The organism is Burkholderia sp. GbtcB21 (genome assembly GCF_019091065.1).
In the GTDB taxonomy this organism is placed as follows: Bacteria; Pseudomonadota; Gammaproteobacteria; order Burkholderiales; family Burkholderiaceae; genus Burkholderia; species Burkholderia pyrrocinia_C.
The window spans coordinates 1-55931 of the sequence record NZ_JAGXKA010000026.1; the positions used below are offsets into that span (position 1 = coordinate 1).

General features: G+C 66.1%; 53 protein-coding genes and 1 pseudogene (1 of these 54 running past the window's edge). 20 read left to right on the top strand and 34 right to left on the bottom strand.

Annotated features, from left to right (window positions below):
- Positions 1–70 precede the first annotated feature (70 nt).
- Positions 71–1234 (top strand): arabinogalactan endo-1,4-beta-galactosidase, encoded by a 1164-nt coding sequence (locus tag KVT39_RS33925; protein ID WP_217591120.1) that lies wholly within the window; start codon positions 71–73, stop codon positions 1232–1234.
- A gap of 27 nt (positions 1235–1261) precedes the next feature.
- On the opposite strand, the gene KVT39_RS33930 is transcribed toward KVT39_RS33925, so the two are convergent.
- The 6 genes from KVT39_RS33930 to KVT39_RS33955 form a co-directional block, all read right to left on the bottom strand.
- Positions 1262–2575 (bottom strand): MFS transporter, encoded by a 1314-nt coding sequence (locus KVT39_RS33930; RefSeq protein WP_217591121.1) that lies wholly within the window; start codon positions 2573–2575, stop codon positions 1262–1264.
- A 4-nt stretch (positions 2576–2579) separates the two neighbouring features.
- Positions 2580–4550 (bottom strand): beta-galactosidase, encoded by a 1971-nt coding sequence (locus tag KVT39_RS33935; protein ID WP_217591122.1) that lies wholly within the window; start codon positions 4548–4550, stop codon positions 2580–2582.
- A 36-nt stretch (positions 4551–4586) separates the two neighbouring features.
- The gene (locus KVT39_RS33940) at positions 4587–5438 is read right to left on the bottom strand and encodes a carbohydrate ABC transporter permease (protein WP_131945663.1); all 852 of its coding nucleotides are present in this window, start codon (positions 5436–5438) and stop codon (positions 4587–4589) included.
- 297 nt (positions 5439–5735) lie between these two features.
- Complete coding sequence (locus KVT39_RS33945) at positions 5736–6653, bottom strand: carbohydrate ABC transporter permease (RefSeq protein ID WP_217591123.1); 918 nt, start codon at positions 6651–6653, stop codon at positions 5736–5738.
- 76 nt (positions 6654–6729) lie between these two features.
- Positions 6730–7968 carry an ABC transporter substrate-binding protein gene (locus tag KVT39_RS33950; RefSeq protein WP_034182309.1) on the bottom strand — a complete coding sequence of 413 codons (1239 nt, stop codon included), beginning with the start codon at positions 7966–7968 and terminating at the stop codon, positions 6730–6732.
- Between the two features lie 63 nt (positions 7969–8031).
- The gene (locus KVT39_RS33955) at positions 8032–9186 is read right to left on the bottom strand and encodes an ABC transporter ATP-binding protein (protein ID WP_131946497.1); all 1155 of its coding nucleotides are present in this window, start codon (positions 9184–9186) and stop codon (positions 8032–8034) included.
- A 235-nt stretch (positions 9187–9421) separates the two neighbouring features.
- Between KVT39_RS33955 and KVT39_RS33960 the strand changes: the two genes are divergently transcribed.
- Entirely contained in the window at positions 9422–10438 is a 1017-nt protein-coding gene (locus KVT39_RS33960) for a LacI family DNA-binding transcriptional regulator (RefSeq protein WP_105390930.1), read from the top strand.
- A 43-nt stretch (positions 10439–10481) separates the two neighbouring features.
- Here the strand turns inward: KVT39_RS33960 and KVT39_RS33965 are convergent, their stop codons facing one another.
- Complete coding sequence (locus KVT39_RS33965) at positions 10482–11507, bottom strand: AraC family transcriptional regulator (protein ID WP_217591124.1); 1026 nt, start codon at positions 11505–11507, stop codon at positions 10482–10484.
- Positions 11508–11871: 364 nt separating this feature from the next.
- Between KVT39_RS33965 and KVT39_RS33970 the strand changes: the two genes are divergently transcribed.
- The 5 genes from KVT39_RS33970 (at position 11872) to KVT39_RS33990 (ending at position 16777) form a co-directional block, all read left to right on the top strand.
- Positions 11872–13119, top strand: a complete 1248-nt coding sequence (locus tag KVT39_RS33970; protein WP_217591125.1) for a dienelactone hydrolase family protein — start codon at positions 11872–11874, stop codon at positions 13117–13119.
- Positions 13120–13159: 40 nt separating this feature from the next.
- On the top strand, positions 13160–13948 hold the full coding sequence (locus KVT39_RS33975) for an SDR family oxidoreductase (protein WP_217591126.1): 789 nt from the start codon (positions 13160–13162) through the stop codon (positions 13946–13948).
- 64 nt (positions 13949–14012) lie between these two features.
- Positions 14013–15251 carry a styrene monooxygenase/indole monooxygenase family protein gene (locus KVT39_RS33980; protein ID WP_034182315.1) on the top strand — a complete coding sequence of 413 codons (1239 nt, stop codon included), beginning with the start codon at positions 14013–14015 and terminating at the stop codon, positions 15249–15251.
- Between the two features lie 5 nt (positions 15252–15256).
- Complete coding sequence (locus KVT39_RS33985) at positions 15257–15784, top strand: flavin reductase family protein (RefSeq protein WP_105390933.1); 528 nt, start codon at positions 15257–15259, stop codon at positions 15782–15784.
- A gap of 36 nt (positions 15785–15820) precedes the next feature.
- Entirely contained in the window at positions 15821–16777 is a 957-nt protein-coding gene (locus KVT39_RS33990; protein WP_217591127.1) for a transporter, read from the top strand.
- A gap of 106 nt (positions 16778–16883) precedes the next feature.
- Here the strand turns inward: KVT39_RS33990 and KVT39_RS33995 are convergent, their stop codons facing one another.
- Genes KVT39_RS33995 through KVT39_RS34005 form a run of 3 tightly spaced genes read right to left on the bottom strand, consistent with a single transcriptional unit; the run spans position 16884 to position 21105 of the window.
- Positions 16884–17858 carry a hypothetical protein gene (locus KVT39_RS33995; protein ID WP_034182317.1) on the bottom strand — a complete coding sequence of 325 codons (975 nt, stop codon included), beginning with the start codon at positions 17856–17858 and terminating at the stop codon, positions 16884–16886.
- Entirely contained in the window at positions 17855–18373 is a 519-nt protein-coding gene (locus KVT39_RS34000; RefSeq protein ID WP_034182318.1) for a (2Fe-2S)-binding protein, read from the bottom strand. The genes KVT39_RS33995 and KVT39_RS34000 overlap by 4 nt, the downstream gene beginning before the upstream one ends.
- Positions 18370–21105 (bottom strand): xanthine dehydrogenase family protein molybdopterin-binding subunit, encoded by a 2736-nt coding sequence (locus KVT39_RS34005; protein ID WP_217591128.1) that lies wholly within the window; start codon positions 21103–21105, stop codon positions 18370–18372. The genes KVT39_RS34000 and KVT39_RS34005 overlap by 4 nt, the downstream gene beginning before the upstream one ends.
- Between KVT39_RS34005 and KVT39_RS34010 the strand changes: the two genes are divergently transcribed.
- Positions 21098–21385, top strand: coding sequence for a hypothetical protein (locus tag KVT39_RS34010; protein WP_217591129.1), 288 nt, complete (start codon positions 21098–21100; stop codon positions 21383–21385). The genes KVT39_RS34005 and KVT39_RS34010 overlap by 8 nt on opposite strands.
- Before the next feature lie 692 nt (positions 21386–22077).
- On the opposite strand, the gene KVT39_RS34015 is transcribed toward KVT39_RS34010, so the two are convergent.
- The 15 genes from KVT39_RS34015 to KVT39_RS34085 all read right to left on the bottom strand — a co-directional run bounded on the left by KVT39_RS34015 (position 22078) and on the right by KVT39_RS34085 (position 35058).
- Positions 22078–23058 carry a type II secretion system F family protein gene (locus KVT39_RS34015; RefSeq protein WP_034182320.1) on the bottom strand — a complete coding sequence of 327 codons (981 nt, stop codon included), beginning with the start codon at positions 23056–23058 and terminating at the stop codon, positions 22078–22080.
- A gap of 37 nt (positions 23059–23095) precedes the next feature.
- Positions 23096–24073: a type II secretion system F family protein gene (locus tag KVT39_RS34020; protein WP_175749149.1), complete on the bottom strand. Its 978-nt coding sequence runs from the start codon at positions 24071–24073 to the stop codon at positions 23096–23098.
- Positions 24074–24106: 33 nt separating this feature from the next.
- On the bottom strand, positions 24107–25474 hold the full coding sequence (locus KVT39_RS34025; RefSeq protein ID WP_105390937.1) for a CpaF family protein: 1368 nt from the start codon (positions 25472–25474) through the stop codon (positions 24107–24109).
- 18 nt (positions 25475–25492) lie between these two features.
- Positions 25493–26701 (bottom strand): AAA family ATPase, encoded by a 1209-nt coding sequence (locus KVT39_RS34030; RefSeq protein WP_217591130.1) that lies wholly within the window; start codon positions 26699–26701, stop codon positions 25493–25495.
- 22 nt (positions 26702–26723) lie between these two features.
- The gene (locus tag KVT39_RS34035) at positions 26724–27167 is read right to left on the bottom strand and encodes a TadE/TadG family type IV pilus assembly protein (RefSeq protein ID WP_131946487.1); all 444 of its coding nucleotides are present in this window, start codon (positions 27165–27167) and stop codon (positions 26724–26726) included.
- A complete protein-coding gene (locus KVT39_RS34040) occupies positions 27164–27697 on the bottom strand; it encodes a TadE/TadG family type IV pilus assembly protein (protein ID WP_131946486.1) in 534 nt (177 codons plus the stop codon). The genes KVT39_RS34035 and KVT39_RS34040 overlap by 4 nt, the downstream gene beginning before the upstream one ends.
- A 12-nt stretch (positions 27698–27709) precedes the next feature.
- A complete protein-coding gene (locus tag KVT39_RS34045; protein WP_175749151.1) occupies positions 27710–28975 on the bottom strand; it encodes a pilus assembly protein TadG-related protein in 1266 nt (421 codons plus the stop codon).
- A 25-nt stretch (positions 28976–29000) separates the two neighbouring features.
- On the bottom strand, positions 29001–29303 hold the full coding sequence (locus KVT39_RS34050; RefSeq protein WP_034182327.1) for a hypothetical protein: 303 nt from the start codon (positions 29301–29303) through the stop codon (positions 29001–29003).
- Between the two features lie 21 nt (positions 29304–29324).
- Positions 29325–31256: a type II and III secretion system protein family protein gene (locus KVT39_RS34055; RefSeq protein ID WP_175749152.1), complete on the bottom strand. Its 1932-nt coding sequence runs from the start codon at positions 31254–31256 to the stop codon at positions 29325–29327.
- A 104-nt stretch (positions 31257–31360) separates the two neighbouring features.
- Positions 31361–32206 (bottom strand): Flp pilus assembly protein CpaB, encoded by an 846-nt coding sequence (gene cpaB / locus KVT39_RS34060; RefSeq protein WP_034182329.1) that lies wholly within the window; start codon positions 32204–32206, stop codon positions 31361–31363.
- 35 nt (positions 32207–32241) lie between these two features.
- Positions 32242–33642, bottom strand: a complete 1401-nt coding sequence (locus tag KVT39_RS34065; RefSeq protein ID WP_217591131.1) for an ATP-binding protein — start codon at positions 33640–33642, stop codon at positions 32242–32244.
- 32 nt (positions 33643–33674) lie between these two features.
- Positions 33675–34214: a prepilin peptidase gene (locus tag KVT39_RS34070; protein WP_034182331.1), complete on the bottom strand. Its 540-nt coding sequence runs from the start codon at positions 34212–34214 to the stop codon at positions 33675–33677.
- 28 nt (positions 34215–34242) lie between these two features.
- Complete coding sequence (locus tag KVT39_RS34075; protein WP_034182332.1) at positions 34243–34452, bottom strand: Flp family type IVb pilin; 210 nt, start codon at positions 34450–34452, stop codon at positions 34243–34245.
- An 81-nt stretch (positions 34453–34533) separates the two neighbouring features.
- Complete coding sequence (locus KVT39_RS34080) at positions 34534–34725, bottom strand: Flp family type IVb pilin (protein WP_011349893.1); 192 nt, start codon at positions 34723–34725, stop codon at positions 34534–34536.
- 141 nt (positions 34726–34866) lie between these two features.
- A complete protein-coding gene (locus KVT39_RS34085) occupies positions 34867–35058 on the bottom strand; it encodes a Flp family type IVb pilin (RefSeq protein WP_034182591.1) in 192 nt (63 codons plus the stop codon).
- 1047 nt (positions 35059–36105) lie between these two features.
- Between KVT39_RS34085 and KVT39_RS34090 the strand changes: the two genes are divergently transcribed.
- The 7 genes from KVT39_RS34090 to KVT39_RS34120 all read left to right on the top strand — a co-directional run bounded on the left by KVT39_RS34090 (position 36106) and on the right by KVT39_RS34120 (position 42054).
- Positions 36106–37344, top strand: a complete 1239-nt coding sequence (locus tag KVT39_RS34090; RefSeq protein ID WP_175749153.1) for a glycosyltransferase family 87 protein — start codon at positions 36106–36108, stop codon at positions 37342–37344.
- On the top strand, positions 37341–38720 hold the full coding sequence (locus KVT39_RS34095; RefSeq protein ID WP_217591132.1) for a glycosyltransferase family 87 protein: 1380 nt from the start codon (positions 37341–37343) through the stop codon (positions 38718–38720). The genes KVT39_RS34090 and KVT39_RS34095 overlap by 4 nt, the downstream gene beginning before the upstream one ends.
- Positions 38721–38744: 24 nt before the next feature.
- Complete coding sequence (locus KVT39_RS34100; RefSeq protein ID WP_131945952.1) at positions 38745–39788, top strand: glycosyltransferase family 2 protein; 1044 nt, start codon at positions 38745–38747, stop codon at positions 39786–39788.
- Positions 39789–39804: 16 nt separating this feature from the next.
- The gene (locus tag KVT39_RS34105; RefSeq protein ID WP_175749155.1) at positions 39805–40188 is read left to right on the top strand and encodes a GtrA family protein; all 384 of its coding nucleotides are present in this window, start codon (positions 39805–39807) and stop codon (positions 40186–40188) included.
- A gap of 409 nt (positions 40189–40597) precedes the next feature.
- Positions 40598–41101, top strand: coding sequence for an inclusion body family protein (locus tag KVT39_RS34110; RefSeq protein ID WP_034182337.1), 504 nt, complete (start codon positions 40598–40600; stop codon positions 41099–41101).
- 65 nt (positions 41102–41166) lie between these two features.
- Positions 41167–41697, top strand: a complete 531-nt coding sequence (locus KVT39_RS34115) for an AidA/PixA family protein (protein ID WP_217591133.1) — start codon at positions 41167–41169, stop codon at positions 41695–41697.
- A gap of 30 nt (positions 41698–41727) precedes the next feature.
- A complete protein-coding gene (locus KVT39_RS34120; RefSeq protein WP_217591134.1) occupies positions 41728–42054 on the top strand; it encodes a fucose-binding lectin II in 327 nt (108 codons plus the stop codon).
- 96 nt (positions 42055–42150) lie between these two features.
- Here KVT39_RS34120 and KVT39_RS34125 read toward each other — a convergent pair whose 3' ends face one another.
- The gene (locus KVT39_RS34125; protein ID WP_217591135.1) at positions 42151–43920 is read right to left on the bottom strand and encodes a histidine kinase; all 1770 of its coding nucleotides are present in this window, start codon (positions 43918–43920) and stop codon (positions 42151–42153) included.
- 82 nt (positions 43921–44002) lie between these two features.
- On the bottom strand, positions 44003–45415 hold the full coding sequence (locus tag KVT39_RS34130) for an HD domain-containing phosphohydrolase (RefSeq protein WP_034182341.1): 1413 nt from the start codon (positions 45413–45415) through the stop codon (positions 44003–44005).
- Positions 45416–45878: 463 nt separating this feature from the next.
- Between KVT39_RS34130 and KVT39_RS34135 the strand changes: the two genes are divergently transcribed.
- Positions 45879–47492 (top strand): FAD-dependent monooxygenase, encoded by a 1614-nt coding sequence (locus KVT39_RS34135; RefSeq protein WP_217591136.1) that lies wholly within the window; start codon positions 45879–45881, stop codon positions 47490–47492.
- On the opposite strand, the gene KVT39_RS34140 is transcribed toward KVT39_RS34135, so the two are convergent.
- The 3 genes from KVT39_RS34140 to KVT39_RS34150 form a co-directional block, all read right to left on the bottom strand.
- Positions 47487–47777 (bottom strand): DUF1330 domain-containing protein, encoded by a 291-nt coding sequence (locus KVT39_RS34140; RefSeq protein WP_175749157.1) that lies wholly within the window; start codon positions 47775–47777, stop codon positions 47487–47489. The genes KVT39_RS34135 and KVT39_RS34140 overlap by 6 nt on opposite strands.
- Before the next feature lie 78 nt (positions 47778–47855).
- Entirely contained in the window at positions 47856–48911 is a 1056-nt protein-coding gene (locus KVT39_RS34145) for an aldo/keto reductase (RefSeq protein ID WP_217591137.1), read from the bottom strand.
- A gap of 72 nt (positions 48912–48983) precedes the next feature.
- On the bottom strand, positions 48984–49574 hold the full coding sequence (locus KVT39_RS34150) for a flavodoxin family protein (protein ID WP_217591142.1): 591 nt from the start codon (positions 49572–49574) through the stop codon (positions 48984–48986).
- A 118-nt stretch (positions 49575–49692) separates the two neighbouring features.
- Between KVT39_RS34150 and KVT39_RS34155 the strand changes: the two genes are divergently transcribed.
- Positions 49693–50598 (top strand): LysR family transcriptional regulator, encoded by a 906-nt coding sequence (locus tag KVT39_RS34155; protein WP_034182344.1) that lies wholly within the window; start codon positions 49693–49695, stop codon positions 50596–50598.
- Between the two features lie 226 nt (positions 50599–50824).
- Here KVT39_RS34155 and KVT39_RS34160 read toward each other — a convergent pair whose 3' ends face one another.
- Positions 50825–51037: a DUF1059 domain-containing protein gene (locus KVT39_RS34160; protein ID WP_034182593.1), complete on the bottom strand. Its 213-nt coding sequence runs from the start codon at positions 51035–51037 to the stop codon at positions 50825–50827.
- Positions 51038–51314: 277 nt separating this feature from the next.
- Here KVT39_RS34160 and KVT39_RS34165 point away from each other — a divergent pair.
- The 3 genes and pseudogenes from KVT39_RS34165 to KVT39_RS34175 all read left to right on the top strand — a co-directional run.
- Positions 51315–51569 (top strand): annotated as a pseudogene (locus KVT39_RS34165) (aldo/keto reductase); the annotation flags it as partial.
- 54 nt (positions 51570–51623) lie between these two features.
- Entirely contained in the window at positions 51624–52565 is a 942-nt protein-coding gene (locus tag KVT39_RS34170; RefSeq protein ID WP_368858951.1) for a helix-turn-helix transcriptional regulator, read from the top strand.
- A 244-nt stretch (positions 52566–52809) separates the two neighbouring features.
- On the top strand, positions 52810–53967 hold the full coding sequence (locus tag KVT39_RS34175; RefSeq protein ID WP_217591138.1) for a DUF4382 domain-containing protein: 1158 nt from the start codon (positions 52810–52812) through the stop codon (positions 53965–53967).
- 462 nt (positions 53968–54429) lie between these two features.
- On the opposite strand, the gene KVT39_RS34180 is transcribed toward KVT39_RS34175, so the two are convergent.
- The 3 genes from KVT39_RS34180 to KVT39_RS34190 all read right to left on the bottom strand — a co-directional run.
- Complete coding sequence (locus KVT39_RS34180; RefSeq protein WP_034182347.1) at positions 54430–54891, bottom strand: MarR family winged helix-turn-helix transcriptional regulator; 462 nt, start codon at positions 54889–54891, stop codon at positions 54430–54432.
- Between the two features lie 162 nt (positions 54892–55053).
- Complete coding sequence (locus KVT39_RS34185) at positions 55054–55767, bottom strand: SDR family oxidoreductase (RefSeq protein WP_217591139.1); 714 nt, start codon at positions 55765–55767, stop codon at positions 55054–55056.
- 73 nt (positions 55768–55840) lie between these two features.
- A protein-coding gene (locus tag KVT39_RS34190) for a hypothetical protein (RefSeq protein ID WP_217591140.1) crosses the window boundary here: on the bottom strand, positions 55841–55931 show its final stretch. Its footprint extends 284 nt past the window's final position; 91 of the gene's 375 nt are visible here — the last part of the coding sequence; its start codon lies off the right edge, out of view — the gene reads right to left on this strand; it ends in the stop codon at positions 55841–55843.

Genomic DNA, 55931 nt, shown 5'->3' on the forward strand with positions numbered 1-55931 from the left:
GAATGCCGCTGTCAAACAGCGGCGCTCCTTTCCTCCCCGCCCTGAAGGACGGGGTTTCTCGGAGCATCTGATGAACAGACGATCGATGTTGCGCTGGAGCGTTTCAACCGCGGCGCTCGCGTGCCTCGACCTGGCCGGCCCGCTGCCGGCCTTCGCGCAACGCACGGCGCGCGGTACGGCGGCGAGCCCGTTCGCAATGGGCGCCGACATCTCGACGCTGCCGGAACTCGAAGCCCATGGCGCAACCTTCTTCGACCGTGACGGCGCCCCGGGCGACTGCCTGAAGATCCTGCGCGCGCACGGCGTCGACGCGATCCGCATCAAGGTCTGGAACGATCCCGGCAACCCGGATTTCTTTCCCGCGAACCAGAGCGCCGCGGCCGGCTACAACGATGCGGCGCACGTGATTGCGCTGGCGCGACGCGCGGCCGCGCTCGGGATGCGCATCCTGATCGACTTCCACTACAGCGACTGGTGGGCCGACCCCGGCAAGCAATACCCGCCGCATGCGTGGGCCGGCAAGAACCTGGCCGACACCTGCGCGCTGCTGTCCGCGTACACGACCGACGTGCTGCGCCGGCTTGCACGCGCCGGCGTGCGGCCCGAGTGGGTGCAGATCGGCAACGAGATCACGGGCGGCATGCTGTGGCCGCTCGGGCGCTACGACCAGTGGGACAACCTCGCTCAATTGCTGAAGACGGGCCACGACGCGGTGAAGGCCGTCGATCCGCGCATCAAGGTGATGCTGCACATCGACAGCGGCGGCGACAACGGGAAGAGCCGCTGGTGGTTCGACAGCGCGACGCAGCGCGGTGTCGCGTTCGACGTGATCGGCCTGTCCTACTACCCGCAATGGCAAGGCTCGCTCGACGACCTGCGCAACAACGCGAACGACCTCGCGGTGCGTTACGACAAGGAACTGATCGTCGTCGAAACCGCGTATCCGTGGACCACCAGCGACGGCGACTCGGAGCCGAACTCGATGACGAACACCGGCTCGACCGCATTCCCGCCTTCGCCGGCCGGGCAGGCGCAGTTCCTCGCGGCGGTGGTCGACATCGTGAAGGGTGTGCCGGGTCATCGCGGCAAGGGCGTGTTCTGGTGGGAGCCGGAATGGATCCCGACGCCGGGGGTCGGCTGGAAACTCGGCGCGGGCGATCAGTGGGACAACAACACGCTGTTCGACTTCCACGGCCGTGCGCTGTCGTCGCTCGACGCGTTCCGGCAACGCTGACCTGCCGCCGCACTGGCGCGCAGCGCGTCAGTGCGGCGCGTCGAAGCGGCGGCGCGGCTGCTTCGACGCACCTGCCGCACGTGTCATGCCGGCCTGCGGATCGCGTGCATCGTGAACGAGCAGCGCGAGCGCCACGAGTGCGAGTGCGCCGCAACCCGCGAACGTCGCGCGATAACCGAACAGGTCGACGAACGCGCCCGACAGCACGCCCGACACGATCGAGCCGACGCGCGCGGTACTGAAGAACATCGCGGTCGCGGTGCCGGGGCGCGCGGGCATCAGGTCGCACACGCGCGTCATGCCGAGGCACGACGTGATCGCGACCACGCATGCGCTCAGCAGTTGCAGCGGCAGGATCGCATCGACGTGCGTGACCGCCGCGAGCCCGACGAAGTACGCAGCATGCACGGCCGCACACGCAGTCAGCCAGCGCGCCTTGTTCAGCCGTGTCGAACGGATGCCGAGCCACAGCATCATCGGGATCTCGAGCAACGCAGCGAGACCGAGCGCGGCCGACACGTTGGTCGGCGTGCCGCCCAGCCCGCGCACGATATACAGCGGCAGCACGATCATCGTCGCGTTCGCCGCGAGCCCGATCAGCATGAGCGCGGCAAGCGTGCGCAGCACGACCGCACGCGGTGCGGCGACCGCCGGCGCTGCCCCGTCCGGCGGCACCGGATCGCCGCCGGATGCGCTCGCCGTCGTGGACCTGCCCGCATCGGCCGCAGCAGGCCGGCGCGCGGGTTCCGGAATGCACGCGACGATCGCCGCGCACGCGACAAAGCCGGCGGCGGCCGCGAGAAAGAGCCCGGTGAAGCCCGCCTGCGCGAGTATCAGCGCGCCGAGCGCGGGGCCGAATACCCATGCGACCGACAGCATCGTGCGCAGCGCGGCCGACGCGAGCTCACGCTGCGCATCGTCGTCGACCGGCAGCACCGCGCGCGCGAACGAGAAGATCTGCGACAGCGACACGGCGCCCGCGCCGAGCAGGATCGTGCCGGCCGCGATCACGGCCATCGGTGCGCGCAACACGCACAGCAGCGCGAACCCGAGCGCGGCGGCCGCGAGCGACGCGACGAGCAGCGGCCGGTGCCGGTCGCGGCGATCGGACCAGCGGCCGGCCCACGTGCTCGCGACGACGCCGCTCGCCGCGATCAGCGTCATGAACACACCTGCGAGAAACGGCGACATTCCGACCGCCTCGACGCCGAACAGCGACAGGTACGGTGCGGTAAACGACATCGCGACACCAAGCATCAGCGCCGCGGCGGACAGCGGAACGAAATGCGCGATCCCGGCCAGGCCCGCAAAATGCGACCGCAGCGACCGTAGCGACCGCATCGCGTCAGTCCGGCTCGACCCACGCGGCCACGTCGACTGCGCCGAGTTCCGGGCCGCCGAGCACGAATCGCGCGCCGGCCGGTGCAGGCAGCGTGCATGGCGCGTCGCCGTAGTTCAGCGCGAACACGACGCGCCCGCGCCGGCGCAATCGCAGGCCGTCGGGCAGCGCCGCCACGGGCAACCCGGCATCGCGTGCGCAGCGGCCGACGATCGCACGCAACAGCGCGCGATCGAAGCACGCGGTCGCCATCGTCACGTGAGCGCGCCGCACCAGCGCCGGCACGCCGTCGTCGAACGCCGCGAGCACGTCGACTCCGGCCGCCGCGTCCGTGTCGACGTGATCGCGCCATTTCACCGCGTGGCCTTCGACGCCGTCGAACGCGACACGCGGCGCCAGCGATGGCCGCAACGATTCGACCTGAGCGATCCGCACCGGCAGCACGTCGCGCAGCTTGCCGGGCGCCAGGCCCGGCACGATCGCGAAGTCGGCCGTGCGCGAACCCGTGCGCGGCCCGAACAGCCAGTGCGTGCCGCTGCCGGCGACCTGCTCGACGACGCGGTCCGGGACGACCGGCAGCGTCGGCGCGACGACCAGCGCATAACGCGATACGTCGGCATCGGCCGCGACGATGTCGACGTCGAGCCCCAGCTCGCGCAGTGCGCGATACCAGTCGAACGCATGCTGCTGATAGTCGAAATCGACGCCGTGCGGCTGGATCCGGATCATCCAGTCGGCTTCGTAGTCGAACAGCAGCGCGACGCGCGCCGATGTGCGTTCGCCTGCAACGAGCGCGGGATCGAACGTCGCAAGCTCGCGGGCGACGCGCGCCACTTCGTACCCGCCGGGCGACAGGCGGTCATCGGGCGTATTGAGCCCGGAATGCAGTTGCTCCTGCGCGTGCGGATACTGCCGCCAGCGGAAATACGACACGAGCTCCGCGCCGTGCGCGAACGCTTCCCACGTCCACAGCCGCACCGCGCCGGCGTGCGGCACCGGGTTGTACGGCCCCCAGTTGACGGGCCCCGCCTGTTGCTCCATCACCCACATCCGGCCGTTGCCGACGCCGCGATACAGGTCGTGCGAGAACGCCGACACGTCCGGATGGCCCGTGCGGGCCCAGCGATGCTTGTCCTGCTCGTCGAGCGGCAGCACTTCGGTGCGCGGCACCGGATAGCTGTCCCACGCGGCGACATCGAGGCCACTGCGCGCGAACGCGTAGTGATCGAATTCGGTGAAAAAGCCCATGAAGTTGTGCAGCACGTCGCGCCCCGGCGCGTGCGCGCGGATCGCATCGACCTGCACCGCATGGAAGCGCGCGACCTCGTCCGACTGAAAGCGCCGGAAGTCGAGCACGTGGGCGGGATTCGCGTCGGTCGGCGTATGGCGCGGCAATTCGATCTCGTCGAAACCGCGATATTCCATGCTCCAGAACACGTTGCCCCACGCACGGTTCAACGCGCCGACGTCGCCGTAGCGCACGGCGAGCCACGCGCGAAAGCCTTCGAGCGCCGCACGCGTGTAGCTCGGCAGCGTGTTGTGGCAGCCGAGTTCGTTGTCGGTCTGCCACGCGATCACGGCCGGATGCGCGCCGTAGCGCCGCGCCATCGCGTCGGCGATCCGCACGCAGTGCTCGCGATAGACGGGGCTCGAGATGTCGTAGTGGCGGCGCGAGCCGAACTGCCGGACGGCGCCGTCCGCGCCGACCGGCAGGATCTCCGGATGACGGTCTACCAGCCATTTCGGCGGTGCCGCGGTCGGCGTGCCGAGCACGATCTTCAACTGCTGTCTGGCGAGCGTGTCGATCGCTTCGTCGAGCCACGCCCAGTCGTAGCGGCCGGGCTCCGGCTCCATCCGGCTCCACGCGAATTCGGCGATCCGTACGCGGGTCAGGCCGAGTTCGGCCATCCGCCGCGCGTCGCGATCCCATTGTTCGCGCGGCCAGTGTTCGGGGTAGTAGCAAACGCCGAGTTGCATCGTGGATTCCTTGCAGAAGAAAGAGGATTGGACGGATCAGCCCTTGGTCGCGCCGAACGTGAGCCCCGCGACGAAGTGCTTCTGCATCGCGAAGAACATCAGCACCGACGGCAGCGCAGCGAGCACCGAACCGGCCGACACGAGGTTCCATGCGGTGGTCCACTGCCCCTTGAGCGCGGCGACGCCGACGGTGATCGGTGCCGCGTCGTCGCCTTGCGTGAGGCACAGCGCCCAGAAGTAGTCGTTCCACACGAACGTGAACACGAGGATCGCAAGCGCCGCGAGCGCCGGCCGCACGAGCGGCAGCACGACGCGCCAGTAGATCGCCCATTCGGACGCGCCTTCGACGCGCGCGGCTTCGATCAGCTCGAACGGCAGCTCGCGGATGAAGTTGCGCAGGAACAGCGTGCAGAAGCCCGTCTGAAACGCGGTATGGAACAGCACGAGCGCCCACACGGTGTTGTAGAGCCCGATGCCGAGCATGATCTGGCGCACCGGAATCATCAGGATCTGGATCGGCACGAAATTGCCGGCGACGAACAACCCGAGCAGCACGACGTTGCCGCGGAACCGGAAGTTCGCGAGCGCGTGGCCCGCAAGCGACGCGAGCAGGATCGACGCGGCGACCGACGGCAGCGTGATCAGCATGCTGTTCGCGAAGTAGTGGAGCATCGGCGTCTGCGTGAGCGCGGTGCCGTAGTTGTCGACGAATGCGAACTGCTTCGGCCAGCCCCAGTAATGGCCGGCCATGACCTCGTCGGTCGAACGAATCGACGTGACGAGCACCGCGAGCAGCGGCACGAGCCATAGCACGAGCGCGCACGGCAGCGACAGGCGGTACAGCCAGCGGGACGAGCGTCCCCAGCGTGATACGGGCATCGGGTACATGAATCGCAATCCTTAGGGTCTGTTTACATATGGAACGCGCATGCGTTGCCACGAGAACGGCCGCTCGCGAGGCGCGCGACGCCGCGAATACTGACGTATCGCCAAGGAGCGCAACGCGGCGAGCGGCCGTTCTCGTGGCAACCCCAAATTAGAAAATTCATGTCACGGGAATGCCCGAAATCGCGCGTATGGCGGCGTCGCTCGTCGCTTGTTTGGCTCGGCCAAACGGCGCTCCTCACTTCTTGCCCTACGCGCGATTTCGGGCATTCGCATGTGCGTTCCATATGTAAACAGACCCTAAGATTCGACGCGCACCAGCTTGCGCAGCTGCCACACGAGATAGACGAGCATGATCGCGAACAGCACCACCGCGATCGCGGCCGAATAGCCTTCGCGGTAGTACTTGATCGCCTGGTCGACCATGAAGTACGCGAGCACGGTCGAGCTGTCGAACGGGCCGCCGCCCGTCATCACGGAGATCAGGTCGAAGCTGCGCAGCGCGCCGATCACGGTCAGCACCACCGCCATGAAGGTGGCCGGGCGCAGCTGCGGCAGGATCACGTGCCACAGCAGCGTGAAGCCGCGCGCGCCTTCCATCCGTGCGGCCTCGACGATCTCGCCGTTGATGCCGGTAAGCCCGGTCAGGTAGAGGATCATGCAGAACGGGATCTGCGGCCACAGCGCCGCGACGATCACACCGTAGGTCGCATAGTGCGGATCGCCGAGCACCGGGATGCCGTGCCCGACGAGCAGCTTCAGCAGCCCGAAAGTCGGATCGTAGAACCACGAGAACACCAGGCCGACGACGACGCCCGGCAGCACGAACGGCGCGAAGAACAGCGACTTCACGAGCCGGATCCCGAACACGTTCTGGTTCAGGTACAGCGCGAGCGCGAGACCGAGCGGCGGTGCGGCGAGGAACAGCGCGAGCCACAGCACGTTGTTCTTCAGCGCGACGTAGAACGTGTCGGACTGCAGCAGCTCGCGATAATTGTCGAGCCCTGCATACGTCATCGGCGTCATCCCGTCCCAGTGATGGAAGCTCAGCCAGATGCTGCTGACGATCGGATACAGCACGAACACGGTGAAGAGCGCGAAACCCGGCAGCACGAACAGCAGTGCGGCACGGTTGCGCCGGCGCGCGAGCGACGCGCGCGCATGCCGCTGCGGGCCGGCGTCGCGACGCACGGCGCCTTCGGACAGGCTGGTTGACATGAGGTGACCTTCGACGAAACGAACATGACGACGACAACGGAGCGCCGGACCGGCCGCGGCCGATCCGGTCCGCACGCTACTTCCGGTAGATGCGCTTGCGGGTCTGCTCGAGGCGCTGCAGGATCGCGTCGAGTTGCGCCGGGTCGGACAGGAACTGCTGCATCGCCTTCATCCCCTCGTCCGCCATTTCCTTCGTCATGTCGCGGTCGTAGAACTGCGCGATGCCGCCCTGCGTCGCGGCCAGCGTGCGGAAGCCGATCTTCGAGATCGGGTCCTGCGGCTCGGGCGCCTTGTTGTTCGACGGCAACTGGCCCATGCCCTTCGCGAACTCGCCGTTGATCGCAGGCTGCCCCATGAACGCAAGCAGGCGGCGTGCATCCGCCTTGTTGTGCGCCTTCGCCGGGACGACCATCACGTTGACCGGACCGTCCTCCGCAAGCGGCACCGACGCGTCGATCGCCGGGAAGCGGAAGAAGCCGATCGGGTTGCGCGCCGCGCTCAGCAGGCCCGCCGAATACCAGGTGCCCATCAGCGTCATCGCGGCCTGACCGTTGACGATCAGCGGGCTCAGCGCATCGACGTCGTAGGACAGCGCGTTGTCGATGAAATACTTGTCGTCGATCAGCTTCTTCCATGCCGCGTACACCGCACGCACGCGCGGATCGGTATAAGCGACATCGCCCGCCATCAGCTTCTGGTGGAACGCGTAGCCGTTGATCCGCAGGTCGAGGTAGTCGAACCATGCGGCAAGCGTCCACGCATCGCGCGCGGCCACCGCGATCGGCGCAATGCCCGCCGCCTTCAGCTTGCGGCATGCGTCGAGAAACTGCGGCCAGTCGGCCGGCTCGCCGTGAATGCCGGCCTTCTCGAACAGGTCCTTGCGGTAGAACAGGCCATAGGCGTCGTAACCGAGCGGCAAACTGTAGAGCTTGCCGCCGTAAGTCGACGACTGCTTCACGGCCGCATACGTATCGTTCCAGCCGTTCTTCTGCCAGTCCTGACTCAGATCCTCGATCAGCCCGCGCTTCGCGAAATAAGCGAGCCGCTCGCCGTTGTTCCAGCTCAGCACGTCGGGCGGATCGGTCGCGAGCCAGCCGGACATCTGCACCTTGTACGCCTCCTCGGCGACGTAGCTGACCTTCAGGTCGATGTCCGGATTCGCTTTGCGGAACTGGTCGAACACCGCTTGCCACGTCGCGCGCTGGTTGCCACGCGAGGCTACGTTCACCTTGAGCGTACCCGCGTCGGCGGCCCCTGCCGCCAGTGCGGCGGCGGTCGTCAGGGCAAGCAGCAGTTGGCTCGCACGAAGTCTCATCGTTGTCTCCTGGTATTGGTGTGATGGATGCCGCGTCGCGCGCGGCGGATCGGCGCCGCGCCGCTATGCGAATTCCGCCTCGGCACGAACGGCCGGCACCGCGATGCCGGCCTCGTCGAACAGGTGGCAGCACGACGGCGGCACGCTGAACGCATGACGCTCGCCGCGCCGCAGCGCGGCCTGCCCCGGCAGCTTCGCGAGCAGCGGCACGCCGCCAGGGTGATCGAGATGCACGTAGGCGGCCTCGCCCAGTTGCTCGACCAGCGCGACATCGCGCACGATCGCGGGCAGCCCGGCGTCGCCGGCCGGGCCGACGGACAGATGCTCGGGACGGATGCCGAGCGTGATGCGCGCGCCGGGGCCGATGCCGGACGGCAACGGACGGTCGTGCAGCGTCAACACCTCGTCCGTGCCGTCGACGCGCAGGCGGCATCCGTGCGCATCGCTCGATACGACGGCCGCCGGCAGGAAGTTCATTCGCGGCGAGCCGATGAAGCCTGCAACGAAGCGGTTGGCCGGCCGGTGATACAGCTCGAGCGGCGCACCGGCCTGCGCGATGCTGCCGAAGCGCGCGACGTCGTCGCCCGCGTGCAGCAGCACGATCCGGTCGGCCAGCGTCATCGCCTCGATCTGATCGTGCGTCACATACACGGAGCTCGACTGCGAGAAGCGTGCATGCAGGCGCGCGATCTCGACACGCGTCTGCCCGCGCAGCGTCGCGTCGAGATTCGACAGCGGCTCGTCGAACAGGAACACGCGCGGCTCGCGCACGATCGCGCGGCCGATCGCGACGCGCTGCCGCTGGCCGCCCGACAGCGCCTTCGGCTTGCGCTCCAGCAGCGCGTCGAGCTGCAGCACGCGCGCGGCCTCGGTCACGCGGCGGCGGATCTCGTCCTTCGGCACGCCGGCGATGCGCAACCCGAAGCCGATGTTGTCGAACACGGTCATGTGCGGAAACAGCGCATAGCTCTGGAACACCATCGCGACGCCGCGCTCGGCGGGCGGCGTGTCGTTCATGCGCGCGCCGCCGATCCGCAGCTCGCCTTCGCTCACGTCCTCGAGCCCCGCGATCATCCGCAGCAACGTGGATTTGCCGCAGCCCGACGGACCGAGAAACACGCAGAACTCGTGCGACTCAATCTCGAGGTTCACGTTGCGCAGCACCGGCGCATGGTCGCCGTAGCGCTTCGAGACATCCTTCAATGAAATGGCGGTCATCACGCCCTCCTCTGCCAAATCACGCGCGTCGAATCGGAAAATTTAAACGCTTAAATTTTGATGGCGCGATCCGCCCGGTTCGCCGTACCATGTTGTCTCCTTCATGTGATGTGTCGAGAAATTAGCGTATCGCCTGTCCCTGTGCAACTTGTGGGACGCACTCCCAGAATATGAGCAAACACACCCACGCTTCCCCGTTCCCGCACGACGCTTCCCGACCGGCCGGGGGCCGCGCATGGTGACGCTCGCGGAAGTCGCGCGACGCGCGAACGTGACCGCGGCGACGGTCTCGAACGTGTTACGGAATCCTCAGAAAGTGAAGCCGGCGACCGTCGAACGCGTGATGGCGGCGATTCGCGAACTCGGCTATCGACCGAATCTCACCGCGCGTGCGCTCGCCGAAGGCCGCACGTCGACGCTCGCGCTGATGCTGTCGAACATCACGAACCCGTTCTATCCGGAGTTCGTGCTCGCCGCCGAGCGCGAGGCGCGCAAGCGCGGCCATTATCTGCTGGTGTCCAACACCGACGACGACCCGGCGATCACGCGCAACTACCTCGAGCGGATCGCCGGCACGCTTGCGGCCGGCGCGATCGTGATGAACACCGACCTCGCCGAGGCCGAACTTGCCGACATCGCGCGCCATGGCGCGGCGATCGTGCTGTGCATGTGGGAGCATGTGCACGCGTCGCGCACGCTGCCCTGCGTGACCGTCGATTTCGCGGCGGCGGGCGCGCTCGCCGCTGCCCACCTGTCCGGGCTGCGGCATCGCGCATTCGGCGCACTCGTCGGCAAGGGTTCGGGCGGCCCGCAGTCGATGCGGCTGCGCGGCTTCACCGACGAACTCGCGGCTCGCGGCCATGCGCCGGACGCGGTGACGACCGTGTCCGCGCACGATTCGATCGAGGGTGGCTACGAGGCGGCCGCCGCGCTGCTGCGCGCGAAGCCCGGCGTCACCGCGCTGTTCGCGACCAACGACCTGATGGCGATCGGCGCGATGCAGGCGGCGGCCGATCTTGGCCGGCGCGTGCCGGCCGACCTTTCGATCGTCGGCATGACCGATATCCAGCTCGCCCACCAGTTCCGCCCCGCGCTGACGACGGTCCGATTCCCGACATCATTGATTGCCGCGCGCGCGATCGCGCTGACGCTCGACATGATCGACGGCATCGAGCCGACTGCGGCCGTGCATACGATCGGCACGCCGGAGCTCGTCGTGCGCGAGTCGACCGGTACGGCACCGGCCCGATGATCGACTGACGGGCGCGCCGAATGCGAGCCCGTCGTTTCCTCCATCACCCCCGCACCCGCCGCAACCTGAGCGTCGCCGACGGCGACTCCCCGAACGCCCGCTTGTATTCGATCGCGAAGCGCCCGAGGTGCGCGAATCCCCATTTCAGCGCGACGTCGGTGACCGACGCGAGCCCCGGCGTATCGTCGGCCAGCAGTTCCTCGCGCACATGTTGCAGCCGCAACTGCCGCACGAAGCCCATCGGCGTAATCCCGTGGCGATTGCGGAAGCCGGCGAACAGCGTGCTCGGGCTGACGCCGGCGAGTTCGGCGAGCCGTTCGATCGTCAGCGGCTCGTCGAGATGCGCACGGATGTATTCCTCGACGCGCCGCACATAGAACGGCGCGAGCGCCATCGGCAGGTGCCGCGTGCCGTCGCGCGCGCTGTTCGGCTGGCCGTGCAGCAGCAGGTTGAGCAACGTCGATTCGAGCTGCTCGAACGCGAGCGGATGACGCAGCGGATGCGCATCCGTCGCGATCGCGCCGGCGAGGATCGGCAGCATCTGGGCCAGACACGTCCCCTGCGGTGACGACAGGCCGAATTCCGGTTCGAATTCGACCGGTGCGCGCCGATCGTCGCCGAAATGCCGCTGCGCGTGGCGCTCCATCACCTCGCGCTCGATGCGCAGGATGACTTGCGGGCACGCGTCGCCCCACCGCATCTTGAGCGGCAGCGTCGGCGAGATCAGCGACGCGGTGCCCGGCGACGACACGAAGCGCGTCGAGCCGCACTCGATCTCCGCGTCGCCGCGCAGCGGAATCTGCAACAGGAAGAAATGCTCGAGCGGCCCCGGCTCGATGCTGACGCCGCCGCCGTAATCGAGCAGGTTCAGCGACAGGTTGCCCCAGCGCGCATGGTGCATGCAGCTGTGCAACGCGCGCGATTCGCCGATCGGCGTGAGCCGGTGCGGCTTGAACACATCGGCGACGCGTGCGCGCACCTCGTCGACATCGTCCGACTGCAGCATCAGGTTGTCGTGATTGAAACAGGCGGCGTCGGCAAGCCAGCCGGTTTCTGAAATTTGCGCCATCGAAGTTCTCCCGTCATGCTCGATCGCACTCGCGCCGTGCATGCGTTCCCGGTATTGGGGAATCCCGCTGCACGATCCGGATAGCGCCCGGAGTATCCGGACAGTCCGGCCATCCGAACCCGCAAGTCCCGCGCAACCAACGCAAGAACCGGACCGTTCGCGCATCGTAGAAAACTGTGCGGGGCTTCCGTATCCGCACATACCCGCACACACCCGCGGTTCAGCCGCGCGCCCGCCCGGGCGCGGCGGCCGGATCGTCAGGTTTCCGGAGTTCGCGGATACCGGCCGAAGAAAGCGGATAGAAGCGCGCGTTTCGGCCGCCAATACTGGGCCCGTCACGGAAACAAACAGCATGGAGGGACACATGAAAGGACGTCACATCGAGATTCCGTCGCCGGACGGCGGAACGTTTCGCGGCTACCTGAGTACGCCGGCCGGCGGCAGCGGGCCGGGCATCGTGCTGTGTCACGAGATCTTCGGCGCGAACGCGACCATGCGGGCAACCGCCGACTACTACGCGGAGGAAGGCTACGCGGTGCTCGTGCCCGACCTGTTCTGGCGCCAGTCTCCGGGGATCGAACTCGGCGATTCCGCTGCCGATTTCGAGCGCGCGATGGCGCTTTACCGCGAGTACGACGAGAACAAGGGCGTCGAGGACATCGGCGCCGCGCTGCGCGTGCTCACGCAACGGCCGGAATGCACGGGCGAAGCCGGCGTGCTCGGCTACTGCCTCGGCGGCAAGCTCGCGTATCTCGCCGCCTGCCGGCTGCCGGGCGTGGCCGCCGCGGTCAGCTATTACGGCGTCGGCATCGAGCATGCGCTGGACGAGGCCGTGCAGCTGCGCGGTCGGCTCGTGCTGCAGATCGCGGCGCAGGACCGCTTCTGCCCGCCCGACGCGCAGCGGCGCATTACCGAAGCGCTGTCCGGGCGCGACGGCGTCGAGGTGTATGTGTATCCGGGCGTCGATCACGCGTTCGCGCGCATCGGCGGCGATCATTTCGACAAGGCCGCCGCGGCCATGGCGCATCAGCGCTCGATCGCCGCGTTCCGCGCCGCGCTCGGCCCGCACTACGACCTCTCCGCGCTGTGGGAAGCGCATCTGCTGCACGAGTTCGACACGCGCAACGTCGACGCGACGATGGCCACGATGGTCGCCGAGCCGTACGTCAACCATATTCCGACGCTGACGGGCGGCGTCGGCTACGACGAGCTCAAGCGTTTCTACACGCATCACTTCGTGCATGCGAACCCGCCCGACACCACGATCACGCCGATCTCGCGCACGATCGGCGCGAGCCAGATCGTCGACGAACTGCTGTTCTGCTTCACGCACACCACCGAGATCGACTGGATGCTGCCGGGCGTCGCGCCGACCGGCAAGCGCGTCGAGATCCCGCTCGTCGCGATCGTGAAATTTCGCGGCGACAAGCTCTATCACGAACACATCTATTGGGATCAGGCGAGCGTGCTCGTGCAGGTTGGCCTGCTCGATCCGGCCGGCCTGCCGGTCGCGGGCGTCGAAACGGCGCGCAAGCTGCTCGACGAGACCGTGCCGTCGAACGGCCTGATGCGCCGCTGGCAGGACAGCGAACCGCCGACGGGCGCGCATTGACGCGGCCCTTCCCCCACCCATCGATTCCGGGAGATACCCCATGACTGCCCTTGCAGGCAAAGTCGCGATCGTCACCGGCGGCGCCACGCTGATCGGCGCCGCGGTCGCGCAGGACCTGACCCGCGCCGGCGCGTGCGTCGCAATACTCGATCTCGATACCGAGAACGGCGCGCGCGTCGCCGATTCGCTCGGCGAACGCGCGATGTTCGTCGCGATCGACATCACCGACGACCACGCGATCGAGCGCGCGGTGTCGGCCATCGTCGAGCGGTTCGGCGCGATCGACGTGCTCGTCAACCTCGCGTGCAGCTACGTCGACAACGGCATCCAGGCGACCCGCAACGACTGGCTCGCCGCGATGGACGTGAACGTCGTGTCGGCGGCGATGCTGGCGAAGGCCGTTCATCCGCACATGGTCCGGCGCGGCGGCGGCGCGATCGTGAACTTCAGCTCGATCTCGGCCCAGTGCGCGCAAACCGGCCGCTGGCTGTATCCGACGTCCAAGGCGGCGATCCGCCAGCTCACGCGCAGCATGGCGATGGATCTCGCGCCCGACCGCATTCGCGTCAACTCGGTATCGCCGGGGTGGACGTGGTCGCGCGTGATGGACGAGATGACGCACGGCGACCGCGCGAAGACCGACCGCGTCGCCGCGCCGTTTCACCTGCTCGGCCGGGTCGGCGATCCGTCGGAGGTCGCGCAGGTCGTGACGTTCCTGTGCAGCGACGCGGCGAGCTTCGTGACGGGCGCCGACTACGCGGTGGACGGCGGTTATTCCGCGATGGGCCCCGAGCAGGCGGTGCCGGCCATTCCGCGCCTGGCGGAATGACCGCTGCCCGCCGCCGCTCCCCGCAATCATTCCGGCCGGCATCCGGCCACCCGAGGACATTCTCATGAGACGCATCGCTATCGTCGGCGCCGGCCAGTCCGGCCTGCAACTCGCCTTCGCCCTGCTCGACCAGGGCTATCACGTCACGCTCGCGACCAATCGCGACGCCGAGCAGATCCGCACCGGCAAGGTCATGTCGAGCCAGTGCATGTTCCATACCGCGCTGCAGATCGAGCGCGATCTCGGCCTGAACGCCTGGGAGGAAGCGTGCCCGTCCGTCGAAGGCATCGGCATCGCGGTGCCGCACCCGAACGGCAACGGCCGCAAGGCGATCGAGTGGTCGTCGCGGCTGACCCGCTATGCGCAGTCCGTCGACCAGCGCGTGAAGATGGCCGACTGGCTCGACGGCATTCGGCGCCGCGGCGCGGAAGTCCGCATCTGCGACGTCGGCGTGCCCGAACTCGAGGAACTGGCGCGCAGCCACGATCTCGTGCTGCTCGCGGCCGGCAAGGGCGAGATCGTCAACCTGCTCGGCCGCGACGACGCACGCAGCACGTTCGACCGCCCGCAACGCGCGCTCGCCCTCACCTACGTGAAAGGGATGACGCCGAGCCAGCCGTATTCGCGCGTGCGCTTCAACCTGCTGCCCGGCATCGGCGAGTACTTCGTGTTCCCCGCGCTGACCACGACGGGCCCGTGCGAGATCATGGTGTTCGAAGGCATTCCGGGCGGCCCGCTCGACTGCTGGGCCGACGTGAAGACACCCGAGCAGCACCTCGATCGAAGCCTGTCGTTCCTGCAGCAGTATGTGCCGTGGGAATTCGAGCGCTGCCGCGACGTCGAGCTGACCGATCCGAACGGCACGCTGTCCGGGCGCTTTACGCCGACGGTGCGCAAGCCGTTCTTCCGGCTGCCGTCGGGCCGCACCGTGTTCGGGATGGCCGATGCGGTGGTGGTCAACGATCCGATCACGGGCCAGGGATCGAACAACGCCGCGAAATGCGCGAACGCCTATTTCGACGCGATCGTCGCGCGCGATGCCGCGCCGTTCGGCGAGGACTGGATGCAGCAGACGTTCGAAGGCTACTGGGCCTACGCACAGCATGTCGTGCGCTGGACCAACTCGCTGCTCACGCCGCCGCCGCCGCACATTCTCGAACTGCTCGGCGCGGCCGGCCAGTTGCCGTCGCTCGCCGCGGCGATCGTCGACGGCTTCGACGATCCGCGCCGGTTCTCGCCGTGGTGGTTCGAGCCGTCGGCGTGCGCGGCGCTGATCCGCGAACACAGTACCCGTTCGGAGTAACCGACATGGAAACGACCGTTACCTGCAGCCCAACCGTCGACCCGATGCAATTGCGTGCCGCGTTCGGGCAGTTCCCGACCGGCGTCACCGTGATCACCACGTGCGCGGCCGACGGACGCAAGGTGGGCCTCACCGCCAACTCGTTCTCGTCGCTGTCGCTGGATCCGCCGCTCGTGCTGTGGAGCCTTCGCAAGGTCGCGCCGAGCCGGCCCGATTTCGTCGCGGCCACCCACTTCGCGATCAACATCCTCGCGCACGACCAGATCGACCTGTCGCGCCGCTTCGCGACGCCCAGTGCCGACAAGTTCGACGGCGTGCTTCACGTGGATTCGGACAGCGGCGGCGTACCCTGCCTCGACGGTGCGAGCGCGCGCTTCGTGTGCCGCAACGTCGGCCATTACGAAGGCGGCGATCACCTGCTCTTCATCGGCCAGATCGAGCAGTTCGACGCGTTCGGCAAGGCGCCGCTGGTGTTCCACGCCGGCCAGTATCGCGCGATTGCCGATCACCCCGATCTTTCACGCGCCGTTTGATTAGTTATACAAATAAATATCCAGGAGGTGGTGAACATGAAACTCGGCTCTCGCCTGCTCGTCGCCGCAGGCCTCGCGATCGCCGGCATGGCCGGTCACGCGTCGGCCAACGCGGCCGACCTGCCGCCGGTCAACCTCGGCATGACCAGCTTCCTCGACGGGATGCCGCCGGCCGGCTCCGGCTGGTACGGCACGCAGTACCTGCAGTACTACACGGCCGGCCGCGTCAACGACAATGCCGGCAACAAGGTCGGCCTGCCGAAGCAGGACATCGACCTGTTCGCGGGCCTGAGCCAGCTCGTCTATCAGTCGCCGCTGACGTTCGCCGGCATGCATCCGGGCCTCGACGTGATCCTGCCGTGGATCGCGTCAGCACGTACCGACGACGGCATCGGCAACGTCGCGCTGAATTCGCGAGCCGGTTTCGGCGATCTGCTGATCGGCCCGTTCATCCAGTTCGACCCGGTGATGGGCGCGCAGGGGCCGCGCTTCGCGCAGCGCGTGGAATTCCAGTTCGTCGCGCCGACCGGCGCGTACGATCCGTCGCGCGCGATCAACCCGGGCAGCCATTTCTGGTCGTTCGACCCGTACTGGGCGGCGACGCTGTGGCTGACGCCGAAATGGACCGTGTCGTGGCGCCTGCACTATCTGTGGAACGCGACCAACCATCAGCCGGCCGCGTCGCTCGGCCCCGACGTGACGTCGACCCGGGCCGGCCAGGCGATCCATGCGAACTTCGCGACCGAGTATGAAGTGCGCCCGGGCCTGCGGCTGGGGCTCAACGGCTACTGGCTGCGCCAGACCACCGACATGAAGGAAAACGGGCAGGACGTGCCCGGTACGCGCGAGGCCGTGCTGGCGATCGGCCCGGGCGCCATGGTCAGCTTCTCGCCGCACGATCACCTGCTGTTCAATACGTACTTCGAGTTCCAGGCGCGCAACCGGCCGCAGGGGACGCGGATGGTTCTGCGCTATGTGCATCACTTCCGGTAACGCGGTGAAGCGGCGAAGCGGCGGGCATGCAAACCGGGTGGCACGAACGGTGCGATTCGTTCGCCCCGCCGCCGCAGCCTGAAAATCCATCGTCAAGGAAAACGAACTACTTCGCCGCCTGCGCCGCCGGCGTGAACGTGCACTTCGGATCGTTCTTGCCCCGCGCCGAGCAGCACTCGAGCAAGTCGCTCACCGACTTCGCGTTGGCCGCATTCCATTCGGCGAGGCTGCGGTTGTTGTCGATCGGCATCCAGTGCGTCAGCGGATAACTGCTCGCGAGCTCATTGCTGCCTTTCGGCGGCGGCAGCCTCCCGGCGGCGAGCGGCACGTAGATCTCGCAACTGTTCCGGTTGCCGATCCGGTGACAGCCGATGCAGGTATTACCCGGCGTGCTGATCGCATGCGATGTAAACGATGCGAAATCGGCGCCGAGATTGATGTACTTGCCCCACGGATCGGTCGGCACCTTGTTCCACACCTGCCCGATCCACGGGCTGTACATGACAGGGCTCGCGTCATGGCACGCCGCGCAGCGCTTCGTCGCGGTCGCGGCGGGCTTCCACCAGAACTCCACCGCCGACGGATGGCCTGGCGGCGGCGTCTTCTCGTTCGGCGGCGGCACGCGCGACGCGTTCATGCCGGCCGTGCCGCCCCGTTCCGCATGAAACCAGCAGGTCTTGCCGTTGCCCGCATGGTGCAGCACGATATCGACTTCGTCGTAATACGGGCTCCGGTTCGCGCGGATCTGCTTGCGGCGGCAAAACGCCGATATCTGCGTGTCGCCGTGCGAAAGATCGAGAATCTTCGAATAAGGCGTGCATTGCCCGGACGTCGGCGCTTCATACGGCAACAGCGCCGGGCGATCGCAGGTCATGTGCGCCGCATATCGCGCGGGCACGCGGCCATTGACGGTGATCGGCACGTCGGTGCCGCTGTTGCAGTCGAACGCGGGAATCTCGCCGATTTCGTCGGTGCACTGCTGCGCGTATTCGAGCAGCGACGCATCGCCGCCTTCCGCGGCGAATGGGGCAGGCGCGGCCAGCAGCATCGCCAGCGCGACGACGCAGGTTCGGATCGTCATGCCGCCCCCTTCGTGTAGCGCATCGCCACCTTGCGAATCGCCTCGATATATTTGACGTAGCCGGTGCAGCGGCATACGTTGCCGCCCACCCACGTCTCGATCATCGCGTCCAGTTCGCCGGCGTGCACCGGCTGCACGCGCAGGTGATCGAGCATCGCGGTCGCGGCCATCAGGAATCCCGACGCACAATAGCCGCACTGGAACGCGAACGATTCGAGAAAGCTCTGCTGCAGCGGCGACAGCGTGCCGCCCTGCGCGAGCCCTTCGATCGTGTACACGTGCATGCCGGCCATCGCGCTGACCGGAGTCGAGCACGACAGCGTCTTTTCCATCGGCGCATCGGGCGTGTTGCGCACGCCGACCGTGCACGCGCGGCACACGCCGATGCCGCAGCACAGCTTCGTGCCCGTCAGGTCCTGTCGCTCGTGCAGGAAATCGATGAGGTTCATGTCGCCGTCGGCGGCGGCCGCTTCGACGGGTTTGCCGTTCACATGCATGCGGACCGGATCGCTCATCGCAGTGCCTCCCGAATCTTGTCCGGCGTCACCGGCGTCACCCGGAACCGCCGCCCCGTCGCCATCGCCAGCGCATTGAGCAGCGCCGGCGCGATCGGGCACATCACAGCTTCCGCGATGCCGCGCGCATTCGCGGGATCGCCGCCGGGCGGCGGCAGCGCGATCAGTTCCTGCGCGGGAATGTCCGGCAGACGCGTCACCTCGTAGCGGTCGAGGTTCCATCTGCCGCCGCCCGGCCCGTCGGGACCTAGCGGGCACGTCTCGGTCAGCACGTTGCCGATCCCCATCGCCACCGCGCCCTGCGACTGCCCTTCGACGAGCTCCGGCGCAAGCTGCCGGCCGACGCTCACGGCCGTCACCACGCGTTCGACCTTCACGCGCCCGGTCGCCGGATCGACGGACGCGGCGACGAGCGCCGCCGACGGCGCATAGGTCGTGCGCCCGTAGAGGGTCGTGTCGACCGGCGGCGCCTGCAGCGTGCGCGACAGCGGCGTCAGGTAATACGGATCGAGGCCGACCGCCACATAGTCGTAGTCGACTTGCGCACTGCCGGACGCGAACGGATACGTGCCCTTCCAGAAGTACCCGGCATAACTCGCATGCACGGCGGCAACCGTCTGCAGGCCCAGCTTCGCGATCGCGCCGAGCAGCGCCGGCCACGGAATCGGCGCGAGGCCGTTCGCGACGAGCGCGCGATCGACCCAGCGCACGTCCTCGGCCCGCACCGGCACGCCCCACCATGCGCGAGCGGCCGGCAGCACGCTTTGCAGGAACAGCGCCTGCGCGGCCCCCTTCACCGCGTGGTACTGATGGAATGCGCCGAGACAGGCGCTCGACGAGCCGTACGTGTAGCGCACCGTCTTCGGGTTGGCCGCCGGATTGCTCGAACGCGTGAGCCCGAGCGCGTTGAACGGTCCGATCTCGCTCATCGCAATCGTTTGCGCGTTCTGCCCGAGAAATTCGGCCGGTGCGAGACCGAGCGTCGTGGCCGCGCCGTTGCCCATGTCGGTATACGGCGTGACCACGCGCAGCCTGCTGTCGGGCAGGATCTGCACCATCCCGAACATCCCGTCCCCGGACGTTCCGTATGCCTCGTTCGCCATCGCGAGGCCGACGCCGTACCGGAGGTTGCGCGCGCCGCGCTCCGCACGCGTGCGCTCGTGGTCGCGCCACAACGGATGCCGTTCGAGCCGGTCGAGCAGCGCGTCGAGCTGCAGGTCGAACAGGATCGGCGCGCCCGTGATCGCACGCCCCTTGCCGAGACGGGGGGCGTTGCCGAGAAAGTTGGCGCGGCGGATCGCGAACGGCGAAAGCCCGAGCCGGCGCGCAGCCTCGTCCATCAGCGTCTCGATCGCCATGAACGCCTGCGGCCCGCCGAAGCCGCGCTGCGATCCGCCGAACACTTCGCGCGTGTAGGTCGACGCTGCCTGCGCGCGTGCGCGCGGAATCTCGTAGCAGCTCATCGCGCTCAACGCGGCGAGCTGCGCGACGTACGGCGACAGGTTCTTCTTGCCGCCGCCGTTCATCAGGAAGTCGCACGTGATCGCTTCGAGCTTGCCGCGGCGGTTGAACCACAGCGATTCGGAGAATTGGGTCTCGCAGCGCTTCAGGCCGACCTGGAACTGTTCGTAGCGCGACTGCTGCCAGCGCAGCGCGCCCTTCGCGAACGGCGCGGCGAGCGCCAGATACAGCGGGAAGTAGGACTTGTCGCGCCCGCCGAAACCGCCGCCCGGATAACACGCGATCACATGCGCCTCCTTCACCGGAATGGCGCTGCCGTCGAACAGCGCGCAGGCGCCGGTCGCATCGTCGTTCGCCGATTGCGTGCCGAGGACGAGGCCCATTTTCGCGGCGGATGCGTCGTACCATGCGAGCCCCGCTTCGGGCTCCATGAACATCGGGTCCATTGCCGGCGTCTCGAAGCCGTCGTTGCCGGTCGCGCGCACGCCGATCCACGCACCGGAGGCCGCGTTGCGCGCAATCGTCGCGTCGATGTTGACGACCGCCTCCTCGCGTTCCTTCAGGTATTGCGCGGTCGGCTTGCCGCTGCTGTCGGTCCGGTAGTTGTTCACGTAGTTGAAACCGCGTTCGTCGTCGCGCACGTAGATGGTCACCGGCGTATACGGCACGGCCTGTGCGGCTGCCGAGCGGTCGACCGCCGCGCCGTAGCGGATCACGCTGTCGTTGAAATCGAGCAGCTTCCTCGCGCGACGATAGACATCGAAGTTCTCGAAGATCAGCAGCGCGGCCGGTTGTCCGTAGCAGTCCGCCGGATGGCCCGGCCTCGCGAGCCAGTAGATGTCCTGGTTCGCGATCGGGTCGGGGACCGGCGCAAGCGGAATCCGTCGCGCGCTCAGCAGCGCGTTGTCGACGACGGCGATCGGCCGCAGCTCGGCCGGCAGCACGCCGAGGTCGTAGCCTTCGTACACGGCGTCGACGCGGCCGCACCGCAGCGCATAGAGCCAGTTCTCCTGCTGCGGCCAGCCGACGAAGTCGCGCGACTTGAAATCGCGCGCGTAGATTTTCTGGCCCGTGACCTTCGGCATCCCGTCGATGCGCCACCGCGCCTTGCCGGGCACCGGCGCCCAGCTCGGCCCGCTCGCGCCGGTATCGGCCTGCTCGCCGGCGTCGAGCGCCAGCGCCGGCAAATGGGTGATCGAGATCGCGACGACAGCGCCGCTCCCGGCCAGCTTCAGAAACGTCCGGCGTGTCACAGGCACATCGATGGCCATGCTGCGTCCCTCGTTCGATTTGTCATGGCTGGGGCACCGTCGATGCGCGACGCGCGCCGCCGCGCCGGCCGTGCGCGGGCCGCTGCGCGTGTGCTTCGCGGTGCTGGATGTCGGTGCGGAAACGGGCTTGCGGGCGCGGTGGTACGCGCCGGTAGTCAGGAATCGGGAGGAAGCGGACCGGGAAGGATGCGCGGCGGATTCGCGGGGCCGTTCGAGGCCCGTGGACGCCGGCTCGATGAAGCGTCAGGCTGCGTGCTTGTCGCTGATTGCTCGTTCATGATTCCCCCGGCCTTGATCGTGCGTAACTGGCCTGTTTTCCGTATTGTCGGGCAGTCTCTTGATTTTCAAGTGTTTTTGTTCGGTCTTTCCGGTATGCGTGACGTTTTTCGTGTTCGTACCGTCATACGAGTTCGATTTTGAATAATGCTAGAAATTGGCACCGGAGATTTCAAGGAGATTTTCGGATAGCGTGCATGGCGCCGGTGCGCATGAAGCGCCGATCCGTACCGTCCTGGCAGCCTGCCGGTGGGACGGGGCGCGCGACCGATATTACAAATTGCCTTCAATGAATCGGTCGTTTCGTCAACGTCGTTTTCCCGCGGTACGCAAATAACGAACGGAAAGCAATCGCAATCAACAACTCGATGAACAATCCCGCGCATTATTGAATTGGATTAATTCGTCTGCGGGTGTTCAGCGCTTTCCGTCGCTTTTAACCGCGCCGGCGCAATGCCGGCAACGGGGCCTTCAGGGTTAGCAGTAGGGGGCAGCCGATGAGGGCGGTGGACTACGGCTTGCTCCATGGCCGACCATGGGTCCAGGTTGCATTGACGCCGCTATGGTCGACCTGTCTCGCGGCGCCGCCTGGGGAGGGAGCCTCCATGAAGCCTGTTGCCGTGCCGGCCGGCGCGTGTGTCGGGGCCGGCACGCAAAACCTCTGGCGCTGCGCTCGAAGCCGCGCGTGTCCGCCGCTCACGGCGCGATGCTGACGAACGTCGGCAGCAGCACGCGATAGACGTGAATCATCGCCGGCCCGAGCAGCACCAGCATCAGCGCGGGAAAGATGCAGAAGATCAGCGGGAACAGCAGCTTCAGCGCGATCTTCGCCGCACGCTCTTCCGCGCGCATCCGCCGCCGCGTGCGCAGCATGTCCGACAGCACGCGCAGCGATTCGCTGATGCTCGTGCCGAAGCGATCGGCCTGGATCAGCATCGCGCAGAACGACTCGATGTCCTCGACGCCGGTGCGCAGCGCGAAATTGCGCAGCGCCGTCTCCTTCGTGAAGCCGGAGCGCATCTCGAGCAGCAGCAGGTCGAGTTCGCCTGCGACCACCTCGCTGCGAAACCGCAGCTCCTCGCTCACCCGCATCAGCGCCGCGTCGAGCCCGAGCCCCGCTTCGACGCACACCGTCAGCAGGTCGAGCGCGTCCGGAAAATCCTCGAAGATCGTCTGCTGGCGCACCTTGACCCGCTGCGACAGCACGATGTTCGGGATGTAGTAGCCGATGCCGGCGAGCGCCACGAGGATGGCCGACAACAGCGCGCGCTCGTCGCCGAGCTTGGTCGTGACCAGCCCCAGCAGCGCCATGCACGGCAACGCGAGCGCGAGCACCGTCTTCGCGGTGAAATACAGCGCGGCCGCGCTCTGGTTGCGCCATCCGGCATTCATCAGCCGGACGCGCAGCGGCGAATTCTCCCAGCCCTCCTTCGGCACCGACAGCTTCGAGATCGGGGTGGACAGATCGACCAGCTTCGCGACCCAGCGCGACGCCAGATCGTCGCCGTCGCCCGGGCCCGCGACGGCACCCGCGCCCGCACCGGCCCCGCCGGCCTGCTGGAGCCGGCGCTGGATGCTGCGCGGCGCGAACAGCAGCATCGCGACGAGCACCCCGCCGGCCACGAAGATGAACAAGCCGCCCAGCATCACGGCCTGGACCACGTTCAGATTTTGCATGACAGCCTCGCAAACGGTTCGTTATTCGACTCGCACGTCAGACGCGAATCCGGACAATCCGGCGGATCCAGAACAGGCCGAAGAGCATCGACACCAGCATCCCGCCGACCATCTTGATCCCTGCCGGATCCTCCCAGAGCACGGACAGGAACTCGCGGTTCAGCAGCGCCATCACCGCGGCGGTGCCGAACGGCAGCAGCCCGAGAATCCACGCCGACAGCCGCCCTTCCGCCGACAGCACGCGCACCTTGTCGAACAGCTTGAAGCGCTCGCGGATCAGCGCCGCGATGCTGTCGAGCAGCTCGGCCAGGTTGCCGCCCGTCTCGCGCTGGATCAGCACCGCGATCACGAAGTAGCGCAGATCCTGCACCGGCACGCGCGTCGCGAGGTTCATCAGCGCGTCGTGCAGCGACACGCCGTAGTTGACTTCGTCGAACGTGATCCGGAACTCGCCGCCCATCGGATCGGGAAACTCGTCGCCGACCATCCCGAGCGTGCCCGTGAACGAATGACCGGAACGCAGTGCGCGCGCGATCATGTCGCAGATGTCCGGCAGCTGCCGCTCGAGCTTGAGCATCCGGCGCGCACGGCGGCGCATCACGTACATCGTCGGCATGCACCCGGCAAACAGCGCGCCCGGCAGTGCGGCCAGTTGCGGCAGCGTGGCGAGGCTCAGCGCGAGCCATGTGAACACCGCGAACACCACGCTGAGCACGATCAGCTTCGGAAGCGTCCAGTCGAGGCCCGATTGCTGGATCACGAGATCGAGCGAGTGCACGCGCGGCAAGCGCAACAGCAGCCGGTCGAACGGCTTCGAATCGTCGAGCATCCGCTTCTTCAGGATCGACAGCCGCTCCTGCTGCACGTTGCCGCCGGCCGACATCGCGCGAATGCGCGATTCGATCCGGCGCGCGGCGGCGCCGTGCCGCGCGTTCCACCATTGATAGATGCCTTCGATCGCGAGCACGACCGCGACGAAGGTGAGAATCACAAAACCGTAAAAGATCGTGTTCATGAAGCCTCCCCGGCAGCAAACGGCGCCATGTCGTCAGTCCGTCTCGTAACGCTGGGACGGGTCGTACAGCGAATCCGGCAGGTTGATGCCGAACGCCTGCAGCCGCTCGACGAACTTCGGCCGCACGCCGGTCGCGCAGAAGTGGCCGCGTACCGTGCCGTCGCGATCCACGCCGGTACGCTTGAACGTGAAGATCTCCTGCATGTTGATGATGTCGCCTTCCATCCCGGTCAGCTCCTGGATGCTGACGATCTTGCGCTTGCCGTCCGTCAGCCGCGCCGCCTGCACGACCACCGAGATCGCCGACGCGATCTGCTGGCGCATCGTCTTCGGCGGCAGCGACAGGCCGGAGACGCTGATCATGTTCTCGAGCCGCGTCAGCGCATCGCGCGGCGTGTTCGCGTGGATCGTCGCGAGCGAGCCTTCGTGGCCGGTGTTCATCGCGTTGAGCATGTCGAGCGCTTCGGCGCCGCGCACTTCGCCGAGGATGATCCGGTCCGGCCGCATCCGCAGCGCGTTGCGCACCAGCGTGCGCTGCGTGATCTCGCCCTTGCCCTCGATGTTCGGCGGGCGCGTTTCGAGCCGCAGCACGTGCGGCTGCTGGAGCTGCAGCTCGGCGGCGTCCTCGATCGTCACGATCCGCTCGTTGCGCGGGATGAAGCCGGACAGGATGTTGAGCAGCGTCGTCTTGCCGCTGCCGGTGCCGCCCGACACGAGCACGTTCACCTTCGCGTGCGACAGCGCATCGAGCAGCTCCGCCATCGGCGGCGTCAGGCTGTGGTAGCGCACCAGGTCGTCCATCTTCAGCGGGTTGACCGCGAAACGCCGGATCGACATCAGTGGCCCGTCGATCGCCGACGGCGGGATGATCGCGTTCACGCGCGAGCCGTCCGGCAGCCGCGCATCGACCATCGGGCTCGATTCGTCGATGCGGCGCCCGACGCGCGACACGATCTTCTCGATCACCTTCATCAGGTGCGCGTCGTCGTAGAACGTCACGTCGGTCAGTTCGAGCTGGCCGCCGCGTTCGACATAAACCTGCCGGTACGTGTTCACGAGGATGTCGGAGATGCTCGGGTCGCGCAGCAGCGCTTCGAGCGGGCCGAAGCCGAACATCTCGTCGTACACGTCGATCGCGAGCTGCCGCCGCTCGATGTCGTTCGCGGGCGTCCGCTCGTCGTCGAGGATGCGCGAGATCAGCGAGGAGATTTCCTGGCGGACCTGCTCCTGCGGCAACCGCGACAGGCGCTCCAGCTCGACGCGTTCGAGCACGGTCTGGTGAATTTCGCGGCGCAGCTTCTGGTATGCGTCGCGTACCGACGAATGCGCCGGGCCGGCCGGCTCGCTGCCCGCCGCCAGCGGCTGGGCCCGGTGCAAGGACATCTGTTCGCGCAATGACATGACGGTTCCCCGAGAGATTTACATGGACTTGAGCTTCGGCGTGGCCTTGCGGCCGAACAGCCGGGACATCAGCGGTTCGCTGCGCGTCGCGCTGCGTCCGGCGCGCACTTCGCCGTCGACGAGTTGCTTCGCACAGCCCTGCAATGCACGCGCGACCGCGGTGCCGCGCGCGACCCGCGACACCGGATGGCCCTGGTTGATCGCTTCGAGCACGGTGTCGGCGTCGTCGGGAATCACGCAGGCGGCCTGCAGGCCGAGCACTTCCTCGAGCGCGGTGCGGGTCCGGTCGCTCGCGCGCGTCGCGCGGTTCACGACCAGTCGCATCTGGTCGGTCGAGTAGCCGAGCGACACGAGGATTTCCAGCAGCCGGCGGCCGGCGCGCACGTGCGGCATCGCGGGCTGCAGCACGAGCTGGATCTGGTCGCTGCGATCGAGCGCGACCATCGACAGCGGATTGATGCCGACGCCGATGTCGAAGATCACGAAGTCGTAGCGCGGCGCGGCGACGCCGAGGATCCATTCGAGCGCGTCCTCGCGCATCTCGGCGGCCTTGACCGGATCGCCGGCGCCCGCGAGCACGTGGAAGTTCTCGGTCACGTGCGCGACGCTCGCGTCGAGAAACGCGCTGTCGAGCCGCTCGATCTGCGCGCAGAGCTGCGGCAGCGTCGACGGCGGGGTTTCGTCGCTGACCAGGAACGCCGCGTCGGCGAACTGCTGGTTCAGGTCGATCAGCAGCACGCGGCGCTTGAAGCCCTCGGCGATCTCGAACGCAACGTTGCTGGCGACGAAGCTCGTGCCGGCCCCGCCCTTGCACGACATGAACGACACGATCCGCGTATCGTCGGTGTCGCTTCGCGTGCTTTGCGCGGCGGCACGCTCGAGCGCGTTGCCGAGCGCCTGCCGATCGAGCGGCCACTGCAGCACGTCGCGGGCGCCCGCGCGCATCGCGTCCAGCAGCACGTGCGGCGACGTGTCTGCCGTCACGAGGATGCAGGTCAGGCCCGCGTGCGCGCGGCAGATCCGCTCGATCGCCGACAGCTCCGACGGATCGGTCGACGTGCCGTCGATCAGCAGGATGTCGAACGCGTCGAGCCCGTCGGTGCGGTGCTCGATCTGCGACGGCCGTCCGGTCGCGCGTGTCGCGCGATAGCGTCCGCAGTCGGCCACGAGGCGCGCGATCTGCGTGAGCCGCGCGGTATCGTCGGAAGCTACGAGGATATTGATCATGTCGTGTGCCTCGTCTGTTCGGTTAATTGCAGGCGGTGCCGCCGGTCGCGGAGTTCAGGCTTTCGCGCGGCAGCGTTGTCGTGAACGGCGGCATCCTGACCGTAACGTTCACGAACGGGATCATCGTCTTGACCGTGACGTTCTTGACGCTCACGGTCACGAACGAGCAGGTATTCACGTCGCAGCTTGCCGGCGAGTAATCCACCGACACGTTCGCGCTCGACAGCAGCGGCAGCAGCTTCGTCACGCGCTTCGCGACGCCGGCGGCATCCACGTCGCAGACCACCGCCGTGCGCGCGCCGAGGCGTACGGCCTCGCTCGCGGTGTTCCAGTAAAACAGCACGCGGCCGAACTCGAAGATGCCGATCAGCAGCATGATCAGCACCGACGCGATGAGCCCGAACTCGACGATCGTCGAGCCGCGCTCGCCGCGCCGGCGCGACAGCGGAAAATGGCGCGCGCTCATGACACTTGCCTCATCACGGTGACGATGTTGCCGAAGGTGATCGACGTCAGCCCCGGGTACGCGGGGATCGGTTGGTACTGGTAGCCCTTGATCTTCACTTCGACGACGTTGATGCTGCCCGTCGCCGTGCCGCTCGCCGCATTGTTGTCCGCGTCGTAGGTCGGCAGGTTCGAGAACTGCGCCGGGTCGGACGCATCGCCGCAGCCGGTCGTATGCGACGCATCGCAGATGGTCACCATCGACGTGGTGAGCCCCGGCACCAGCTCGGTGCCGGCCGAGCCGCAGGTCGTGCTGCCGTACACGACGAGACACTGCGCCGCCGCCACCGGATACGCGCTGTCGCTCGGCAGCCAGACCGACAGGTAGCGCGCCGCGTCGCGCGTCGCCTTGGTCAGCGTCTCGTACTGGTAGATCGCGCGGCCGAACTCGGCCACGCCGGTCGCGAGCATGATCATCGGCATCAGCACGAGCGCGAACTCGACGGCGGCCACGCCACGGGTGCGCGAACGGCGAAACGGGGGCCTTTTCATGATCGCCTCTCCCTATTGAACGAGCATCGGCACCTGGACCCCGGACGCGCTGCCGCTGCCGGGCAACCCGTGCGTCGCGCACGGATTGTTGCCGGATACGGTCGAGCCGAGGTATTCGAGGTGGGCTATGACGGGGCCGCTGCCGGGGCTGAACGGCACGGGATCGAGCATCAGCACGCAATCCCATTGCGTGATGTGCACCTTGCCGCTGCTGCCGCTCAGCGCCGAGCAGTCGCCTTCCGGCGCGAGCGCGACACGGCGGTCGCCGCCAAAGGTCTGGTAGTTGCTCGCCGTCGCGGTGCCGTTGGTGGAGATCCCGCTGCCCGCCGGCGGCGCGCCGTCGCCCTGGTAGGTCTTGTAGGTCGTGCGGTCGGTCACGAACTGCGTGTATGCGTCGCCCTTGATGCCCGGCGTTCCGGGCGGCCCGTAGTTCGGGCCGACATACGCGTAGCCGGTGAAGTCGGGCTGGCCGCTCGAGCCGTTCGCGCCGTTCGTATAAATGCCGAAGCGCGTATTCCAGGCGCGCAGCGCCGCCGACTTCAGGCCGGTGCTGCCGAGGTCGGGCGGGCTCTTGATATTGCAGGTGTTGCCCGACAGCTCGTTCGCGATGGTCGTTTCGCTCGTCGAACCGTCGAGCGCCGCCCAGCCGAAGTTGCCCGGCCCGTAGGTCGAGCCGGACGGCGACGTGATCCAGTCGCCGACGTTGTAGGGCGGCGCGCCCGTCGCGCGGCACACGAACACCGGGATCGCGCAGGTGGTCTGCCCGCCGCCGACCGTCGCGATCGCGCTCGCCGACACTTCGGCCGCGTTCGCGAGCTTCGTGCCCGGCAGCACGTTCAGCACCTCGATGAACCAGTGTGCGATGTTGCTCAGCGACGCGACGCACTTCACGTACTTGATGTTCGCCGGCGTCGCGACCGAGTTCTTCGTCAGGAACGGATTGGACAGCGAGTCGCTGAACGTGATGTTCGAATTCGTCAGCATCTGCACCGACTTGTTCTGGAAGAACACGAAATTCAGGTGGCCGGCGGCGATGCCGTTCGCCTCGGCGACCGACAGGCTGATGGCCGAAGTCAGGTCGCGCGCAGCCGACAGCGCGCACGCATCGGCGCTGTTCTGCAGTTCGCTGCGCGTGACGTACAGCTTGCCGAGGTCCAGCGCGAGACCGACGAACCCGATCATCACCGCCAGTGCGAGACCGACGATGATCGCGACGGCGCCGCGCTGGCGATGGAGGCCGCGACGCGTGACTTTCGGATAGCGAGCTGCGCTGGACATGGCGTTCTCCCTGAGCGTGCCGTCGTTATTGAGTCGCCTTGCCGATGCCGATCACGAACGCATTGGCAGGCGGCTGGATCTGCTTGAACGACTTGTCGTAGTTGTCGAGCGCGGCCGCGGCCGCGCCGCCGTCGATGCCCGACGCCGAAGCCGATGCCGCGTGTTCGGCGGCATGCGGGTCGATGATCTGGGCCTGCATCACGGAGCGGACCGAGTCGCCGAAACGGCTGTCCCACACCGGGGTCGACGACATGCAGCCGGCAAGCGCGAACGCGAGCGGTGCGGCGAGCGCCGCGCGGCGCACGAATACGAGGTAGGCGGATTTCATGGAGCTTCCCCTTGGATGGCTTCAACGATCGGTGGACTTGGGTTCCGAGCGCGCGACCTGCGCCCGGGCACCCGCGGGCACCCGTTGCTTCGGTCGCGCCGCCGGCTGGGCCGGCGTGTCGGGGCCGGCCGCCGCGAGGCGCGCGGCGGCGGCTTCGATACGTGCGACGCGGGCCGCGTTTGCCGCGTCTGGCTGCGGCGCGGTGGCCGCTACCGGCGCAGGCGTCTTCTGCGGCTCGGCCGGCACCGGCGGCTGTGCGTCCGTGCCCTGCGGCGCGCGCGGCGCAGGCAGTGCGGCGGCCGCAGCGGCGGGTGCTTCCGATTGCGGTGCAGGTGCCGGACCCTGGGCCGGAGCCTGGGCCGGTGCCTCCTGCGGTGCAGCAGCCGCGCCGTTCGCGGGTTGCGCGCCCGCCTTGCGGACCCCGCGGCGGCCTTCCATGTTGCCCGTCGCGTACACGTCGATTTCGTGCGGCTTCGAGAAGCTGTCGGTCGGCAACGGCACGTCCGCGGTCTGCATCGGCTTCACGAGGTGCGGCGTGATCAGGAAGATCAGCTCGGTGCGGTCCTGCTGGAACGACGTGCTGCGGAACAGCGCGCCGAGCACCGGCACTTCGCCCACACCCGGGATCGCCTTCAGCGCGCCGCTCGCGTTGTCCTTGATCAGCCCGCCGATCGCGAACGATTCGCCGTCGCTCATCTGGACCGTCGTCGAAGCACGCCGCGTCGTGATCAGCGGCAGGATCGACGTGCCGCCGATGTTGGTCGCGCTCAGCGTGACGCCCGTTTGCGACAGCTCCGACACTTCCGGTGCGACCTTCAGGCTGATCCGGCCGTTCGCCAGCACCGTCGGCGTGAACTTCAGCGCGACGCCGAACTCCTCTTCCTGCAGCGTGATCGACGACGTGCCGTTGCCGCTGCTCTGCGGGATCGGGATGAAGATCTTGCCGCCGGCGAGGAACGTCGCTTCCTGGCCGCTGATCGTCACGAGATTCGGCTCCGCGAGGATCTTGACGAGGTTGTCGGTGTTCTGCGCGTCGGCCGAGATGCTGAACGGCTTGTTGTTCGCCTTGTTGAAGATGGCCCCGCTCGCGACGCCCGCGAGCAGGTTGCTGACCAGCGCGCCGCTCCACGAACCGAACCCGCCCTGGATGTTGAACGCGCTGCCCATCTGGTTGATCAGCGTCTTCGACACCTCGGCGACCTTCACCTCGAGCATCACCTGCTGCGGCGACGTGACGCTCAGCATGTTCAGCACGCCGGCGCCCTGCTTGCCGCCCCCGCCGGCATCACCCGCACTGTCGCCGTACGCGCGTGCGATCTGCACGGCCTGCTGCGCGGCCTGCGAGCTCGACACCGTGCCGGCCAGCACGATCGTGCCGGCCGCGGTCGACACGTGGATGTCGCGTTCTCCCGGCAGCAGTTGCAGCAGCGATGCCTGCAGGCCGCCGGCGTCAGCGCCGACCGCGACGTCGATCACGCGGCATGCGCCGCTCTTGCCCTGCACGATCATGTTGGTCGTGCCGACCGACAGCCCGAGGATGTACAGCGTCTGCGGCGACACCATCGTCGCCTGCGCGACGGCCGGGTTGCCGATCGTCCGATTGCGGACCGGCTCCGGCATCGGCACCAGCAGCGACTTGCCGAGCGGCACGCTGACGCTGCTCGACTCGCGCACGGCACCGACGCAGTTCGGCCCGCGCAGCGGCCCCGCCGCAGCGGCGGCCGCGGCGACCGGCGCCGGCGCCATGCTGATCGTCATCTGCACGGGCCCCTTGCCGACCGCGGCCGGCGCGCTGGCGCCGCCCTTCGTCAGCACGCCCGCCTCGATGCCTTCCTGGGCCAGTGCGCCATAAACGGTCAGCCATCCTGAACAGAGGATCGCGGCCATCATCGTGCCCCGTGCGACGCGAGTCCGCAGTGGGCCGGTACCTGTACGTTGCGATTTGAGCTTCATTTTGTTTGATCCCCCGAGAGACCGGCGCCGTGCCGGTTGTCGACTTCCGAGGCCGCCGTACCCTGCCGGCGGCCGATTTGTTTATCTGGCTGTGTTGATCTGCTTCAGAAACATTCGACGCTGCCCTTCACGCCGGCCAGCACGCCGACGCAGTCGCGCCGCGCTGCCGGCGCCGCGTGCGACGCGACGTGCACGCGCACCGTCCGCACCTGTGCGGGAACGGGAAGCGGCGGCAAATCGGGTACGGGCGGCTTGCCGAGCAGCGTCATCTTGGTCGCGCCACCCGTGTTCAGCGTCTTCTGGTCGACCTGATTGCGCAGCACGAGCGACAGCGTGCCGACGCTGCGCGCGAGGTCGAGCCGTTCGGCCTGGTCGGGCGTGACTTCCAGCGTGACCGCGTTGACGACCTTCGGTGCAGTGTCGTCGCGGCTGACCTGCTGCGCGACGGCGAGCACGAGGATGTGCTCGAGCACGATCTTGGAGATGCTCTGCCCGTCGGTCTTGCCCTGCTGCTCCTGCGTGTTGACGATCACGTCGACGTAGGTGCCCGGCAGCGCGAAGCCCGCGACGCCGACCACGTCGTTCACGCGCACCGTGATCGCGCGGCTGCCGTCGGCGATCACCGCGGACAGCCCGCCCTTCGTGCCGAGCGGTGCGAGCTTCGACTCGATCACCGGCTCGCCGCGCGCCAGGCTGGTGCGCACGACGCGCCCTTCGAGGGTTTTCGTATCGGTGAACGCGCCGGTCGGCACGCTGCCCGACGGCCAGCTCACCATGTGGATCTGGTTCGCCCCGAGCGGCTCGCCCAGGTTCAGGTCCGCGGCCGCCACCGCGACGGGCGTGACCGAGTTCGTGGATGTCTGCACCAGCCAGTGGGACGCGAACACGACCGCGGCAAGACCCGCGACCATCGCGACGGCCAGCATCATGAGCGCTCGACTGTTTTTCATGGCAATGCTCCTCGACGATTCGTAAAAAAAACGGCTCAACCGGTGATGTACGTACGTCCGCCTCGCTCGACGGGCGGCGTATGGTTGCCGTCCCGTTCGGGCGCTGCGCCGAAATAGCTCGCCCACGCGTCGTACAGCGCGTCGTGCGTCACCTCGGGCGGATCGCCGCGGTAACGTGCGCCGGCGGCGACAAGGCGCAGCAGATCCGCCGGAAAGCACGCGAGAAACGCCTTGCCGGTCGGCAGATGCAGCCGATGCAGCAGGAACTCGAATGCATCGCTCGCCGAGACGAGACCGAGCGATGTGCAGGCCGCGTCGTACACCGCGCGGTAGTGGTCGATCGACAGCGGACCGACGTGAAGCTTCGAGCCGAGGCGGCGCAGGAACGCGTCGTCGCAGAACTGTTCCGGCGCGAGGTTGCTCGAGAACACCGGCCACACGTCGAACGGCAGCACGAAGCGGTTGCCGGATTCGAGCGTCAGGAAATCGACGCCGCGATCGAGCGGGCGCAGCCAGCGATTGAGCAGGTCGCGCGGCTCGACGCGCTGGCGGCCGAGATCGTCGACGATGTACATGCCCATGTTCGCCTTCATGTGCGGCGGCGCCTGGTAGAAGCCGGCAGCTTCATCACGGCGCAGGTCGAGTTCGTCGAGCGTCAGTTCGCCGCCGGACAGCACGACCGGCCGCTTGCACAGGCGCCAGCGGCGATCGACCGACTGGCCGCCGGATTGCGGTTCCGCGTCGACGTGCACGAGCGGGTCGTAGATCTGGATCACTTCACCGGCCTCGCAGATCGCGTGCGGCACCGGCACGCGGCCGTGCATCAGCGCGCCGAGCCGCTCGGCGAGGAAGGTCTTGCCGCTGCCGGCCGGACCGTAGATCAGCAGCGGACGGCCCGCGTTCAGCGCCGCGGCCGCCGCATCGATGACCGACGTGTCGATCACGATGCCTTCGAACGCGGCCCACACGTCGCCCTGGTCGATGTGCAGCTTGCGCACCGAATGCGCGCTCACGCATTCGAGATACGCGGCGAGCGAGACCGGCGCGGGGCCGCTGTAACCGCTGCGCGCGCGTTCCTCGAACGCGAGCACGCGGCCCGCATCGGTCAGGCGGAACGTCACGTCGAGATCGGTCGCGCCGCGATGGGTGAGCTCGACGAGATGCTCGCGCACCAGGAACGCGAAGACGTCGTCGAGCACCGCGAGCGGCAGGCAGTGCCGCTCGACCAGGTCGCCGTACGACGGGCGGCCGAGCATCAGCGTCGACTTCAGCACGAGCCCGGCGACGAACGTCATGCTCAGCCCGGTTTCGCCGAGCGAGCGCGGCGCCGCCGGCAACTGCGCGCCCAGCTTCGTATTGGCCTCCCGCGACGGCAACGGATCGGGCAGTTTGGATACCTGCGCGTCGCGTCTCGGTTCGGTGTGGTTCGTGTTCATGGTCGTTCCATCCTCGTTGCGGGCTCGTCGCGCTACGCGCACGACGCGAACAGCATGCCCAGCGTGCCGGCCGCGATCGCGACGCCGTACGGCAGCGTGCCGACCGACGCGATTTCCGCTGGGCCGTCGGCTGCCCCTGCGCGCGCCCCTTGCGAACGGCGCGCGATCAGCACGCGGACGTTCGCCCACATCCGGCGCATCCGCCCGCGCAGCAGCGCGAACGCGATGGCACCGATCCCGCCGGCCACGAAGGTGGCCAGCACGATGTAAAACGTCATTTCCGCGCCGACCCATGCACCGATCGCGAGCATCAGCTTCACGTCGCCGGCCGCCATCCCGCGCAACAGGTAGAACGGCAGCAGCAGGCCGAAGCCGGTCGCTGCTCCCGCGAGCCATCCGAGTGCGCCTGCCAGGACGCCGTGCAGCATGCACTGGGCGACCAGCGCGCCGACGAGTCCGGCCGCGACGAGGCGGTTCGGAATGCGGCGGGCCGCGATGTCCGTGCTGGCCGCGGCGACCGCGAGCAGCGTCACGCACAACGGAACCGGGTAAGGCGGCGCAACGAGTAACATGGCGAACCTCGCGGAGCGAATCGAAGGATCAGGAAACCATTGCAAGCGCGGTGGTCACGGCAGCCGTCAAGGCTGTTGCAATCACCTCGTACGTATCGGCCAGCGAACCTCTCAGCGTGACGACGCTGCCCAGCACCGCGACGGCGAACATTGCCCCGAGCAACGCATATTCGATCGACGTCACACCCTGCTCGTCGCCGATCCAGCGGCGACATACGGCACGCACCCTGGCTTGCATGATGGTCTCCGGTTCCGGTTGATCAGATGACCGGGGACGGCTCGAGCACTGCACCAGCCGAGCCGTCCGCGGTACGGTCCATCAGATGCCTGCCACCGCCGAATCCAGGTCGGCCGCGATCGTGCTGAACACGGTCTTGAGGTCCTTCCCGATCGTCGACAGCGCGAGGATGATGCCTACCGCGATCAGTGCGGCGATCAGGCCGTATTCGATGGCGGTCACGCCGTCTTCATCGCGGACGAAACGGCTGGCTTGTTGAATGAACTTGGACATGGTTATCTCCTTGCGTGATGACTTTCAAAGCCCTCGTGTACCGGCTGGATCGATCGATCTGGCATCGATACGTCGAGGAAAGTTGTTAATGCCGTGTGGTGCCGGCGAACGATTCGGACGAGCCGCCCGCCGCACCGTCCATCAGAGTCCTGCTACCGCCGAGTCCAGATCTGCGGCGATCGTGCTGAACACGGTCTTCAGATCCGTACCGACCGTCGCCAACGCGGCGACGATTCCGATCGCGATCAGTGCGGCGATCAGGCCGTATTCAATGGCCGTCACGCCGCGCTGATCCCGAATGAACCAGGCGATCTTTTCGATGATTCTTGACATGAGCATTCTCCTTTCGGACTGCTATGAAATACCCTTCGTCTGTCATGACGTCGGGGACGGGCACCACCGGCACTACGAGAAAATCGAAACGCGACGCTCAGCTGCGAGAACAGGGATGCGCACACCTGTCCGTGAGAACGGATTTCAGTGAGAAGGAACGCGAGAGATGCGCGTACGGTTCGATCAGCCGGATATACCGGGCTGGACGATCGACCTGAACGGCGTGACTGCCGTTCGACGCACGGAATTCAATTGAGCGGGAGCCGAACTCCCGGCGATGCTGAAAATCGCTTTTGTCGCGGCTCGCCGGCCGCGATGTGCTTTGCTGTTTCATTTTTATTCCCCGTCTGCTGCGATGCCGATTTCTTTTTGCCCTGACGATCCCGGGTCTCGTTGGCCTATCGACGAAGGTTCTCGCGGTTCATCGACCTGGAGCTGCGTGTTTTCCCCGACGCGCTCCGGCCCTCTTCTCCGCAGGTGATTCCGGAGCTGGTTCCGTCTGTTCCCGGAACCGCCCGGTCGTCACGTCGTCGACTGCCGTGCCAACGCTGACGCAAAGAGCAGGCCACCTCGAGCGAAATCCAGGCGTATCAAGGGTTCCGGCGATCTCCGGGTTCCCGCGTCAATGGTGCGACGAACGAAATGTTTCAACTTTGATATATGCATTCCCGCGAGCGAGGTACGCCGGAACGCTCGCCGCCGCGCTGCACAAAGGGTCCAAAATTTTTTCTCGGGACTTTCCCGAACGCGGGCAGCCGGTTGCATTTCACGGGATCGGCAGGACGCGACACCGCTCGAAAACACGGAATGTTTCAAGCCAGAAACATGAAATCCGGCCGGGTCGTTTTTTCATACCTGAAAACGCGGTTTTCACGCCTGTCACCGATTGATCGGGATCACGGCTTCCAGTGCCCGGTTTGCATCACGCGATTTTTTCTTCAACAATGAATTCACCGGACAACGCCATTCAGAGCGATTCGATCCGGCGGCACGACAACATGAAACGGCTGCGACAGACCAGGCAGCCTCCACTACATACGGGGCATCATGTACACAGCCAATCGTGGAACGCGCGATCGCGCCATATGCCGGGCTCAATGGCTGACGGCGGACCGGATCGTTCCGTACAGCTGCATCATGCTGATGCTCTTCGCCGCGCTGCTGGCCATCTGGGGCGTCGTGACGGACGGCTTCACGTCGAATGCCACCGCCCGCCCGGGCACCGACTTCTCGGTCTTCTGGACCGCATCGAACCTCGTGTTGCAAGGCCATGCCGCAGCGGCCTACGACTCTTCGTCATTCCTGCAGGCCGAGTTCGCGCACTTCGGTGCGTATCTGCAGCACCGGCCGCTTCCCTGGCTCTATCCGCCGACGATGTTGCTGTTCATCGCGCCGGTTGCCCTCGTGCCTTTCCTGCCCGCATATTTCCTCTTTTTCGCGGGCAGTCTTTTATGCTACGCGTTCGCCGTCTCGCGGTTGTCGGGATTGCGCGCGCATCTTCCGCACCCGCGCGCCGCGGCGCTCGTCGTGGTCGCGTATTCGGCGGTGTGCATGTCCGCGCTGTTCGGCCAGAACAGCATCCTGACCGCCGGCCTCGCCGCACTCGCGCTGCATCTGCTCGGCAAGCGTCCGGTTGCGGCCGGCGTGCTGATCGGGCTGCTCGCGATCAAGCCGCAACTCGCCGTCGTGTTCCCGTTCGTGCTGATCGCGACGCGGGCGTGGCGCACGTTCGCGGCGGCGGCGATCAGCGCGACGCTGTTCGCGGCGGCCGGCATCGCGCTGGCCGGGCCCGGCGCGCTGCACGGCTTGAGCCACGCCATGTCGACGGTACGCGACCAGCATTTCATGCTCGCGTCGTACTGGCTCGCGTCGCCGACGCCGTTCGCCGCGCTGCGGCTCGCGGGTGCGCCGGTGGCGGCCGCGCTGGCCGTGCAAGCGGCGGTCGCGCTGCTGGCGATCGCCGCGGCCGTCGACGTGTGGCGCCGCACGCGCGACATGCGCCTGCGCGCCGCGGTGCTGGCCGTCGCCACGCTGCTGACGACGCCCTATCTGTGGAACTACGAACTGACCTGGCTCGGCATCGCGATCTTCTGCCTGATCGCACACGGTCTCGACGAAGGCTGGCTGCCCGGCGACCAGGGCATCCTCGTGCTCGCGTGGCTGCTGCCGATCTTCGAGATGTTCAACCGGCTGATGAAGCTGCCGCAGATCGGGCCGGTCGTGCTGCTCGCGGTGCTGTTCGTCGTCGTGCGCCGCACGGCACTCGCGTCACGGAGCGCGCAATGAAAACGCCTTCGTTCGCCCGCCATGCGCATTCCGCCGTCGATCTGCATCCGGAACTCCCGATCGCGGGCCCGCGCCGCTATCCGCACTGGCTCAATCGCGATCGCGTGCGCCTCTATGCGGCCGCCGTGCTGCTGACGGAACTGCTGTTCATCGTCATCTACGTGATCCGCGTGTTCCTGTCGCACAACGGTGCGCTGGAGCCGCTGTCGCAGGATTTCTCGCCGATCTGGAGCGCCGCGCGGCTCGCCGCGCACGGGCACGGTGCCGACGCGTGGCATTTCCCCGCGCTGTTCGCGGTCCAGAAGCTGGCAGTCCCGACGATGACGCTCGCGGACGGCACGCTGCCGTGGCTCTATCCGCCGACGATGCTGCTGCTCGTGCTGCCGCTCGGCTGGCTGCCGTACATGCTGGCACTCGTGCTGTGGCTCGGCGTCACGTATGTGCTGTTCGCCGCGACGATCCGTGCGACCGTGCAGCGCGATGCCGCGTGGCTGTGCGCGCTCGCGTTCCCCGGCGCGTTCCTCACCGTGATCGTCGGCCAGACCAGCCTCTTTACCGCGATGCTCGCCGGTATCGGCCTGCTTGCGCTGAACCGCCGCCCGGTATGCGCGGGAATCTGCTTCGGCTTGCTGACGATGAAGCCGCAGCTCGCGGTGCTGTTCCCGCTCGCGCTGCTGTGCGCGGGCCAGTGGCGCGCGCTGGCCGCATGGGCTGCGACGATCGCCAGCTGCGCCGCGCTCGCGACGCTCGCGTTCGGTGTCGGCCCGTGGGTCACGTTCGCGCATGTGATCGGCAACGCCTATACGATCGTCGGCACCGGTCACGCCAAGCTCGCCCGCATGCCGACCGTGTTCGCACTCGCGACGATGGCCGGCTGGCCCGCGATCGTCGCGCGCGGCCTTCAGCTGCTGTCGGCCGCGGCCGCCGCGATCGCCGTCGTCTACGCGTGGCGCGGCGCGTGTTCCTACGCGCTGCGCGCCGCCACCCTTGCATGCGCATGCCTGCTCGTCAGCCCCTATCTGTACGACTACGACCTGACCTGGTATGGCATCGTGATCGCGTGGTACGCGCGTTATGCGTGGACGCACGGCTGGCGGCGCTTCGACCGCGAATGGCTGATGCTGCTGTGGCCGATGCCGCTCGCGGGCCTCGCGGTCGTGTCGCATCTGTCGTTCCAGTTCATGCCGCTCGTGACGCTCGCGTCGCTCGCGCTGCTCGTCAGCCGGATCGCGCAGGAAAGACACGACGTGCCGTCGATGCCCGACGCACGCGACGACTCGACCGAGACCGGCTTCGCACATCCGGTCCGACCACACCACCGATCGGCGCACGGAATGCGCCGCACCGGCCGCCCGACGCTCGGCGCCGGCCGGTGAAGCGACATCACAAGGGGAATCATCATGCGGGAACCACTCTACACGCCGCTCGTTTCGCTGGTCGTGCCGTTCTATAACGAAGGCGAGGCCGTCGAGCGCTTCTTCGACGTCGTGATTCCGTTGCTGACGGCCATCGACGCGATCCGCTTCGAGATCGTCTGCGTGAACGACGGCAGCCGCGACGACACGCTCGAACGCCTGATCCGGATCAGCACCGGCGAGCGGCGCGTGCGCGTGATCGATCTCACCCGCAACTTCGGCAAGGAAGCGGCGCTGACGGCCGGCCTCGACGAAGCCGCCGGCGACGCGGTGATCCCGCTCGACGCCGACCTGCAGGATCCGCCGAGCCTGATTCCGGTGATGATCGAACACTGGCGCGCCGGCGCGGAAGTCGTCGCGGCGAAGCGCAGCAACCGCGCGTGCGATTCGTTCGCGAAGCGCACCGCGGCCGCGATCTACTATCGCGTGCACAACCTGCTGTCGGACGTGAAGCTGCCGGAGAACGTCGGCGATTTCCGGCTGATGGACCGCAAGGTCGTGAACGCGCTGCGCAACCTGCCCGAGCGGCACCGCTTCATGAAGGGGCTGTTCGCGTGGGTCGGCTTCAAGACCGTGATCGTCGAATACCAGCGCGACCCGCGCAGCGCCGGGCACTCGAAGTTCTCCGGCTGGAAGCTGTGGAATTTCGCGCTGGAGGGGATCACCAGCTTCAGCACGGTGCCGCTGCGCAGCTGGACCTATATCGGTGTCGGCATCGCCGCGCTCGCGTTCCTGTACGGCTCGTTCATCATCTTCCGCACGCTGCTGTTCGGCAATCCGGTGCTCGGTTACGCGTCGCTGATCTCGGTCACGCTGTTCATCGGCGGCATCGAACTGATCGGGATCGGTGTCGTCGGCGAATACATCGGGCGGATCTACGACGAGTCGAAGCAACGGCCCGTCTACCTGATCCGCCGCCGCTACCAGGCGCACGGCAAGGTGATCGAACTTCCGGTCGCGCGCGATGCGCGCCGCCAGATCGCACGCCGGCGCGTGCAGCCGAACCGTGCGCGGATCGACGTACGCTGAACGCGCGCAGACGGCCATGATCGACCTGCTCCATGCCGAGCGCACGAGGCTCGTGCGCTTCGGCTTGTCCGGGCTTTGTTCGACCGCGCTCCATACGCTGGTCGCGTCCGCGCTGTTCGCGCTGTTCGATGCGACGCTGGTCGCCGCGAACGCGGTCGCATTCCTGTGCGCGACGGCGTTCTCGTATCTCGCGAATACGCTGTGGAGCTTCTCGTCGACGGTGCATACGCGCAACGCGCTGCGTTTTCTCGTCGTCACGCTGGCCGGCTTCGTCGAAACGCTGCTGCTCGCGCGTGCCGCCGAAATGCTCGACGTGTCGCGCGCGATGAGCATCGTCGCGATCGCACTGCTGATCCCGCCGACGACGTTCGTGCTGCATCGGCTCTGGACCTACCGGTAAGCGCGCGATCGCCTGCCGCCCGGCCGCGGGCTACCTGCCGCGAATCACTCCCCCTTCCCGCTCCCGAATCGTCGTGCCGCCAAGGCGACGATCGCTCGAGATCGCGCCGGCCATCCGCCCCTTTCTCCGATCGAAAATAATCGGCAAATCGATTAACAGATTCAATTTTCTTCTATTTATGTAACGCATCGATCCGATTGAATCCGATTTTCAACTTAATATACGATAATCATTTTTATAACCCTGTTTACTCTTACAGCTTCCAGAATTAACCGAACGGGATAACCTGCATACGCCGTCGCGCCTGTACGTGCCACACATCGCACGGAGCCTTGCAGGACAAGGAGATGGCGGCCGCACGAAGCAGTTCTCGAAACGATAAGTCCCATTACTTAAAACGGGAGCTTCCATGTCACACTTCACCGATGTGCTCGTTTCATTCGATACCGAAACCATTCTCAAAAAGTATCCGAATCCCAGCAAGAATCCGGCCGCTCCGACGCTGATCGACTGGCATTATGTCTATATGGTGACCAACCAGGACAACGTAATCTCCGGGCAGGCGGGCGGCGAGCTCGACCTGAAGGCGCAGGTCGGCGACCTGATCCGCTGGCGCGAAACGAGCTTGTCGCTGGGCTTCGAGAACCAGGTCGTGTTCTACAAATTCGTCGGCAACGTCGGCAACGACTTGATCTCGACGCCGACGCCGCGGGTCGCGGAAGCGTCGATCCCGGTGCCGAACACCAGCAAGCCCGAGGTGCCGACATGCCAGAAGGTCGCGAACTACTACTGGTCGTCGGAATGCCTGAAGGTCGGCCGCGTGACCTACCACTTCCAGTTCCAGATCATCGATCGCAACTGCCAGAGCCAGGGTTGCTTCTCATGGGATCCGTTCATCACGATCCACAACTGATCGCGGCGGGCGGGCGGCCGCGCGGCGGGCGCCCGCGTCATTCCCTTGTTGCGGAGGAAGCGCTCATGTCTGGTCTTCGTTGCGATGTGCTCGCGATCGTCGACGCCGTCACGCTGCTGTCGGCCTACCCCGATGCGAGCCGGGACGCCGACGCGCCGACCGTGATCGACGGCCGGCACATCTACGTGTTGAGCCCCGGCGACACCGGGCAGCTCGGCCACAACGACAGCCGGCTCTTTGCCGGCCTGGCGCCGGGCGACCAGCTTGGCCTGCGCGAAACCACGCTGGCGCTGCGCGCCGAGCTGAGCGTGCTGTTCATCCGGTTCGCATTGAAGGACGCCGGCATCGTCGCGCCGATCGAACCGGAAGTGCGCGACGCCACGACGCCGGTGCCGGATGCCGACGACCTGCTTCATCCGGCGTGCCAGCCGATGAAAGACCATTACTGGCACAGCGACGTGCTCGCCGCGGGCACTACCACGTGCACGGCCGACTTCGCCGTGCTCGATCGCGACGGTGCGGTATTAGGCTATTTCCGCTGGGAAACGACGATCGAGATCGCCGGCAGCCGGCCGGATACGAAACAGCCCGGTTAGCCCGGTTTCCAGCCGTCGTCGAACCGCGACGTGCCGCCGAATACTGCCTTCAAGGCGATCTTCCACGCGAATGCCGCCGACCGGCAGGACCTGAAGCTGTTCATCGACGATGCGCGCGAACCGGCCGCGTCGTTCGTCGGCAACGGCAACGACGGCGTCAGGCAGTTCACGCTGAGCTCGAAAGGCGGCAAGATCCGGATCGACGCATCGGCCAACGGAAGGAAGTCCGCGACCGACGCGCGCGTCGCGCCGCTGTCCGCGGGCGATCAAGTGTGGCTCAGCTGGCTCGGCGCCGAGGACGGCGCCGACCGCGACTACAACGACGGGATCGTCATTCTTCAGTGGCCGATCACCTGAGCGGCGCCGCGCAGCGACACCTGGTACGCGAGCATCGAATTCACGCTGAATCGCGTACGCGCTTCCCGCGCGCGCACGGCAGTCACGATCGCATCCTCATGCCCGCTGCTCCAGCTCCGCCGTGTTCGCGTCGTCGCGTGCCCGCCGGACCGGCAGCCGCACGCAGAACGTCGTGCCGCGCCCGGGTTCGCTCGTCACGTCGATCGTGCCGCGATGGCGCTCGACGATGCCGTGCGATACCGACAAGCCAAGCCCGGTTCCCTGCCCGACCGGCTTCGTCGTGAAGAACGGATCGAAGATCCGCCGGACGACATCGGGCGTCATGCCCGTTCCGGTGTCGCTGATCGCGATCGACACCTGCTCGCCATCGCTCGACGTGCGGATCGTGATCACGCCACGCTCGGGAATCGCCTGCGCCGCGTTGACCAGCAGGTTCATGAACACCTGGTTCAACTGCGACGGCAGGCATTCGACCTGCGGCAGGTCGCCGTAATCGCGCACGATGTCGGCCTTGTACTTCAGTTCGTTATGGACGACGTTGAGCGTGCTCTCGAGGCCCGCATGGAGATCGACCACGCTCCACTCGTCGCTGCCCGGGCGCGAGAAATCGCGCAGGTCCTGCACGATGCGCCGCACCCGCACCGCACCATCGATCGATTCGTCTATCAGCGTCACGATCTCGTCGCGGACGTAGTCCAGATCCGCGGCGCGGCCCATCGCCGTCAGCGCATCGCGCGCGGCCGGGTCGAGCTGCGGCAGCGCCGCTTCATGCGCCGCGACCACATCGAGCAGGCTTCGCACCCAGGTCTTCAACGTATTGAGGTTCGCACTGACGAAGCCGATCGGATTGTTGATCTCGTGCGCGACGCCCGCCGCGAGCTGGCCGATCGACGCGAGCTTTTCCGACTGCAGCAACTGCACGTGGGTTGCCTCGAGCACATGCAGAAGGCGCCGCTGCTCTTCCTTCTCCTGTTCGAGCCGCGCCTGCGCGGCCTTGCGCTCGTCGATCTCGGTCGCCATGTTCTCACGCGTGCGCTGCAGCATCTCCGTCGTCTGCTCGTAGCGGTGCAACGCACGTTCGAGTTCCGCGGTGCGCATTTTCACGAGCCGCTCGAGCGTGTCGGCCATCCCGCGCAGAAAGGTTGTGCGCGCATCGAAGCGGCTGAGCAGCAGCGTGACGATCAGCGTCGCCATCGTAAACAGCGCGACGGTCGTCGCGAGCCACGGCGCGTCGATCCCGTTCGCGGTGCCGCATCGCGCGTCCGGCGCGAAATGGGCCGCCGCCATCCCCGTATAGTGCATGCCGGTAATGGCGATGCCCATGATGAAGGCCGCGCCGACGCGTTGCGCGGTCGCATGACGCGCCTGCCGCACGCGCAGCGCCTGCGCGATCCACAGCGCGGCAGTCGACGCGATCACCGCGATGCCGATCGATGCGGCGAACAGCGCGGGATCGTAGCGAATGCCGGGCTGCATGTGCATCGCGGCCATCCCCGTGTAATGCATGCCGGCAATCCCGCCGCCCATCAGCGCACCGCCCGCGAACAGCCGCCGCCAGCCCAGCCGCGCGCGCGTGACGACGTTCAGCGCGAAATACGACACGAGCACGGCGATCGCCAGCGACGCGCCGGTATCCGGCAGTGCATAACCGAGCGGGATCGGCAGCGAAAACGCGAGCATGCCGACGAAATGCATCGACCAGATCCCGGTTCCCATCGCGGCCGCGCCGCCGCCCAGCCACGCACGCTTGAGCTTCGGGTTGTCGAGCAGCGAAATGAACGCGGCCAGGTCGAGCGTCGTATAGGAGGCCAGCGTCGCGATCACAAGCGACAGCAGGACGAGCGGGAGGTCATAGGTGCCGTGCATGATCGAGCGACCGAATCGGTGTGAAGGCGTTGCCGCCGTGCGGCCGAGCGCGCGCGGCGTCCATCAGGCCAGGCATCCTGCGTCAGCCGGGCGGCGCGCCTGCGTTGTGCGCCTGCATCGATGCGGCCGCGCCGGCCAGGACGAGGATGTCGAACGGTGTCCCTTCCCGCGTCTCGAAACGGCGCACGAGCTCGATCTGGTGCGCCGACATCACGCTGCCCTTCGTCATCAGCAGCACGCCGCGATGCGTGCGCAGATCGTCGGCGAGCTGCATCCCTTCGCGCAGCTGCGCGGACTTGATCTCCGCGACGGACGCCGCGATACCGAGACTCGCCGGGTCGCGCATCAGCTCGATGCAACGCTCGACGATCTGCGGGTCGTATCGCACGCTGGCCTGCGAGCGCAACGCATCGAGCGCCTGTTCGACCGAATGCGGCACACCGATTTCGCCGTTGCGCAGCCCTTCGAAATCGCGTGCGATCGCAACGATCCGCGAGCCGAGCGGAATCGCGTCGCCGGTCAGCCCGTCCGGCGTGCCGCGTCCGTTGAAGCGCTCGTACTGGTGCAGTACGATCGACGCGACCTTGTGCAATTGCGCGACCGGCGTCAGCACCATCTGCGCGCGCAGCGGATGCTGCTGGAACAGCCGGTGTTCGTCCGTCGTCATCCGCGCGAGCGGCTTGTGCAGCAATTCGTCGGGCAGCGACAACTTGCCGATACCGTGCAGCAACCCCGCGAAATAGACATCCTGCGCGTGCAGCTCGCTCATCCCCGACGCCAGCGCGAGCCGTCGCGCGATCTCGCCGACGCGCATCGCGTGTCCGCCGGCGGTGCCGCAACGCAGCTCGATCATGCTCGCGCAGACCTGGACCATTGCCGTGAAACTGCTTTTCAGGTCGCGTTGCGCCGCTTCGAGGAACATCACGGTCTGGCCGAGTTCCTCGGTGCGCGCACGCACCTGCGTTTCGAGTTCCGTGTTGAAACGGCGCAGCGCGTCGTTCTGCGCTTCCGTCAGCGCGGTCAGCCGGGCCGCTTCGCGGCGCAAGCGCCGCTGCTCCAGCGCCTGTTCGATGGTCATCAGCAGATCGTGATCGTCCCACGGCTTGTTCAGGTAGCGATACACGCCGCCTTCGTTGACGGCCTGCACGACCGATGCGATATCCGCATAGCCGGTCAGCAGGATACGCATCGTGTCCGGGTACAGCGCCCGCGCGCGGGCCAGGAATTCCGCACCGCTCATGCGCGGCATCCGCATGTCGGACACGATCAGGTCGACCTCGGTCGACGCCAGTATCTCGAGCGCGGCCTCGCCGCTGTCGGCGGTCAGGATGTCGTAGCCCGCGGGCCGGAACACGCGCTTGAGCGCCGACAGCACGTTCGGCTCGTCGTCGACCAGCAGGATCGACGGTGCGCGGCACGCGTCGTCGGATGCCGTTGCCGCCTCGGGCGTTTCAGGCAATGCCTCGTTCGGCCCGTTTGTTGCAGATGTCGTCATAATTGGCCTCGGATCGATTATTCACACCGTATCTCTCTGCAACATCGGCTTGTACGGCGTTTTCCTATATCGGGGGAAACGCTAATACGTCCTTTCATGCACGCGAATGAAGAACGTCAAAAACATGAGTCGGTTGCGCAACTGCCGTCGAGACCCATTCCGGTTCTTGCCAACCATGCGTTTCGCGCATGGACGACGTAACACGCCGGCGCGCCGTCGCACCGCGGTGAGCGGACCGTCGCCGCTGTTTACGCGTCTTCGCTGCGGTGCTATAACGCGGTGTCGGAAAAGGCAGACTTGGTTTGGTAAGCCCAAGTCCTTTCGTTAGCGAAAGCTCTGGTCTTTGCCCCGTGCATGAGATCCCCACGACGAACATCCGACGCCGGCCAGGCGTCCAAACGTTCGTCCGTGTGGCGCTCAACCTGAGAAACGCTCCGGTCGAACATCGACACAGGAGTGATTCATGCACGAGCACCATCAGGATATCTACGACGTCGTGATTGCCGGGGCTGGCCCCGTCGGTCTGTTTCTCGCCTGCGAGCTTCGCCTGTTCAAGCTGTCGGTCCTCGTACTCGAGCGCGCCGAAATACCGCGCGCTCCGTTGAAGCGCCTGCCGTTCGGCATGCGCGGCCTTTCGGCCCCCACCCTCGAAACGCTTGACAGGCGCGGGCTGCTGGACGAAGTAATCGAGGCCGCGCGTGCCGACCCTATCGCGGACAAGACTGCGACGATCCCGCACTGGATGCAGCAGCCGCGCCGGCCCGCCGGTCATTTCGCCGGCATTGAGTTCCATCACGACGACATCGATACCTCGAAGTGGCCGTATCGCCTGTCAGGCTCGGCCGACACCAGCATGGCAGTCGCAGTGGAAACACTCGAAACGGTCCTGGCTCGTCGAGCCGGCGCGACGGGTTGCGAGATCCGGCGAGGCCTGAGCGCCGACGCATTCCACGAGTCGGATGGAGCGGTGACCGTTCATGCGGGCGGGAACACTTTTCGCGGGCGCTGGCTCGTCGGCTGCGACGGCGGCCGCAGTGCGATCCGCAAAGCCGGCTGCTTTGATTTCGTCGGTACTGATCCGGAGTTCACCGGCTACTCCGTCGAAGTCGACATGGCTGAGCCGGACGCGCTTCCCCCCGGCCGACACTACACATCGACGGGCATGTACACCTATGCGCGGCCCGGCACGATTGCGATGGTGGAATTCGACGGCGGAGCGTTTCACCGCCTTCACCCCGTCACGCTGGAGCATGTGCAGGCGGTGCTGCGCCGCGTGTCCGGCACCGAAATCACGCTGACCCGGCTCAGGCTGGCTTCCACGTGGACGGATCGCGCCTTCCAGGCAACGACCTATCGGAACGGACGCGTGCTGCTCGCGGGCGATGCCGCGCACATCCATTCTCCTTTGGGCGGTCAAGGGCTCAATCTTGGACTCGGAGACGCGATGAACCTCGGCTGGAAGCTGGCAGCCACCATCCGTGGCGATGCGCCGGCCGGTCTGCTCGACAGCTATCAACAAGAGCGGCATCCGATAGGGGCACGCGTTCTCGATTGGTCGCGTGCGCAAGTCGCACTTATGCGACCTACCCCCGGCACGCGCGCGCTGGAGGCGATCGTTCGCGATCTCATCGAGACCCGGGATGGCGCAACGTATTTCGCCGAGCGCGTCTGGGGTGTGTCGCTTCGCTACGATCTTGGCAGCCCTCACCCGCTGGTGGGCCGCAGCGTACCCGATTTCGAACTGGTCGACGGAACGAAGGCAGGCCGCCTGTTGCGCGACGGGCGAGGACTCCTGCTGGACTTCGATTCAGGCGCATCGCTTCACGCGCTTGGGAACCGTTGGCGCGAGTGCCTCGCCTATGTCTCAGCCGACGCCAAGGATCGGTTAGGTATGCGAGCTATATTGGTGCGTCCCGACGGGATCGTCGCGTGGGCATGCGAAGCCGCTCCCGACCATGAAGAAGTCGCCCATGCCATCTCGCGATGGTTCGGCGAAACCGGGCGTGCAGGTGATTCGCCGCGTCGGAGAAGTTCAACAGCCTGCCGGCGTTCGAGCGCTTCGCAGTCGGAATCATGAAGCCCCTTCGAGGATGACGAAGGTCCCGGTCGCGGCCCCGGCGCGAAGCGCCTTGGCCGCCTGATATTCGGGGCTTTCATAGAAGCGCCTGGCCTCGGCCAACGAATCGAACTCGAGGACCACATGCCGCTCGTGGGCCTCGCCTTCGAGGTTTTCATACCGCCCCCAACCGGCGATGACCTTGGGGCCGAATTTTGTCATTGCATCGCCTGCGGCTTTTGCGTACGCAGCGTAAGCAGTTGCGTCCGAGACGCTGACGTGTGCGATCAGATAACCCTTTGGCATGTCTATCTATCTCTCTCTTTCAGTGGGCGCATTCCGACAACCGCCCAGGTCGACGGTATGGGTGTGCGGTAGCCGGTTCTAATTCGACGCAACGGGCCTGAACGGCAACGGACGCCTGCTCGCGTCCTGACGATCGATCATCCAGCCGGGATAACAGCTGGGCAGCGCACTCACGGCTTCAAGACGCGCAAGCTCGTCCTCGGTGAGAACGACATCGACCGCGCCGAGATTGTCTTCGAGCTGTTCGACCCGTTTGGCGCCGATAATGACGCTCGTGACATGCGGCCTGGCGAGCAACCAGGCGAGCGCTATCCGCGCGACCGAGATACCGCGCGCATCGGCGATGGCACGCATCTCCGCAACGCACGGCCACGCCCGGTCAAGATCGACCGGCGGGAAATCGAAATGGCTGCGCCGCGAACCTTCATCGGTCGGTGCTCCGGGGCCAAACTTCCCGGAAAGCAATCCACCCGCGAGGGGCGACCAGACAAGCAGCCCCATCTGCTCGTCGATCACGAGCGGCACCAGTTCGCGCTCCACGTCGCGTCCGGCGATCGAATAGTAGGCCTGCAGCGTTTCGAAGCGCGTGGCGCGAAGCGCCGCACTCAGTCCGAGCGCTTTACCGATCTTTCCTGCGCGCCAATTCGACACGCCGACATAACGAACCAGCCCCTGCCGCGTAAGATCGTCCAGGGCCCGCAGCGTTTCTTCGATCGGCGTGACAGAATCGCTGGCATGTATCTGGTAAAGGTCGATATGGTCGACCTGGAGCCGTTCCAGGCTTCTCTGCACCGAATCCATGATGTGACCGCGCGACGCCCCCTGATCGTTGGGTTTCGGGCCCATCACGCCGGCTGTCTTCGTCGCCAGCACGATTTCGTTGCGTGGTACGCCGATGTCTTTCAGTGCCTGTCCGACGAGTCGTTCGGACTGGCCAAAGGAATAAATGTCGGCGGTGTCGATGAAATTGATTCCCGCGGCAAGCGCGCGGGCAATCAACCGGTTCGCCTCGTCCTGACCGACTGCGCCGATCGCCTTCCACATGCCCGCGTCGGCATTGCCGCCCAGCGTCATCGTGCCGAGGCACAGCTCCGAGACATACAGGCCGGTGCGGCCGAGTTGCTTGTATTTCATGGCCATTTCCTTCAAGAGTGGCTGGATAACAGGTGGCGGCGTCTGTTCCGTCGCGTCGCGCGCGACAGGATTTCAGTTGCGTTGAGAGTGTCCAGACCGAAACTGTCCGGCGATCGTTGCGACGCGTGCGCCGTAGCGGCGCGCCGTCTCGAGATCCCCTGGCGACATCTCGTCAGGCGATGCATCGGCAGGCGTCTGCGCCATCGGCGCGATATAGGAGCCCATGCGATTCAGGTCGTCACGCATCGACGCTTTCACGTTCGCCGGCTTGATATCCATGCTGACCCAGATGCCGCCGTGCTGCCCGGCGAGCAGAAAGAAGTATTCGAGCGTATTGAGCTTGTCGCCGTTGATGCTCGCGCTGTTGGTAAAGCCGCCGAAGATCTTGTTTTGCCACCCGCCGTCGAACCAGGCTTTCGAGGATGCGTCCGCGAATTTCTTGAACTGCCAGCTGGGGCCGCCCATGTAGGTCGGCGAGCCGAACAGGATCGCATCCGCGCCGGCCAGCGTATCCCACGCATCCTCGGCAAGGTTTCCGTCGGTGTCGATTGCGACGAGTACGGCGCCGGCGCCTTCGGCGACGGCTGTTGCCATACGCTCGGTATGCCCATAGCCGGAGTGGTAGACGACGACCGTTTTGATCGCAGCGGTGTGTTGTGTCATGGTTGCTCCCTTTCGTTCAAGTTGTCCTCCGTGGACGACATGGGAAGCCACTCTACTGAGTCGCAACTGAGTTATAAATGATGACAAATTGAACGTTCCGTTACTCCCTGGGTGAACAATGCAAAACCTTGACGCGCTTTTGATCTTTGCCCGTGTCGCCGAAATGACGAGCTTCACGCGTGCGGCCGAAAGCCTCGGAATTCAGAAGGGACGTGTGTCGATGGTGATCCGCGGACTCGAGCGGGATGTCGGCGTGGCGCTGTTGCATCGGACCACGCGGAGCGTGCAGCTCACTGAAGACGGACGCGCCTTTTATCTACGCGCACGGGACCTGCTGGCCGAAGTACAGGAGTTGCAATCGATGTTCTCGGGTCATGGTGCATCTCTGCGGGGAAGGTTGCGCGTCGACATGCCCACCGAATTGGCACGAAGCGTCGTGGTTCCCGCGCTGCCGCAACTGATGGCGGCACATCCGGAGTTGGAACTGGAACTTTCCAGCACCGATCGGCGTGTCGATCTCGTCCAGGAAGGGTTCGATTGCGTGATCCGTCTGGGTCCGATCGTCGACGATACGCTGATTGCCCGACCGCTGGGCAAGCTGCGCATGACGAATGCGGCGAGCCCGAGCTATCTGGCACGGTACGGCATACCGCAGACGCTCGACGATCTGCGCAGCCAGGGGCACCGGATGGTTCACTACACGCTGACACTCGGCGCCCGGCATGCCGGATGGGAATACCCGGACGGCGACGGTTACGCGTCGCTTCCGTTGCCGAGCGCGATGCAGGTCAACAGCGTGCAGACCTATCATGCCGCCGGGCTTGCGGGCATCGGGTTGATCCAGGCGGGATATTCGGCGCTCGCGCATCACATCCAAAGCGGCGCGCTGGTGGAGGTTCTGCCCGACTTGCGTCCCGAGCCCCTCGCCGCGTCGCTCGTCGTGGCCCATCGGCGCAACCTGTCGCCACGCGTCCGGGCTTTCATGGATTGGATCGAGGGGGTATTGGAGCCGTATTTCGATTGACCGTCAGGTGTAGCGGCTCAACGGGGCAGAAAATGGCCGAACGCGGAAGTACGAGTTCGGCCGCGCAGCGAGGTATTCGCACGCCAGCCGAACTCCGATGGCCGCCCCACTGGACCATATGCAGAAGAAGATTTCGGCAAGATGCGCAGCTACGGTCAACGCGAATACGTGGTTGGCAGATGGCCGTCGTGAGGTGGTCGCTGCGCTTCGATCCATCGCGCCGGCGTTACGCTTGACGCGGTGTTTCAACGGGTGGTGTGCCGTCGTGAAAGAGCGTTTTCAGCTGTGAACGCAACTCCGGCGAATCGGCATGCTTGTGAACCGCGACCGCATGCTGTACGGCCGCCTCGAGCAACTCGTTTTCGGAATCCGCGGATAGCGCAACGGAACAATTCATTTCGCTCGGGAATTCCCGGCAATCGATGTATTTGCGCGTCATGATGTCCTTCCTCATACGACAGTAGTCATGGGTCTTGCGTGGATGACCGCGCGGGATGCCGCGCGAAGCACATAGGCACGATTGCGCCTCCTTGTCGCGGACGAAATGGTTTTGAAAGTATAGGTCGCGTGCAATGAATTCGCGGTAACGCATCGAAATTCACGGCGTTCCGCGTGCGTCGCCCGCACGCCGTGCCGCAGGTGCCGTCTGCGGCCGGGAATGAAGCAGGGGTGTAATCAACGGCCGACTACATGACTGACGAAATCCGCACACGAAAGTGGAGATTGCGCAGCATCACGGCAAGACCGTGGGACAAGTCGTGCGGCGCTGGGTGGTACAGCGTGGCATCGTCGCGCTGGCGAAGTCCGTGCGAAAGAATCGGATGCTGGAAAACCTGGCCGTCTTCGACTTCGAATTGTCCGAGGAATACATGCGGGCCATCGCCACGCTGGAGACCGGCACGAGCAGCTTCTTCTCCCATCGCGATCCGGCGATCGTGAAGTGGATGAGCGAACGGAAACTCGGCCTCTGATGCGCAATCGGGGGCGGCCGTCCGGTCAGTCAACCGTAATTTCGATTTGGTAAAGTGTATCGTTTCCTCTTTGACCTTCTCGCCGGTTTTATGGCTACTGCACCGTCGGACAACGCCTCTTCCGAATTCATTCCGGCCGACGTGAGGCAAACCGTCGTCACCCAAACATTGCCGTCCGCGCAGATCGGCATCAGTCGGCTGAAATCGGCGCGAAGAAATATGGGCCGGACTGCGCCCTATGACCTCGAATACGCCGATCTCATCGTGCTGCAATTGCGCGCTTTCGGCGAACAGGAATTGTGGCTTGACGGACGTGCTGCCCGTTTCGTCCCCTACAGCGCAGGGACCGTGACGATTCACGACCTCGACCGCAGGTGGGTGGCGGATCTGAAGGGGGCGTTCGACTGCCTCCACTTCCATCTGCCTCGCCGCACGCTGGAGGAAACGGCCGATGAAATCGGTGGCCGGCGACGGCCGCAGCTTTATTTGCCGCCGCACTTGAGTGCAACCGACCCGATCGTCCATCACCTCGGACAATCGCTGCTGCCCGCGTTGGCGCAGCCCGAGCATGCGTCGCAACTCTTCATCGACCAGGTCGCGCTCGCTTTCCAGACCCATATCGCACAACAGTACGGCGGCATCGGCGAGCAGCGGGAAAGGCAGACCGGCAAACTCACGCCGTGGCAGGAGCGTCAGGCAAAAGGACTCCTGTTCGAACACCTCAACGGAAAAATTTCGCTTGTCGATGTGGCGAAGGCCTGCGGCCTGTCTCGCAGTCATTTCGTCAAGGCCTTTCATCAGACTACAGGACTGCCCCCGCATCGCTGGCTGATCAATCAACGCGTAGAGCTGGCAAAGAAGTACATGCGCACGTCCCCCATGCCTCTGAACATGATCTCGGATTTGTGCGGCTTTGCGGACCAGAGCCACTTCACGAGGACATTCATGCGCCTGACCGGTGTCACACCTCGTCAGTGGCGTGCGGACAATCGTTGATTTAAGCACTGCGGTACTAACTACTTCCGCGTCGCAATCGCTTGTCCCGTGCCGCCTACATTGCGCACTTCTCCCCGATAATCGCCGCCCTGTTCCGCTTCGCTCCCCCCTGACGCGGCATCAATCTCGCGAACGATTTACCGATAGAACCAAAAGTTACCGTTCGTTTCAAAGATGCGCAAAATAGTACGCTGAAGCGACGCTATTCTTCGGTTACCCACAATAACACCCATGGGGGGTGACAATGAATAAGCTCTTTAAAAGTGCCCTTTGCGCTGCAATCGTGCCGTTCGTTCTTGCCGGCTGCGGCGGCGGAGACGACGGCGGCAGCGTGCAGAACGGCACGCTGCATGTCGCGATGACCGACGCCCCGTCGTGCGGCTTCGATCATGTGTTCGTCACCGTGTCGCAGGTGCGCGTAAACGCCAGTTCGAACGCGGGCGACAACGACGGAGGCTGGTCGACGATCACGCTGCCGACGCCGCAGAAGATCGACCTGCTGTCGCTGACCAACGGCGCACTCGCCGATCTCGGCCAGACCGCGCTGCCGGCCGGCCAGTACCAGCAGGTCCGCCTCGTGCTCGCGCAGAACCAGGGCAACACGCTCGCGAACTCGGTCGTGCCGACAGGCGGCAGCGAGCAGGCGCTCGCGACGCCGAGCGCGACGCAAAGCGGCTACAAGATCATCTCGCCGTTCACGGTCCAGCCGAACACGCTCGTCGACCTCGTGCTCGACTTCAATGCGTGCAAGTCGATCGTGCAGCGCGGCAACGGCACCTTTGCGCTCAAGCCGGTCGTGACGGCAACGCCGACGGTCGTGAGCGGCGCGATTTCCGGCTACGTCGCGCAGGCCGAAGCGGGTGCAACCGTCTATGCCGAGCAGCATGGCAAGGTCGTGCGCGGCACGGTGGCCGACAGCAGCGGCAAGTTCGTGCTGTCGCCGCTGATCCAGAGCTCGACGCAGGGCAATTACGACGTCGTGATCGTGCAGAACAACGTCTCGTCGGGTGTCGTCCGCTCCGTGCCGGTGGCCGTGAACACGAGCACGGCCGTATCGACGTCGAACCTGCCGATCACGCTGCCTGCCTCGACGATGAGCACGGTCAGCGGCACGGTGACGGCAAGCGCGAACGCGCTGGTGCGCGCACTGCAGACGATCGATGCAAACGCATACGAGATCACGTCGATCAACGCAAACCTGGATACGGGCGCGTACGCGCTGTCGGTGCCGACGGCCGCGCCGATCGTCGGCACGTACTCGGGTTCGCTGCCGGTCACGCTGGCTTCCTCGCCGGCGTCGGCAGGCCAATATACGATCGAAGCGGACGCAGCGTCGGGCGCAACGCAATCGACGAATGTCAATGCAACGACTAGCCAGACGAACGTCAATTTCAATTTCTGACGGTTCAACGGCATAACGGAAAGGGCCGAACGGCCCTTTCCCCTCAACGGGAGAACGAAGTGAAAACAGGGGTTATCGCGTTGCTTGCTGCGGCGAGCATGATCGGTGCACTCAGCGGATGCGTGGCTTACGTTCCCGGTCCGCCGGTAGTTGTCGCGCCGCAAGGCGGTCCGGGGAACGGGTTCTGCCCGCCCGGACAAGCGAAGAAAGGCAATTGCTGATATGAGGCCCGCACATCGCGGGCCTTTGTTTTACCCGCTCTGCGCCGATGGAGCGAATCAGTCTGCGAGCGGCGACCTCCGCCCCACTCCGGACTCTCGACCCTGTACGAAATCAGCGGCTGCAAGCAAGTGCGGATTCAATCCGTCCATGCCGCATCGTGTTTGTCGACGCCTCGTCACTTCCTGTCGTCCCGGGCAGCGGCGGTCTCGTGCGTTTGCGGCAATTCTTGTGGACCGTCAGTCAGTCCCCGGGTGGGCGTGCCGTCACATCGCCGACGACCACTCCTCTAAGCCCCTCCCGTAGCGCCGCGACATTCTCTACGCCGTTCAGCTGCTCGAACTCCCGCTGCGCTTCCCGCCATAGCGGGGCCGCTTTTTTGTGCAGACGTCGTCCTTCTTCGGTGAGCTCAACAAGGCGGCTTCGACCGTCCGTGGGCGAGGGCTTGATCGCGACGAAGCCGTCGCGCTCAAGGAAGCCGACCATCTTCCCCATCGCCGTCCGTTCGATATCGAGCCGTTCGGCAAGGGCGTTGACCGCGGCACTTCCCACCTCGTCCAGTGCGGCCAGGGTGAGGAATTGCGTAATGCGCAGGCCCACCGGCTCGAGATGGCTATCGTAGAGGCGGGATATCTGCCTGCTCGCCTTCCTCACTGCGAAGCAGTTGCATTGATCGATTCCAAGCGGCTGGTCGAACGGCAACATCTGATTCCACTCCTCATTTCTTTTGATTGCCGGAACGCTACGCGCACGCGCGAAGGTACGGCGGTATCTTTCGATGAAAGTCGACACTGAAAACGCTGGCGCCCCGGTAATCTGCGCGCCGCAAGTCTCGCCCCGGTAGCCGACTCTCGTCATCTGCGGCGTTTAAAGCCCTTCCGGCGGAATAATATAGCCCGGCACCTCAGCCGCTAGCGTACTCTTTAGCACCGCCGTACCCTCGTCGGCCATGACCTCGCTCTTGCCGGCAGCGAGAGCGTCATAGGTCTGCCGCACAACATCCTCGGGGCTGGCTTTAGGCACGTCAATACCATTGGTCAGGTCGGTATCCACAAATCCGACGTGCAGGCCGAGAACCTGGATGCCACGCTCATGCAGATGAAAGCGAAGCTGGTTCGTATAACTCCACGCTGCTGTCTTTGACGCCGCATACGGCGTCAGATACGGCCGCGGAAGCCACACGATGTCGGAAAGCACGTTGATGATCGCCGCATGCCGCTTGGCCGCCAATATCTGCTCGAAGGCCTGCGTGACGCGCACTACGCCGTAGTAGTTGGTATCGAACATGCGAGTGGATTGCGCTTCGACGTCGGCCGCCATAGGCCCGTCGATCAGAGCAGCTATGCCCGCGTTGTTGATCAGCAGCGTCGTATCCGCCGCCTGTTTCGCAGCCGCAGCGATCGACGCCGTATCCGTAACATCGATCTTGACCGGCACAATGCCCGGCTCTTCAAAGCCATTCGTGTTGCGCATGCCCGCGTACACTTTCGTCGCCCCGCGGCGACGTGCCTCTCGTGCAAAAGCCAGGCCCAGGCCGCGATTGGCGCCGGTGATAAAAACGGTGGCGTTCTTGATTTCCATGACAAGCTCCTTCGTTGAAGCCGCAGGCTCCGGGGAGATGCATCCTGCTCCGCTGGCCTGCGGGCGCCTGGGTTCAAAGAAAAAGGTTTTCCGGAAGCTGCTTTGAAAGTGCTTCCCGCAGATGGCCAGCGAGAGTCAGCACAGCGTCAGGCGGGCTCATCCGT

What these genes read in the sequence shown, in the direction of transcription:
- KVT39_RS33925 (WP_217591120.1), top strand. Translation starts at nt 71, where the DNA reads ATGAACAGACGATCGATGTTGCGCTGGAGCGTTTCAACCGCGGCGCTC.
- KVT39_RS33930 (WP_217591121.1), bottom strand. Translation starts at nt 2,575, where the DNA reads ATGCGGTCGCTACGGTCGCTGCGGTCGCATTTTGCGGGCCTGGCCGGG.
- KVT39_RS33935 (WP_217591122.1), bottom strand. Translation starts at nt 4,550, where the DNA reads ATGCAACTCGGCGTTTGCTACTACCCCGAACACTGGCCGCGCGAACAA.
- KVT39_RS33940 (WP_131945663.1), bottom strand. Translation starts at nt 5,438, where the DNA reads ATGTACCCGATGCCCGTATCACGCTGGGGACGCTCGTCCCGCTGGCTG.
- KVT39_RS33945 (WP_217591123.1), bottom strand. Translation starts at nt 6,653, where the DNA reads ATGTCAACCAGCCTGTCCGAAGGCGCCGTGCGTCGCGACGCCGGCCCG.
- KVT39_RS33950 (WP_034182309.1), bottom strand. Translation starts at nt 7,968, where the DNA reads ATGAGACTTCGTGCGAGCCAACTGCTGCTTGCCCTGACGACCGCCGCC.
- KVT39_RS33955 (WP_131946497.1), bottom strand. Translation starts at nt 9,186, where the DNA reads ATGACCGCCATTTCATTGAAGGATGTCTCGAAGCGCTACGGCGACCAT.
- KVT39_RS33960 (WP_105390930.1), top strand. Translation starts at nt 9,422, where the DNA reads ATGGTGACGCTCGCGGAAGTCGCGCGACGCGCGAACGTGACCGCGGCG.
- KVT39_RS33965 (WP_217591124.1), bottom strand. Translation starts at nt 11,507, where the DNA reads ATGGCGCAAATTTCAGAAACCGGCTGGCTTGCCGACGCCGCCTGTTTC.
- KVT39_RS33970 (WP_217591125.1), top strand. Translation starts at nt 11,872, where the DNA reads ATGAAAGGACGTCACATCGAGATTCCGTCGCCGGACGGCGGAACGTTT.
- KVT39_RS33975 (WP_217591126.1), top strand. Translation starts at nt 13,160, where the DNA reads ATGACTGCCCTTGCAGGCAAAGTCGCGATCGTCACCGGCGGCGCCACG.
- KVT39_RS33980 (WP_034182315.1), top strand. Translation starts at nt 14,013, where the DNA reads ATGAGACGCATCGCTATCGTCGGCGCCGGCCAGTCCGGCCTGCAACTC.
- KVT39_RS33985 (WP_105390933.1), top strand. Translation starts at nt 15,257, where the DNA reads ATGGAAACGACCGTTACCTGCAGCCCAACCGTCGACCCGATGCAATTG.
- KVT39_RS33990 (WP_217591127.1), top strand. Translation starts at nt 15,821, where the DNA reads ATGAAACTCGGCTCTCGCCTGCTCGTCGCCGCAGGCCTCGCGATCGCC.
- KVT39_RS33995 (WP_034182317.1), bottom strand. Translation starts at nt 17,858, where the DNA reads ATGACGATCCGAACCTGCGTCGTCGCGCTGGCGATGCTGCTGGCCGCG.
- KVT39_RS34000 (WP_034182318.1), bottom strand. Translation starts at nt 18,373, where the DNA reads ATGAGCGATCCGGTCCGCATGCATGTGAACGGCAAACCCGTCGAAGCG.
- KVT39_RS34010 (WP_217591129.1), top strand. Translation starts at nt 21,098, where the DNA reads ATGGCCATGCTGCGTCCCTCGTTCGATTTGTCATGGCTGGGGCACCGT.
- KVT39_RS34005 (WP_217591128.1), bottom strand. Translation starts at nt 21,105, where the DNA reads ATGGCCATCGATGTGCCTGTGACACGCCGGACGTTTCTGAAGCTGGCC.
- KVT39_RS34015 (WP_034182320.1), bottom strand. Translation starts at nt 23,058, where the DNA reads ATGCAAAATCTGAACGTGGTCCAGGCCGTGATGCTGGGCGGCTTGTTC.
- KVT39_RS34020 (WP_175749149.1), bottom strand. Translation starts at nt 24,073, where the DNA reads ATGAACACGATCTTTTACGGTTTTGTGATTCTCACCTTCGTCGCGGTC.
- KVT39_RS34025 (WP_105390937.1), bottom strand. Translation starts at nt 25,474, where the DNA reads ATGTCATTGCGCGAACAGATGTCCTTGCACCGGGCCCAGCCGCTGGCG.
- KVT39_RS34030 (WP_217591130.1), bottom strand. Translation starts at nt 26,701, where the DNA reads ATGATCAATATCCTCGTAGCTTCCGACGATACCGCGCGGCTCACGCAG.
- KVT39_RS34035 (WP_131946487.1), bottom strand. Translation starts at nt 27,167, where the DNA reads ATGAGCGCGCGCCATTTTCCGCTGTCGCGCCGGCGCGGCGAGCGCGGC.
- KVT39_RS34040 (WP_131946486.1), bottom strand. Translation starts at nt 27,697, where the DNA reads ATGAAAAGGCCCCCGTTTCGCCGTTCGCGCACCCGTGGCGTGGCCGCC.
- KVT39_RS34045 (WP_175749151.1), bottom strand. Translation starts at nt 28,975, where the DNA reads ATGTCCAGCGCAGCTCGCTATCCGAAAGTCACGCGTCGCGGCCTCCAT.
- KVT39_RS34050 (WP_034182327.1), bottom strand. Translation starts at nt 29,303, where the DNA reads ATGAAATCCGCCTACCTCGTATTCGTGCGCCGCGCGGCGCTCGCCGCA.
- KVT39_RS34055 (WP_175749152.1), bottom strand. Translation starts at nt 31,256, where the DNA reads ATGAAGCTCAAATCGCAACGTACAGGTACCGGCCCACTGCGGACTCGC.
- cpaB (WP_034182329.1), bottom strand. Translation starts at nt 32,206, where the DNA reads ATGAAAAACAGTCGAGCGCTCATGATGCTGGCCGTCGCGATGGTCGCG.
- KVT39_RS34065 (WP_217591131.1), bottom strand. Translation starts at nt 33,642, where the DNA reads ATGAACACGAACCACACCGAACCGAGACGCGACGCGCAGGTATCCAAA.
- KVT39_RS34070 (WP_034182331.1), bottom strand. Translation starts at nt 34,214, where the DNA reads ATGTTACTCGTTGCGCCGCCTTACCCGGTTCCGTTGTGCGTGACGCTG.
- KVT39_RS34075 (WP_034182332.1), bottom strand. Translation starts at nt 34,452, where the DNA reads ATGCAAGCCAGGGTGCGTGCCGTATGTCGCCGCTGGATCGGCGACGAG.
- KVT39_RS34080 (WP_011349893.1), bottom strand. Translation starts at nt 34,725, where the DNA reads ATGTCCAAGTTCATTCAACAAGCCAGCCGTTTCGTCCGCGATGAAGAC.
- KVT39_RS34085 (WP_034182591.1), bottom strand. Translation starts at nt 35,058, where the DNA reads ATGTCAAGAATCATCGAAAAGATCGCCTGGTTCATTCGGGATCAGCGC.
- KVT39_RS34090 (WP_175749153.1), top strand. Translation starts at nt 36,106, where the DNA reads ATGTACACAGCCAATCGTGGAACGCGCGATCGCGCCATATGCCGGGCT.
- KVT39_RS34095 (WP_217591132.1), top strand. Translation starts at nt 37,341, where the DNA reads ATGAAAACGCCTTCGTTCGCCCGCCATGCGCATTCCGCCGTCGATCTG.
- KVT39_RS34100 (WP_131945952.1), top strand. Translation starts at nt 38,745, where the DNA reads ATGCGGGAACCACTCTACACGCCGCTCGTTTCGCTGGTCGTGCCGTTC.
- KVT39_RS34105 (WP_175749155.1), top strand. Translation starts at nt 39,805, where the DNA reads ATGATCGACCTGCTCCATGCCGAGCGCACGAGGCTCGTGCGCTTCGGC.
- KVT39_RS34110 (WP_034182337.1), top strand. Translation starts at nt 40,598, where the DNA reads ATGTCACACTTCACCGATGTGCTCGTTTCATTCGATACCGAAACCATT.
- KVT39_RS34115 (WP_217591133.1), top strand. Translation starts at nt 41,167, where the DNA reads ATGTCTGGTCTTCGTTGCGATGTGCTCGCGATCGTCGACGCCGTCACG.
- KVT39_RS34125 (WP_217591135.1), bottom strand. Translation starts at nt 43,920, where the DNA reads ATGCACGGCACCTATGACCTCCCGCTCGTCCTGCTGTCGCTTGTGATC.
- KVT39_RS34130 (WP_034182341.1), bottom strand. Translation starts at nt 45,415, where the DNA reads ATGACGACATCTGCAACAAACGGGCCGAACGAGGCATTGCCTGAAACG.
- KVT39_RS34135 (WP_217591136.1), top strand. Translation starts at nt 45,879, where the DNA reads ATGCACGAGCACCATCAGGATATCTACGACGTCGTGATTGCCGGGGCT.
- KVT39_RS34140 (WP_175749157.1), bottom strand. Translation starts at nt 47,777, where the DNA reads ATGCCAAAGGGTTATCTGATCGCACACGTCAGCGTCTCGGACGCAACT.
- KVT39_RS34145 (WP_217591137.1), bottom strand. Translation starts at nt 48,911, where the DNA reads ATGAAATACAAGCAACTCGGCCGCACCGGCCTGTATGTCTCGGAGCTG.
- KVT39_RS34150 (WP_217591142.1), bottom strand. Translation starts at nt 49,574, where the DNA reads ATGACACAACACACCGCTGCGATCAAAACGGTCGTCGTCTACCACTCC.
- KVT39_RS34155 (WP_034182344.1), top strand. Translation starts at nt 49,693, where the DNA reads ATGCAAAACCTTGACGCGCTTTTGATCTTTGCCCGTGTCGCCGAAATG.
- KVT39_RS34160 (WP_034182593.1), bottom strand. Translation starts at nt 51,037, where the DNA reads ATGACGCGCAAATACATCGATTGCCGGGAATTCCCGAGCGAAATGAAT.
- KVT39_RS34175 (WP_217591138.1), top strand. Translation starts at nt 52,810, where the DNA reads ATGAATAAGCTCTTTAAAAGTGCCCTTTGCGCTGCAATCGTGCCGTTC.
- KVT39_RS34180 (WP_034182347.1), bottom strand. Translation starts at nt 54,891, where the DNA reads ATGTTGCCGTTCGACCAGCCGCTTGGAATCGATCAATGCAACTGCTTC.
- KVT39_RS34185 (WP_217591139.1), bottom strand. Translation starts at nt 55,767, where the DNA reads ATGGAAATCAAGAACGCCACCGTTTTTATCACCGGCGCCAATCGCGGC.